The sequence below is a fragment of the Embleya scabrispora DSM 41855 genome, from assembly GCF_000372745.1.
GTDB classification, from domain to species: domain Bacteria; phylum Actinomycetota; class Actinomycetes; order Streptomycetales; family Streptomycetaceae; genus Embleya; species Embleya scabrispora.
Genome location: NZ_KB889693.1, coordinates 1 through 57,671 on the forward strand (window position 1 = coordinate 1; position 57,671 = coordinate 57,671).

At 71.3% G+C, this 57,671-nt stretch carries 48 protein-coding genes, 1 tRNA gene and 2 pseudogenes (1 of these 51 running past the window's edge); 26 read left to right on the plus strand and 25 right to left on the minus strand.

Annotation, left to right across the window (positions count from 1 at the left end; genetic code table 11):
* The first annotated feature begins 239 nt into the window (after positions 1–239).
* Positions 240–1,571 (plus strand): MFS transporter, encoded by a 1,332-nt coding sequence (locus A3IC_RS0136010; RefSeq protein WP_020554938.1) that lies wholly within the window; start codon positions 240–242, stop codon positions 1,569–1,571.
* Positions 1,568–2,575: a TolB family protein gene (locus A3IC_RS0136015; RefSeq protein ID WP_020554939.1), complete on the plus strand. Its 1,008-nt coding sequence runs from the start codon at positions 1,568–1,570 to the stop codon at positions 2,573–2,575. The genes A3IC_RS0136010 and A3IC_RS0136015 overlap by 4 nt, the downstream gene beginning before the upstream one ends.
* Positions 2,576–2,722: 147 nt before the next feature.
* Here the strand turns inward: A3IC_RS0136015 and A3IC_RS0136020 are convergent, their stop codons facing one another.
* From A3IC_RS0136020 to A3IC_RS0136035, 4 genes are all read right to left on the minus strand, one after another.
* On the minus strand, positions 2,723–3,496 hold the full coding sequence (locus A3IC_RS0136020) for an SDR family NAD(P)-dependent oxidoreductase (RefSeq protein ID WP_020554940.1): 774 nt from the start codon (positions 3,494–3,496) through the stop codon (positions 2,723–2,725).
* Between the two features lie 126 nt (positions 3,497–3,622).
* Positions 3,623–5,137, minus strand: a complete 1,515-nt coding sequence (locus A3IC_RS0136025; RefSeq protein WP_245599766.1) for a M1 family metallopeptidase — start codon at positions 5,135–5,137, stop codon at positions 3,623–3,625.
* Positions 5,125–9,012 (minus strand): Pls/PosA family non-ribosomal peptide synthetase, encoded by a 3,888-nt coding sequence (locus tag A3IC_RS0136030; protein WP_020554942.1) that lies wholly within the window; start codon positions 9,010–9,012, stop codon positions 5,125–5,127. The genes A3IC_RS0136025 and A3IC_RS0136030 overlap by 13 nt, the downstream gene beginning before the upstream one ends.
* A gap of 1,155 nt (positions 9,013–10,167) precedes the next feature.
* Positions 10,168–11,049 carry a sigma-70 family RNA polymerase sigma factor gene (locus A3IC_RS0136035; RefSeq protein ID WP_026219133.1) on the minus strand — a complete coding sequence of 294 codons (882 nt, stop codon included), beginning with the start codon at positions 11,047–11,049 and terminating at the stop codon, positions 10,168–10,170.
* A gap of 332 nt (positions 11,050–11,381) precedes the next feature.
* On the opposite strand from A3IC_RS0136035, the gene A3IC_RS0136040 reads away from it, so the two are divergent.
* From A3IC_RS0136040 to A3IC_RS0136050, 3 genes are all read left to right on the plus strand, one after another.
* Positions 11,382–12,086, plus strand: a complete 705-nt coding sequence (locus tag A3IC_RS0136040) for an FMN-dependent NADH-azoreductase (RefSeq protein ID WP_020554944.1) — start codon at positions 11,382–11,384, stop codon at positions 12,084–12,086.
* Between the two features lie 250 nt (positions 12,087–12,336).
* Positions 12,337–13,140 carry a DUF4344 domain-containing metallopeptidase gene (locus A3IC_RS58470; protein WP_158696221.1) on the plus strand — a complete coding sequence of 268 codons (804 nt, stop codon included), beginning with the start codon at positions 12,337–12,339 and terminating at the stop codon, positions 13,138–13,140.
* A gap of 140 nt (positions 13,141–13,280) precedes the next feature.
* Positions 13,281–13,703, plus strand: coding sequence for an ATP-binding protein (locus tag A3IC_RS0136050; protein WP_020554946.1), 423 nt, complete (start codon positions 13,281–13,283; stop codon positions 13,701–13,703).
* 298 nt (positions 13,704–14,001) lie between these two features.
* On the opposite strand, the gene A3IC_RS0136055 is transcribed toward A3IC_RS0136050, so the two are convergent.
* A complete protein-coding gene (locus A3IC_RS0136055; protein WP_020554947.1) occupies positions 14,002–14,172 on the minus strand; it encodes a DUF5670 family protein in 171 nt (56 codons plus the stop codon).
* 214 nt (positions 14,173–14,386) lie between these two features.
* Between A3IC_RS0136055 and A3IC_RS69095 the strand changes: the two genes are divergently transcribed.
* Positions 14,387–14,530, plus strand: coding sequence for a hypothetical protein (locus A3IC_RS69095; RefSeq protein WP_020554948.1), 144 nt, complete (start codon positions 14,387–14,389; stop codon positions 14,528–14,530).
* Positions 14,531–14,570: 40 nt separating this feature from the next.
* On the opposite strand, the gene A3IC_RS0136065 is transcribed toward A3IC_RS69095, so the two are convergent.
* Positions 14,571–14,969, minus strand: coding sequence for a hypothetical protein (locus A3IC_RS0136065; protein WP_020554949.1), 399 nt, complete (start codon positions 14,967–14,969; stop codon positions 14,571–14,573).
* 303 nt (positions 14,970–15,272) lie between these two features.
* Here A3IC_RS0136065 and A3IC_RS0136070 point away from each other — a divergent pair, with 303 nt between their 5' ends.
* From A3IC_RS0136070 to A3IC_RS0136080, 3 genes are all read left to right on the plus strand, one after another.
* Positions 15,273–15,443, plus strand: a complete 171-nt coding sequence (locus tag A3IC_RS0136070; RefSeq protein WP_020554950.1) for a DUF5670 family protein — start codon at positions 15,273–15,275, stop codon at positions 15,441–15,443.
* Between the two features lie 388 nt (positions 15,444–15,831).
* The gene (locus A3IC_RS0136075) at positions 15,832–16,038 is read left to right on the plus strand and encodes a cold-shock protein (protein WP_020554951.1); all 207 of its coding nucleotides are present in this window, start codon (positions 15,832–15,834) and stop codon (positions 16,036–16,038) included.
* Positions 16,039–16,409: 371 nt separating this feature from the next.
* Positions 16,410–17,960 carry a DEAD/DEAH box helicase gene (locus A3IC_RS0136080; RefSeq protein ID WP_020554952.1) on the plus strand — a complete coding sequence of 517 codons (1,551 nt, stop codon included), beginning with the start codon at positions 16,410–16,412 and terminating at the stop codon, positions 17,958–17,960.
* A 179-nt stretch (positions 17,961–18,139) separates the two neighbouring features.
* Here A3IC_RS0136080 and A3IC_RS0136085 read toward each other — a convergent pair whose 3' ends face one another.
* Both A3IC_RS0136085 and A3IC_RS0136095 read right to left on the minus strand, forming a co-directional pair.
* Complete coding sequence (locus A3IC_RS0136085; RefSeq protein ID WP_020554953.1) at positions 18,140–18,784, minus strand: hypothetical protein; 645 nt, start codon at positions 18,782–18,784, stop codon at positions 18,140–18,142.
* A 288-nt stretch (positions 18,785–19,072) separates the two neighbouring features.
* Entirely contained in the window at positions 19,073–19,582 is a 510-nt protein-coding gene (locus A3IC_RS0136095; protein WP_020554954.1) for a DinB family protein, read from the minus strand.
* 475 nt (positions 19,583–20,057) lie between these two features.
* On the opposite strand from A3IC_RS0136095, the gene A3IC_RS0136100 reads away from it, so the two are divergent.
* The 3 genes from A3IC_RS0136100 (at position 20,058) to A3IC_RS0136110 (ending at position 25,394) form a co-directional block, all read left to right on the plus strand.
* Positions 20,058–20,714, plus strand: a complete 657-nt coding sequence (locus A3IC_RS0136100; RefSeq protein WP_020554955.1) for a DUF4389 domain-containing protein — start codon at positions 20,058–20,060, stop codon at positions 20,712–20,714.
* Positions 20,715–21,429: 715 nt separating this feature from the next.
* A complete protein-coding gene (locus tag A3IC_RS0136105) occupies positions 21,430–23,553 on the plus strand; it encodes a flavin monoamine oxidase family protein (protein ID WP_020554956.1) in 2,124 nt (707 codons plus the stop codon).
* The gene (locus tag A3IC_RS0136110; protein WP_020554957.1) at positions 23,550–25,394 is read left to right on the plus strand and encodes an alpha-keto acid decarboxylase family protein; all 1,845 of its coding nucleotides are present in this window, start codon (positions 23,550–23,552) and stop codon (positions 25,392–25,394) included. Before A3IC_RS0136105 ends, A3IC_RS0136110 begins: the two co-directional genes overlap by 4 nt.
* Before the next feature lie 340 nt (positions 25,395–25,734).
* On the opposite strand, the gene A3IC_RS65640 is transcribed toward A3IC_RS0136110, so the two are convergent.
* Entirely contained in the window at positions 25,735–27,792 is a 2,058-nt protein-coding gene (locus A3IC_RS65640) for a WD40 repeat domain-containing serine/threonine protein kinase (protein WP_158696222.1), read from the minus strand.
* A gap of 362 nt (positions 27,793–28,154) precedes the next feature.
* Positions 28,155–29,582: a serine/threonine-protein kinase gene (locus A3IC_RS58480; protein ID WP_052173968.1), complete on the minus strand. Its 1,428-nt coding sequence runs from the start codon at positions 29,580–29,582 to the stop codon at positions 28,155–28,157.
* A gap of 582 nt (positions 29,583–30,164) precedes the next feature.
* Between A3IC_RS58480 and A3IC_RS58485 the strand changes: the two are divergent.
* From A3IC_RS58485 to A3IC_RS65645, 4 genes and pseudogenes are all read left to right on the plus strand, one after another.
* Positions 30,165–30,689, plus strand: a pseudogene (locus tag A3IC_RS58485) (PadR family transcriptional regulator).
* A complete protein-coding gene (locus A3IC_RS0136130) occupies positions 30,686–31,387 on the plus strand; it encodes an ABC transporter ATP-binding protein (RefSeq protein WP_020554959.1) in 702 nt (233 codons plus the stop codon). The pseudogene A3IC_RS58485 and the gene A3IC_RS0136130 overlap by 4 nt, the downstream one beginning before the upstream one ends.
* Entirely contained in the window at positions 31,384–33,342 is a 1,959-nt protein-coding gene (locus A3IC_RS58490; protein WP_052173969.1) for an FtsX-like permease family protein, read from the plus strand. The genes A3IC_RS0136130 and A3IC_RS58490 overlap by 4 nt, the downstream gene beginning before the upstream one ends.
* Complete coding sequence (locus tag A3IC_RS65645) at positions 33,297–33,692, plus strand: FtsX-like permease family protein (RefSeq protein ID WP_052173970.1); 396 nt, start codon at positions 33,297–33,299, stop codon at positions 33,690–33,692. Before A3IC_RS58490 ends, A3IC_RS65645 begins: the two co-directional genes overlap by 46 nt.
* 277 nt (positions 33,693–33,969) lie before the next feature.
* Here the strand turns inward: A3IC_RS65645 and A3IC_RS0136140 are convergent, their stop codons facing one another.
* From A3IC_RS0136140 to A3IC_RS0136160, 5 genes are all read right to left on the minus strand, one after another.
* Positions 33,970–34,134 (minus strand): hypothetical protein, encoded by a 165-nt coding sequence (locus A3IC_RS0136140; RefSeq protein ID WP_020554960.1) that lies wholly within the window; start codon positions 34,132–34,134, stop codon positions 33,970–33,972.
* A 67-nt stretch (positions 34,135–34,201) separates the two neighbouring features.
* On the minus strand, positions 34,202–34,450 hold the full coding sequence (locus A3IC_RS0136145) for a hypothetical protein (protein WP_020554961.1): 249 nt from the start codon (positions 34,448–34,450) through the stop codon (positions 34,202–34,204).
* On the minus strand, positions 34,447–34,725 hold the full coding sequence (locus tag A3IC_RS0136150; protein WP_020554962.1) for a hypothetical protein: 279 nt from the start codon (positions 34,723–34,725) through the stop codon (positions 34,447–34,449). The genes A3IC_RS0136145 and A3IC_RS0136150 overlap by 4 nt, the downstream gene beginning before the upstream one ends.
* Before the next feature lie 118 nt (positions 34,726–34,843).
* The gene (locus A3IC_RS0136155; RefSeq protein WP_026219136.1) at positions 34,844–35,419 is read right to left on the minus strand and encodes an HD domain-containing protein; all 576 of its coding nucleotides are present in this window, start codon (positions 35,417–35,419) and stop codon (positions 34,844–34,846) included.
* A 21-nt stretch (positions 35,420–35,440) separates the two neighbouring features.
* Entirely contained in the window at positions 35,441–36,556 is a 1,116-nt protein-coding gene (locus A3IC_RS0136160; RefSeq protein ID WP_020554964.1) for a helix-turn-helix domain-containing protein, read from the minus strand.
* A 106-nt stretch (positions 36,557–36,662) separates the two neighbouring features.
* Here A3IC_RS0136160 and A3IC_RS0136165 point away from each other — a divergent pair, with 106 nt between their 5' ends.
* The gene (locus tag A3IC_RS0136165; protein WP_020554965.1) at positions 36,663–36,869 is read left to right on the plus strand and encodes a hypothetical protein; all 207 of its coding nucleotides are present in this window, start codon (positions 36,663–36,665) and stop codon (positions 36,867–36,869) included.
* Positions 36,870–37,127: 258 nt separating this feature from the next.
* Positions 37,128–37,322, plus strand: coding sequence for a hypothetical protein (locus tag A3IC_RS66960; RefSeq protein ID WP_020554966.1), 195 nt, complete (start codon positions 37,128–37,130; stop codon positions 37,320–37,322).
* Between the two features lies 1 nt (position 37,323).
* Here the strand turns inward: A3IC_RS66960 and A3IC_RS0136175 are convergent, their stop codons facing one another.
* The 7 genes from A3IC_RS0136175 to A3IC_RS0136205 form a co-directional block, all read right to left on the minus strand.
* A complete protein-coding gene (locus A3IC_RS0136175; RefSeq protein ID WP_020554967.1) occupies positions 37,324–37,695 on the minus strand; it encodes a thioredoxin domain-containing protein in 372 nt (123 codons plus the stop codon).
* A complete protein-coding gene (locus A3IC_RS73750; protein ID WP_020554968.1) occupies positions 37,646–37,918 on the minus strand; it encodes a winged helix-turn-helix domain-containing protein in 273 nt (90 codons plus the stop codon). Before A3IC_RS73750 ends, A3IC_RS0136175 begins: the two co-directional genes overlap by 50 nt.
* Before the next feature lie 413 nt (positions 37,919–38,331).
* Positions 38,332–38,405: transfer RNA gene (locus tag A3IC_RS0136185), tRNA-Val, on the minus strand.
* A 64-nt stretch (positions 38,406–38,469) separates the two neighbouring features.
* A complete protein-coding gene (locus A3IC_RS58495) occupies positions 38,470–40,197 on the minus strand; it encodes a glycoside hydrolase family 31 protein (RefSeq protein ID WP_020554969.1) in 1,728 nt (575 codons plus the stop codon).
* 220 nt (positions 40,198–40,417) lie between these two features.
* Entirely contained in the window at positions 40,418–41,803 is a 1,386-nt protein-coding gene (locus A3IC_RS0136195; RefSeq protein ID WP_040877722.1) for an ABC transporter substrate-binding protein, read from the minus strand.
* A 181-nt stretch (positions 41,804–41,984) separates the two neighbouring features.
* Positions 41,985–42,977 carry a carbohydrate ABC transporter permease gene (locus A3IC_RS0136200; RefSeq protein WP_020554971.1) on the minus strand — a complete coding sequence of 331 codons (993 nt, stop codon included), beginning with the start codon at positions 42,975–42,977 and terminating at the stop codon, positions 41,985–41,987.
* Positions 42,974–43,858 carry a carbohydrate ABC transporter permease gene (locus A3IC_RS0136205; RefSeq protein ID WP_020554972.1) on the minus strand — a complete coding sequence of 295 codons (885 nt, stop codon included), beginning with the start codon at positions 43,856–43,858 and terminating at the stop codon, positions 42,974–42,976. The genes A3IC_RS0136200 and A3IC_RS0136205 overlap by 4 nt, the downstream gene beginning before the upstream one ends.
* A gap of 391 nt (positions 43,859–44,249) precedes the next feature.
* Here A3IC_RS0136205 and A3IC_RS0136210 point away from each other — a divergent pair, with 391 nt between their 5' ends.
* The 3 genes from A3IC_RS0136210 (at position 44,250) to A3IC_RS0136220 (ending at position 49,717) form a co-directional block, all read left to right on the plus strand.
* The gene (locus A3IC_RS0136210; RefSeq protein ID WP_020554973.1) at positions 44,250–45,239 is read left to right on the plus strand and encodes a LacI family DNA-binding transcriptional regulator; all 990 of its coding nucleotides are present in this window, start codon (positions 44,250–44,252) and stop codon (positions 45,237–45,239) included.
* 266 nt (positions 45,240–45,505) lie between these two features.
* Complete coding sequence (locus A3IC_RS0136215) at positions 45,506–47,599, plus strand: beta-galactosidase (protein WP_020554974.1); 2,094 nt, start codon at positions 45,506–45,508, stop codon at positions 47,597–47,599.
* 135 nt (positions 47,600–47,734) lie between these two features.
* Positions 47,735–49,717 carry a glycoside hydrolase family 5 protein gene (locus A3IC_RS0136220; RefSeq protein WP_020554975.1) on the plus strand — a complete coding sequence of 661 codons (1,983 nt, stop codon included), beginning with the start codon at positions 47,735–47,737 and terminating at the stop codon, positions 49,715–49,717.
* Between the two features lie 196 nt (positions 49,718–49,913).
* Here A3IC_RS0136220 and A3IC_RS0136225 read toward each other — a convergent pair whose 3' ends face one another.
* Positions 49,914–50,900, minus strand: coding sequence for a hypothetical protein (locus A3IC_RS0136225; RefSeq protein ID WP_020554976.1), 987 nt, complete (start codon positions 50,898–50,900; stop codon positions 49,914–49,916).
* 434 nt (positions 50,901–51,334) lie between these two features.
* Between A3IC_RS0136225 and A3IC_RS58500 the strand changes: the two genes are divergently transcribed.
* From A3IC_RS58500 to A3IC_RS0136255, 5 genes are all read left to right on the plus strand, one after another.
* On the plus strand, positions 51,335–51,994 hold the full coding sequence (locus tag A3IC_RS58500) for a beta-lactamase family protein (protein ID WP_245599767.1): 660 nt from the start codon (positions 51,335–51,337) through the stop codon (positions 51,992–51,994).
* A complete protein-coding gene (locus A3IC_RS0136235) occupies positions 51,991–52,896 on the plus strand; it encodes a PhzF family phenazine biosynthesis protein (protein ID WP_020554978.1) in 906 nt (301 codons plus the stop codon). Before A3IC_RS58500 ends, A3IC_RS0136235 begins: the two co-directional genes overlap by 4 nt.
* A 378-nt stretch (positions 52,897–53,274) precedes the next feature.
* A complete protein-coding gene (locus A3IC_RS0136240) occupies positions 53,275–53,868 on the plus strand; it encodes a lytic polysaccharide monooxygenase auxiliary activity family 9 protein (protein WP_020554979.1) in 594 nt (197 codons plus the stop codon).
* A 581-nt stretch (positions 53,869–54,449) separates the two neighbouring features.
* The gene (locus A3IC_RS0136250; RefSeq protein ID WP_026219138.1) at positions 54,450–55,808 is read left to right on the plus strand and encodes a hypothetical protein; all 1,359 of its coding nucleotides are present in this window, start codon (positions 54,450–54,452) and stop codon (positions 55,806–55,808) included.
* Between the two features lie 254 nt (positions 55,809–56,062).
* Positions 56,063–56,542 carry a hypothetical protein gene (locus A3IC_RS0136255; protein WP_020554982.1) on the plus strand — a complete coding sequence of 160 codons (480 nt, stop codon included), beginning with the start codon at positions 56,063–56,065 and terminating at the stop codon, positions 56,540–56,542.
* Between the two features lie 133 nt (positions 56,543–56,675).
* Here A3IC_RS0136255 and A3IC_RS0136260 read toward each other — a convergent pair whose 3' ends face one another.
* Positions 56,676–57,494, minus strand: coding sequence for an HAD family hydrolase (locus A3IC_RS0136260; RefSeq protein WP_020554983.1), 819 nt, complete (start codon positions 57,492–57,494; stop codon positions 56,676–56,678).
* Positions 57,491–57,671: pseudogene (locus A3IC_RS67765) on the minus strand (phosphoribosyltransferase) (it continues 2,254 nt past the right edge of the window). The gene A3IC_RS0136260 and the pseudogene A3IC_RS67765 overlap by 4 nt, the downstream one beginning before the upstream one ends.

The window sequence follows — 57,671 nt, forward strand, 5'->3', positions numbered from 1 at the left end:
CGCTCACGTGTGTGGTCTCGGGTCGGGCGTGGGGGGTGGGTGTTTTCGCCGTCGAGGTGAGTGCGAGCGACTCGACGGGGGCGAAAGCCACCGCCGCGTTCCGCTGGACCGTGAGCTGGTTCTGACCGCTCGACACGCCGTCCAGGCGCCGGCGGCCGTGGGTGTCGAGGGCTCGAACCCGCGCTCGACACCCGCGACTTCCGACCTTCCCGTGCCCAGCCGCAGCCGGAGGTCCCCGGATGTATCTGTCGTCCAGCCGTTCCGCCGACCTCGCGTCCGGTACGCGCGCCCCGCGCGCGCAGGCACCGCCGCCGACCGCGCGCGGTGCCCGGCGGGTCGCACCCGTCGTGCTCACCCTGGGCGTGGTCTCCCTGGTGACCGACGTGTCGGCCGAGATGGTCACCGCGGTGCTCCCGGTCTACCTCGTGCTCGGACTCGGGCTCTCTCCCATGGCGTTCGGCATGCTGGACGGTCTGAACAACGGCGCCACCGCCGTGTCCCGGCTGCTCGGCGGGCATGTCGCGGACCGATTCCGCCGGCACCGGACGGTCGCCGCGTTCGGCTACGGGATCTCCGCCGGGTGCAAGCTGCTGCTGCCCGCGGCCGGCGGGGTCTCGGCGATCGGCGGGGTGCTCGCGGCCGATCGTGCGGGCAAGGGGCTGCGTACCGCGCCGCGCGACGCGTTGATCTCGATGGCGGCGCCGGCGGCGGAGCAGGGCCGGGCGTTCGGCGTGCATCGGGCGATGGACACGGCGGGCGCGTTGCTCGGACCGCCGGTCGCACTCGCGGTGTTGTGGGTGACGGCCGACGCGTACGACGCGGTGTTCGTGATGAGCTTCTGCTTCGCCGCGTTCGGGCTGCTGGTGCTGCTGCTGTTCGTCCGTGACCCGACGCCCGAGGTCGTGGTCGCGGGCGCGGGCCCGCCGACGGTCCGCGCGTCGGTCCGACTGCGCGACGCGGCGGCGGTGTTGCGGGTGCCGGGCTTCGCCCGGGTGTGTCTGGCCGCGCTGCTGCTGGGCGCGACGACGGTCGGCGACGCGATGCTCTACCTGCTGCTGCAACGGCACACCGCTTTGTCGCCGCACCTGTTCCCCCTGTTGCCGCTGGGCACCGCGCTGGTCTTCCTGCTGCTCGCGGTCCCGGCCGGCACCGCGGGGGATCGGTACGGGCGCGGCCGGGTCTTCCTGGCCGGCCATGTCGCCCTGCTCTGCGGCTACCTGGTGCTGCTCGCACCACTGCCCGATCGGGCGATGATCGTCGCGATCCCGGGTCTGCTCGGCTTGTTCTACGCGGGCACCGACGGCGTGCTGATGGCGCTCGCGGCCCCGGCCGCACCGCCGGGACTGCGCGGCGGGGCGCTGGCCCTGGTGCAGACGGGGCAGGCCGGCGGGCGGGCCCTGGGCGCGGCCGGATTCGGCGCGGCCTGGACCCTGTACGGCCCGCACACCGCCGGCGTCCTGGCCGCCGGCGGACTGGCCCTCGCGCTGCTCGCCGCCGCCGCGCTCCTGGCCGGCGGCACCCTCACACCGGGCACCACCCGCCCGGCCGGCCCGAGAGGGGCATCTGGATGACCCGCGCCACCCGCCTGACCGTGCTGACCGTGGTCACCGCGCTGCTCGTCGGCCTGGCGGTGGTGTACACGCTGCGCGCGGCGGGCGACGCGGATGCCGGCCGGGGCGGTGACCACACGACGCTGAGCCTGGATCGCCCGGGCCGAATCCTGTTCCGCAGCACGGCCGCCGACGGCGGCCGGGACCACCTCGCGGCGGTCGACGCGGCGCGGCCCGGCGAGCGGGCGGTCGCCGGACGCAGATGCCTGGTCTTCCACGCCGCGCACGGCACCGGGGTGTGCCTGCAACCGGCGAGGCTCGCGCTCGGCACCTACGACGCGGTGCTCCTGGACGCGAACCTGCGCGAGAAGGGCCGGCATCCGCTGGCCGGGACACCCTCGCGGGCCCGGGTATCGCCGAGCGGACGGCTGGTCGCGTGGACGTCGTTCGTCAACGGCGAGTCGTACGCGGGCCTGAACTTCGCCACCCGGACCGCGATCCTGGACACCCGAACCGGCCGGCTCGACGACAACCTGGAGTCGTACGCGCTGCACCGCGGCGACGAGTCGATCCACTCTCCCGACGTCAACGTCTGGGGCGTGACCTTCGCGGCCGACGACAACACCTTCTTCGCGACGGTGGCCACCGGCGGACACACCTGGCTGGCCCGGGGCGAGGTGGCCACCCGCACGCTGCGCACGGTACGCGAGAACGCCGAGTGCCCGTCGTTGTCCCCCGACGGCACGCGCGTGGCGTACAAGAAGCGGGTCCCGGGCGCGGACGCCGACCGGCCCTGGCACCTGTTCGTCCTGGTCCTGGCCACCGGCACGGAGAGCGCGCTCGCCGAGACCCGAACCCTGGACGACCAGGCGGAATGGCTCGACACCGACCGCGTCGTCTACAGCCTCCCCGGCGACCTCCGCGCCGACATCTGGACCACACGCGCCGACGGCACCGGCCACCCGACCCTGCTGATCCCCCACGCCCTGTCCCCGGCAGTGCTACGCGGCCCGTCCGGCACGTGAGAACAACCAGCCGCACGCCACCTCACCGAACCGGAGCAAATCCCCCAGCCCGTCCGGCGCTTGAGGACGACCCGACCCGAGCCACCCAACCCCAGCCGAGCAAGACCCCCAGCCCGGCCGGCGATCGAGGCCACCTTCGTCCCACCGTCAATCCCGGCGAAACACCACACGCGCCGACGTCTGGTCCCGCGCGAGCACCATCATCGAGTCGATGTTCACGTGCGGCGGCCGAGTAGCCACCCATCCCACACATTCCGCGATGTCCTGACCGACCAGCGGCGTCATTCCCGCGTACACCGCCGACGCGCTCTCCGCATCGCCGCCGAGCCGGTTGAGGGTGAACTCGGTCTCGACCATGCCCGGGTCGATCTGGCACACCCGCACCGGCTGCCCGCGCAGCTCCAGCCGCAGCACCCGGGTCATCGCCGTCACCGCGTGCTTGGCCGCGTTGTACCCCGCGCCGCCCTCGTACGGCTCGCGCCCGGCGACCGAGCCGATGGTGATCACCTGACCGTCGCCGGACGCGATCAGCAGCGGCAAGAACGCCTTGGTCACCCGCAGCGTGCCGAGCACATTGGTCTCGTACATCGCGGTCCACGCCGCTTCGTCCGCCTCGGCGACCGGTTCGGTGCCCCGCGCGAAGCCCGCGTTGTTGACCAGTACGTCACAGCGGTCCACCGCGGCGGCGAACGCGGCGACCGAGTCCGGATCCGCCACGTCCAGCGGCAGCGCCCGGCCGCGCCCGGCACAACGCGCGACCACCTCGTCCAGCCGGTCCTTGCGGCGCGCGCCGAGCACGACGTCGTAGCCCAGACCGGCCAGGTGCACGGCGGTCGCCGCGCCGATCCCACTGCTGGCACCGGTGACCACCGCACAGCCTCGGGACGGGGTCGTGGGATTCGCGGTCTCGCCCTGGGTCATCGCGGGATTCCTCTCATACGTCCGGACACCGGCGCACCACCCGTGCGGGCGGTGTCGGTGACCACATTGCCGACCTTCCCGCACCGTACGACGGATCGACGCGGACCCGAATCGCCACCCCCCGTTTCACCCCGAGGATCCGCCGTGTCCCGACGCCCAGGGCCACCCCAGTCGCCCCCGCCGCTGCGGCGGCGAAGACGGCGACGACGGCGCGGAGGGCGCGGCCGGCGACGTCGGCAACGGCGGCAGCGCCTCGCGATACAGCCACGCGTCGAACAACTCGTCCACCGGCCGGGAGGCGTACCGCGCCACGTGTGCGGTGAAGTCGTCCGTGACGACCACGCCGTGCCGGTGCGTCGTGGCCCAGTCCCGCAACATCGTGAAGAACGCCGCGTCGCCCAGCGCGCACCGCACCGCGTGTACGGTCAACGCTCCGCGAGCGTAGATCCGGTCGTCGAAGATCAGCTTCGGGCGCGGCGACCCGAGCAGCAGGTCCTGCGGCAGGCCGCCCAGTCGGGTGTGCTCCACGGCCGCCTGCACGGCGGCGGCTCGCCCGCCGGAGCGCTCGGCCCACAACCACTCCGCGTAGCGCGCGAAGCCCTCGTTGAGCCAGATGTGCCGCCAGTTCGCCAGTCCGACGCTGTTGCCGAACCACTGGTGGGCCAACTCGTGCGCGACCAACCGTTCGAAGCCGCGCTCGCCGTCGACGTGGTTCGCCCCGAAAGTGGCCAGCCCCTGGGCCTCGATCGGGATGTCGAGTTCGTCGTCGGTGACCACCACGGTGTACTCACCGAACGGGTACGGCCCGAACAACTCCTCGAAGAGCGTCATCATCTCCGGTTGCCGGGCGAAGTCGACCAGGAAGCGTGGCAGCAGCCGGGCCGGCACGTGCGCGAACTGCGGCACGCTCGCGCCCGGTTCCAGCGGTCCGACCGTGTCGTAGCGGCCGATCGAGACGCTGACCAGGTAGCTCGCGGTGGGCGCGGCCTGCTCGTAGACCCACGTGGAGGTGCTGCCCCGGGTGCTGCGGGTGAGCAGCTCACCGCTGACCACCACGGTGTACGCCGACGGCGCGGTGACCGAGATCTGGTACGCCGCCTTGTCGTCGGGCCGGTCGTTGCACGGGTACCAGGACGGCGCGCCGATCGGCTGGCCGGCCACCAGCGAGCCGTCGGTCAACTCCTCCCAACCGATCCCGCCCCATGGGCTGCGCACCGGTTTGGGATTGCCGACGTAGTGCACCTCGACGGTGAACGCGGCCCGCGCGCCGATGGCCGCGCCCGGCCGCACCCGCAGCTTGCCCGCGCGGTGCGTGTAGCGCGCCTGGCGGCCGTTCACCAGCACCCGGCCGATCCGGAATTCGCCCAGGTCGAGCACGACTTCGCCGAGCGGCCGATCGCCGGCCACGGCGCCGATTCGGGCGGTGCCGGCCAGCCGATTGGGGCCTGGGCGGTAGTCCAGGGCCAGCTCGTAGCGATGTACGCGATAGCGCGGATCGCCGTGCGTGGCGAAGTACGCCTCCCCCGCGGCCGAGCGCGGCCCCTGGTCGACCACCGATTCGTGCTCCGTCCCCGTCGCGCCCACCGTCGCGGGACGGGCCGTGTCCTGCGACGCCGCCTCGAAACGCATTACCGTCGCCATGCCTCGATCGGATTGCCCAGCCAACCGGTGTCCTCCGGGACCGTCTCGCCGCGCATCACCAGCGAGGCGGGACCCAGCGTGCTGCGTGCCCCGATCGTGCTGCCCGGCAGCACGATCCCGCGCGGGCCCAGGGTGGCGCCCTCGCGAAGGATCACAGTATCCATCCGCATGATCCGGTCGTGGAAGAGATGTGTCTGGAGCACACAGCCGTGCCCCACGCTCACCGCGTCCTCCAGGGTGACCAGGTCCGCCTCCGGCAGCCAGTAGCTCTCGCACCACACGCCGCGGCCGATGGACGCCCCGAGCCCGCGCAGCCACACGTTCATCACCGACGTACCGGGCACCCGGCCGATCAGCCACGGCACGGCCAACACCTCGACGAAGGTGTCGGCGAGCTCGTTGCGCCACACGAAGCCGCTCCACAGCGGGTGCTCGACCGGCTTGAACCGGCCGACCAGGAGCCACTTGGCCGCGATCGACACGACGCACGCGAGCACACCGCAGCCGAGCAGGACCGGGCCGGACAGCAGCGCGGCCAGGATCAGCGAGTGGGTGCCCAGCCAGGCCAGCGCGGCCAGGGTCAGTACGGCCAGCGCGGCGGAGCACAACACCGGAACCGCTCGGCACAGCTCGACCAGGCCGCGGGCCCAGCGCAGCCGGGCGGGCGGGTCGTAGGTCAGGCCCTGGTCCGCGACGTCCGCCGAACGCGGCAGCCGCATCGGCGGCATGCCCAGGTACGAGCCGCCCTTCTTGGTCTTCTTCGGCGTCGCGGACAACACGCCGACCAGGCCGCGGGCGGGCACCGAGCGGCCCGGCGCGGTCATCCCCGAGTTGCCCAGGAAGGCCCGCTCGCCGATCCGCGCCTCGCCGATCCGGATCCGGCCGCCGCCGAGTTCGTAGGAGGCGATCAGCGTGTCGTCGGCCAGGAACGCGCCGTCGCCGACCGTGGTCAGGCTCGGCAGCGCCAGCACCGTGGACGCCTCGACGCCCTTGCCCACCTTCATCCCCAGCGCCCGCAGCCACACCGGCGTGAACAGGCTCGCGTACAGCGGGAACAGCTTTTCCCGGGCCAGGTCCATCAGCTGGGTGACGGTCCACGCCTGCCAGCCGATCCGGCCGTGCAGCGGGTGGTAGCCGGGCCGCAGCCCCAGGCTGAGCAGACGCACCAGAAGCAGGATCGACAGCGCGTAGACCAGCGCGAACGCGGCCACGGCCGGCACCAGGGCGAGCATGGCCCCGGTGAGCGCCGCGCCGAAACCCTCGCCCGGCGGCACGAACGCGCCGAGGATCGGCAGTACCGGCAGCACCGCCAGGATCGGCAGCAGCGTCGGCACCAACCCGCTCACGCCGTACAGCACCGCCCAGCGCGCCTTGCGCGGCGGACGCTCGCCGAACCGGCCCCGGTCGACCTTGCCGAGTCGAACGGCCGGCACCCCGCCCCAGCGACGGCTCGGCGGCACGTTGCCGGTGACCGCGGAACCGGCCGCCACCTCGGCGGAGCGGCCGATCCGGGCACCGGGGAAGAGGGTGCTGCGGGTGCCCACGATGGCGCCCGCGCCGACCTTTATCGCGCCGATCTCCAGCCGGTCGCCGTCCAGCCAGTGACCGGACAGGTCCACCTCGGCCTCCACCGCGCAGCCTCGGCCGAGCTTGAGCAGGCCGGTGACCGGCGGCAGGGTGTGCAGGTCGACGTCCTGGCCGACCTTGGCACCCAGTGCGCGGGCGTAGCGCAGCAACCAGGCCCCGGAGAGCGCGGTCGCACCACTGGCGTCGGCCAATTGTTCGGCCGCCCACAGCCGGATGTGCACGCCGCCACCGCGCGGATGGGTGCCCGGGCGCACCCCGCGCAGCAACAACCGGGCGCCGCCGGCCGCGATCGCCACCCGGGCGGGCGGGCTGAACAGCGCGGCCCAGCCGGCCGCGACCCACCACCACGACGCGGTCGGCGCCCACGGGTAGTCGCCGAACCAGGCGGCGACGTTGCCCAGCGCGAGCAGGCCGACCGTCCAGCGCAGCCCGATCAGGGTGAACAACGGGATCAACAGGAGCAACTGGGCGACGCGGGCCCGGGTGGGCGTGGGTGCCACCTTGCGCACCGCGCCCGCGTCCTGGGCCGAGCGCTCCAGGCGGCGGGCCAGCTTGCGCAGCGTGGGCTGCTGATAGATGTCGGCGACCGCGGCGGCGGGGTAGCGCTCGCGCAGCAGCGTGGTCAACCGGGCGGCGGCCAGGCTGTTCCCGCCGATCGCGAAGAAGTCGTCCTGCGCGCTCTCCGGGGCGATGCCGAGCACGTCGGTCCACTGCTCGGCGAGCCACGCCTCGGTGCCGTAGAGCTGCTCGGTGGGACCGGCGTCCTCCGCGTCCGCGAGCGGCCACGGCAGCGCGTCCCGGTCGACCTTGCCGGAGGTCCGGGTGGGCAGGTCGGCCACCGGGGCGAGCCGGGGCACCAGGGCCGCGGGCAGTTCGGCCCGCAACCGGCGGACCGCCTCCTCGCGATCCCAGCCCTCGCCGGTCACCAGGTAGCCGACCAGGAGCTGATTGCCGCCCTTGACGGTGCGTACGGCGGCGGCCGCGCCCACCACGCCGGGCAGGGCCTGTAGGGCCGCGTCGATCTCGCCGAGTTCGATCCGCCGGCCGCCGAGCTTGATCTGCTCGTCGCCGCGACCGACGAAGACCAGGCCCTCGGGGTCGGCGCGCACCACGTCGCCGCTGCGGTAGGCGCGATCCCAGCCCATCGATTCCAGCGGCGCGTACTTCTCCGCGTCCTTGACCGGGTCCAGGTAGCGGGCCAGGCCGACGCCGCCGATCACCAGCTCGCCGGTCTCACCCATCGCGACGGGTCGACCACCGGGATCGACCACGGCCAGTTCCCAGCCGTCCAGGGGCAGCCCGATCCGAACCGGGCCCTCGCCGGTGAGCAGCGATCCACAGGCGACCACGGTCGCCTCGGTCGGGCCGTACGTGTTCCACACCTCGCGGCCCTCGGCGACCACGCGCTCCACCAACTCGGGCGGGCATGCCTCGCCGCCGAAGATCAGCAGCCGTACGTCCAGCAGCGCCTCGGTCGGCCACAGCGCGGCGAGCGTGGGCACCGTGGAGACCACGGTGATCTCCTGCTCGGCCAGCCACGGCCCCAGGTCGGCGCCGGAGCGCACCCGTGAGCGCGGCACGGTGACCAGGCACGCGCCGTATCGCCAGGCCAGCCACATCTCCTCACAGGACGCGTCGAAGGCGACCGACAGGCCCGCCATCACCCGGTCGCCGGGGCCGATCGGCTCCTCCTGGAGGAACAGCCCGGCCTCGGCGTCCACGAAGGCCGCCGCGTTGCGGTGGGTGACCGCGACGCCCTTGGGCTTGCCGGTGGAGCCGGAGGTGAAGATGATCCAGGCATCGTCCCCGGGGCCGGGTCGAGCCGGCGCCACGGGCGTGTTGCCGGCCCGGGTGACACGCAGTTCGCGCTCGGCACCGAGCACGGCGCATACGCCGGCCTCGCCGAACACCAGGTCGGCCCGCTCGTCCGGATCCTCGGCGTCCACCGGGACGTAGGCGGCGCCGGCGGCCAGCACGGCAAGGATGGCGATGTACAGGTCGTTGCTGCCGGACGGCACCCGGATGCCGACCCGGTCCCCGACGCCGACCCCGGCGTCGGCGAGCCGGCGGCGCAGCGCCTCCACCTCGGCGGCCAGGGCGCGGTACGTCAGCGTCCGCCGGCCGTCGTCGAGGGCGGGCTCGTTCGGGTGGGCCCGGACGGTGGCGTCCAGGATGTCCACGAGGGTGCGCGGCGCGGGGGCGGGGCGCCCGGGGTAGCCGGCCGGGGTCGGCGTCGGTGCGGTGCCGGACCGATCGTCCGAGGCACGTACTGGTAGCGCGATGGCCATGAGGTCCTCATCATCCCTGGTCCCCGCTACGGCCCACTTGAAGGCTCCCGGGGAGGCGTCGCGTCCCCGGTCCCTGGCCGGCCGGGTCGCTTCTCGAGCGTGGCAACCCGACCGACACTAGCTCTGTTCGCCGCACAACGACGACCCTCGATGCGATCAACTGCCTTTGGGGCAAAGGGATCTGACGTATCGTCATATATGAATTGACGGATCGTCAGATCCCATCACCCCCTGGAAGCGCGCCTTTTGACGCTCCGTCAGCCAAGAACTCGACTTGAACCCCACCGCTCGCTCCTGTGACCCACACAACACCGTAGGCCCGCCCGGATCACCTCGCCTGCCCGACTCCGCCGGACGGATGACGTGTTGACGGGAGGGTCCGGAGGGGCTGGAGGTGAGGCTGATGCGGCCTCGTGCGGGGGCCTTGTCCGGGTTCGATGCCGGGTTCGTGACGGTCCGTGACGCCTGTCCGGGCCCGGCGGTGGATTCGGCGCCGGGTCCGTGCCGAGTCTGGTGACGCCTGATGGCCGTCCGGGCGGGGTGTGCGGGGTACGGGCGTCCGCCGGCCGCCGCGGCGGGTGCGGGTGTCGCGGCGGGCGGGGTGGTGCGCCCTGCTGGGCGCGCGTTGGGTGGCGGGCTCGGCAGCGGGACCGGTGGTGGCCTCGGGCCGGTGGATGGGCCCGGTGCGGCGCGGCCACGGGGTCGGGAGCAGGCCCGGGTGCCGGAGCGCCGGCACGGTGCCGTGGGTGACCGTCTCCTTCGGGTGCGCCGAGGAACGGCCGGTGGACACGGCGTCGAGTACGCCCGGCACCGTGTCGTCGGCCCGGACGGCCTGGGTCACGCCGTCGCGTCGACCCTCGGCCCCGCCTAGGCGGTTTCGCACGGCCATCACACCGGTCCCGACTCAGACCCGCCCCACCGCCGGCGATCTTCCGTCCCCGCCACACCGGCCCCGGCCCGGACCGCTCGACCGCCGGCGATCCCACACGCCTGCCCTACCCAGCCCGAACCGGACCCGCCCCACCGCCCGCAATCCCGCAGCGCCCACCCCGACCCGGGCGACCCGCGCCCACGCGACCCGCGTCGACCGGCCCCGCCCCGGCCCGGGCCCGGCTCGGTCCCGTCCCGACGACGGCGACCTTCCGCGCGCCCGCCTCAGGGCCGGCCCGCCGCCAGTGGGAGTTCGGCCAGGTGGGTCGGGTCTGCGATCACCTCGATGCGGGTGATTCGGCCGGTCTCGACGGTCAGCCGTAGGACCGCGAACAGGCGTCCGCTCGGGGCGATCACGATGCCTGGCCTGCCGTCCACGAGGGCCACCTCGCCCATCCGGGCCCGGTGCGCGAAGACCGGGGTCTCCTCGGCCACCGCCCGCGCGCCCCGCACGTCGCGGGCGGCCCCGTCCGGCACCGCGAATCGGTCGGCTTGCCGGACCACGTCCGGAGCCAGTACCCGGACCAGGGTGTCCAGGTCGCCACCGCGCGCGGCGGCCAGGAACGCGTCGACCACGCCGTAGTGTTCGGCGAGATCGGCCTCGTCGACGGCGGCCACCCCGCGTACCCGGTCCCGGGCTCGGCTGGCCAACTTCTTGCTCGCCACCGACGACCGCCCCACCACCGGCGCGATCTCGGCGAACGGAACGGCGAACAGGTCGTGCAGTACGAAGGCGACCCGCTCGGCGGGGGTGAGCCGGTCCAGCACCACCAGCAGGGCCCGGCCCACCGACTCGGCCAACACCGCCTCCTGCTCGGGTTCGATTCCGCCCGGCCGCTCCAGCACCGCTTCCGGGATCGACGTCAGGGACTCCTCGCCCCGGGTCCGCCGGATCCGCAACACGTCCAGGCACACCCGCGCGACCACGGTGGTCAACCACCCGGCCAGGTTCTCCACCCCGTCCACGCCCGCCCGGTCGACCCGCAACCAGGCGGCCTGTACCGCGTCGTCGGCGTCGTCCAGCGAGCCGAGCATCCGGTAGGCGACCCCGCGCAGGTGGTCACGGTGCGCCTCGAAACGTGCCGCCAAGCTCTCGTGTCCGTTCATGGTCACCTTTTCCGTCGGGCGTAAGTCAAAGGGGAGACGAACCACTCCGCACGACGCCGACAGCAAGGGGACAACGAAGAACAAGGGAACGGCAAAGGAGACGACAGGCGAGTTTACCGTCGCCGCACCGCACCCGCCCGGGGCCACATCGCCCCGGCCCGCACCCGCGTCACACCCACCCGGCACCCGCCTCGTCAGCCCGCCGAATCAACACCAGCGGCACCGACCCGGTTCGCGCGGCGCTCCGTGCTGCCCGATCGGTGGCCCCTTTCATCCGATCCATACCGATTCGCACCCTCGGTCCGCATCAACCCATGCCAAGGAGAAACCCCATGAAGTTCTTCCGACTCGACTCCAGCATCCGGACCGAGGACTCGGTCAGCCGCGCCCTCGCCGACCTCGTCGAGGCCGAATGGGTCCGCGCCCACCCCGACGCCGAGTTCATCCGCCGCGACCTGGGCCGCCGACCGCTGCCCGCCATCTGGCCCGTCGCCGAGGCGAGCCGAACCACCGAGGAACATGCCCGGACCGACGAACAGCGCGCCGCGACCGCGTTCGCCGCGGAACTCGCCGACGAGCTGCTCGCCTGCGACGCGTACCTGCTCGCCATACCGATGTACAACTTCGGCGTCCCGCAGCAGGTCAAGCACTGGTTCGATGTGATCATCACCGACCCGCGGGCCGCCGACGTCAGCCGGCAGATCCTGCCGGGTCGCCCGGCGGTGCTGGTCGAGGCCCGGGGCGGCGGCTACACCCCCGGGACTCCGCGCGCCGGCTGGGACCATGCCACGCCGTACGTGCAGCGCATGCTCGCCGACGTCTGGGGCCTGGACGTGCTCACCGCCCGGGCCGAACTCACCGCGGCGGACGTCAACCCGGCGATGGCGGAACTCAGGCCGCTCGCCCACCGCCTCCTTGCCGAGGCCCGGGTCGAGGCGACCGAACACGCCCGCACCATCGCCGAACGACTCCGCACCGCCCCGAACACCCGGACGGGCGCAGCGCTCGACGAAGTACGGCCATCCGGTAGTCGATGACCCTGGTGGCGATTCGGGCGTCGGCGCGGGCAGTTCGCACTGTGGGCGAGGGCGGGCCCGCCCCCTGGGTCGGGGCGGCGGACCCGGGACGGGCGATGGACGGCGGGCGTGTCACGGGCCGATGGCCGTGAGCCGGGTCGCCCACCATCGGCGGGAGGCGCCTGCCTCGGGCAGGATCGCGGGCATGTGGACACGGGTCGCGAGCGGCCGAGGGGTTGGGGCGGGGCGGATGTGCGCGGGGTTGCTCGCGATGGCGTTGCTCGGAGGGTGTGGTGGCGCGTCGGACAACGACCGGAAGGACCGGGAAGCGCGGCCGACCCCGACCGGGGCGCCGGGGGGCGCCGGCTTCGAGGTGAGCTACGAGCGCCCCGCCGACGCGGATCGCGGCGAAGCCGGTTTCCTGCGCGAGCGGAAGGCGTTGGAGTCGGTCGCCGACTCACTCAACCGGTTCGTCCGGCTCACTCACCGGGTACCGGTCGTCGCCCGCTCGTGCGGCGGTGAAGGATCCGGGTACGACCCGAACTCCCGTCGTGTGGAGATCTGTTACGACCAGGCCGCCGAGGAGCGCCGGCTCTTCGAACGCGCCGGACACCACCCGGCGGATGCCGAAGTCGCCGCGGTCATCGCCGAAACCCTCTACCACGAGGCCGGCCACGTCCTGATCGACGACCTGACCCTGCAACTGACGGACCGCGCCGAGGAGGACGCCGCAGACCGCTTCGCCGCGCTGCTGATGCTCCGCCAGGGCCCCGAGGGCGAGCGCCAGTTACGCGCCGCGGTCGAGGAGTACGAGCTGTCGGCCGCCGACGGGGACGCCGGGAGCGGGGGCGGCGACGCCGGCGGGAGCAGCGGCGCCAAGGACGAGCACGCCCCGGATCGCCTGCGCGCCGCGAACCACCTCTGTTATCTGTACGGTTCCGCTCCGCAACGCAACCCGGAAGCGGCGAACTCGCCACTGCTCACCCCGACCCGCGCAGCCGGCTGCGCCACGGAGTGGGCACACGTACGCACCGCCTGGATGACCGACCTCGCTCCGCTGCTTCGGGAGCGATAGGGCCACGACCCGCCGGGCGTCGACTCGGTTCGCCTGCCGCGCGCCCCGCTGCGTCGGCCCTCGCCGGGGGTGATCGGCGCGCCTGAGGGTAGGCGCCCCGGCGCGAGGCAACGGGACGAAGGGGTAACGAAGGGATTTCCATGGCCGACATGCGAGCGGTGGGGTGGGCGCGGGCCTTTCCCATCAGTGGCGGGGTCGAGGCCGGAAGGCACTGGGCCCGGAGACATCTCACGTCCCTGGAATGGACCAAGAACGCGAGCGAGACCGTGGACGACGTCATCCTGACCGTCTCGGAGTTGATCACCAACGCCCACATACATGCGCACAGCACGGCCCAAGTGGTGCCGGCATGGGACAACCGGTGTCTGAACGTCTACGTCAGCGACAACGGCCCGGGCGTCCCCACGCCGCAGGCCACGGATACGACGACACCGTCCGGTCGCGGATTGTCCATCGTCGACGCGGTCGCCGACGAGTTGCACATGCACCCGAGCAGGCACGGCAAAGCCGTCAGCGCCTGCTTCCACCCGCCCGGCCGACCGAATCCCCACGACACCCACTGACGAGCGACAAGCACCGATCGCCATGGCTCACACCGGAGTTCGGGGCCGATCCGAACCACGACTCCGCTCGGTGAACGCGACCTGCAGGATTCCGGCGGCCTCGGCCGTGATTCGATACCGTCCGCCCTCGAAATTCGAAGGCACTTTCCGGAAAAGATTTTCTTCCCGTTCCCGGCCCGACACTCACCGAATGCCTCACCGAATCCCTCGGGAATGCGAAACGGGCCGTGGCCCCACCCGGTTGTCCGGGTGGGGCCACGGCCCGCATCAGGTGAGGTACCACTTTGGGGCGACGCTTCTACCACCGGTACCAACGACCGCGGCCGCCGCCGCTGCCGGCCGAGCGGAAGACGAAGCCGAGTGCCCAGACGATCAGGACGATGACGGCGATCCACCACAGGGCTTTCAGCGCGAAACCGGCGCCAAAAAGGATCAGGGCAAGAAGCAGGACAACCAGCAGGGGAATCATTGTTTTTACCTCCGCCCCACGTGTGCCCCACACATTCGAGTGCATGCCTCGAAAGAGAGACGTTTGCCGGCAAGATCCGCGGAAAGGAATCGCGCGTTTCGCGGGAGTGGTCGGCGCACATCCGCCGCCGATCGGCACGGAAACGGGGTCCTGACCGCCTCGTCCGCCACAACCGACTCGCGGGCGGGAGCGTCACCGTCGCCGAGGGGCACCCATGGACGAGGCGGTGTGGCCGGCGGTACTCGGCCCGAGCCATCCGGAGTCGAAGCTGCCACGACACCCGGCGGACCGGCCCCGTCGGCCGTTCGCCCAGAGCCCCTCCACCGACGACAACGCGCAGGGCGCCCCGCCGGTGTGAAGCCGGCCGAGCGCCCCGCGCGTTGTCGTCGCCGTACGGACTACAGGATGCCCGCCGGGCCGGTCCCCGGGGCGCCGGGAGAGCCGGGGGCCGTGTTGCCGTAGTAGTCGCCGGTACGGGTGCGGTGATCGGGGTCGCCGAGGTGCTTGTCCTTGTCGAACTCCGGCGAGTTCTTGATCTCCTCCTTGGTGCAGGAAACGTGGACCACCTCGGCCTGTACGTCGACGCGCGAAATCGTGCCCGCAGGCAACAGGACGTGCTTGCCGAAGATCCACACGCCGGTGTCGACCACCAGGTAGGACGCGTCGACCTCGTCGTTGTGCTTGTCCACCTTGCCGATGTGGCCATCGGTGGCCTCGACCTTGTAGCCGGCCAGGCTGGTTCCCGCGGTGTAGCCGGACTCGGGGCGGTGGCCCCACACGTTGTCGCCGGTGCTCACTGGGGACTCCTCTACTCATGACGAACTCCACTGCCAGGCAGGCCGATTCGCCGCCCCGGGAGCCGTCGTCTCGAATGGATTCGACCCACGCCTGCCCGATCACCTCCGTCGCACACCCGCTCCGACGAATCGGCTCGACAGCCCGATGCCACGACGGAACACCGCCGGGGATCGCTTGTGGGACAAGCGCCGATCCTGTCCCCGTACGGCCCCGGCAAACGGCCCTTTTCGCAGGCATACGCCCGAACAGGCGGGGCACAAGCGGATCCGTGATGGACACGACGGGTCGGAGGTAAGGAAACAATGATCCCCCTGCTGCTGGTTCTGCTTCTTGCTCTCGTCCTCTTCGGCGCCGGTTTCGCATTGAAGGCCCTGTGGTGGTTGGCCGTGATCGTCCTGGTCGCGTGGGCCCTGGGCTTCGTCTTCCGCTCGGCCGGCGCCGGGGGCGGACGCGGTCGCTGGTACCGCTGGTAGCAGCGGCGCCGCCGGCTACCACGACGCGCGACGGGGCGGGCTCGACTCGATTCTCGGAGTCGGGCCCGCCCCGTCGCGCGTTCCGTGTCGACTCGGCGCGAGCGGGGAAGGCCCCGGCCGGGCAACGGGGGATTCCGGCCGCGTCGCCGTCCCCCGAAATCCTCGATCATCCGAGCCCGTTGATCGTCGGAGTCCGCGAAGCCGTCAACATTCGTGCTACGTTGGTGTCAGTTGCAGTTGTGGTACCCATGAACTTTGTGTGCACCTGACGGGCTTGATCCGTGGGTGCATTTTTGTTTGTCCGGTCATCTCCGGGTGGGCTCCTTGCGGCGACGCGGAATCGCACTGTGTGGATTCCGGTACTGCTTCCCCAACGAAGGAGAACGACATGGCGACCACGGGCACCGTGAAGTGGTTCAACGCGGAAAAGGGCTTCGGCTTCATCGAGCAGGACGGCGGCGGCCCCGACGTCTTCGCCCACTACTCGAACATCGCCGCCCAGGGCTTCCGTGAGCTCCAGGAGGGCCAGAAGGTCTCCTTCGACGTGACCCAGGGCCAGAAGGGCCCGCAGGCGGAGAACATCGTTCCCGCCTGACGCCTTTCGGCGCCCCCGTACCGGGCCCGCCACCGTGAGGTGGCGGGCCCGGTACGGGGTTCGTGTTTTTGCCGCAGCCCGCTCGTCCCCACTTCCCGAGGTCGCGACGACGGCACGCGATGCAGTACCCCCCGCCCGGTAGGCGGCAGCCGACGGCTTACGACCGCGCGCCGCCCACCGCCCCCGGACTTTGCAGTCCGCTCGTGCCGGCCGCCTGTTTCCGACGGCGCCGCGCCTTTCGAAGTGTGTGTGCGCGAATTCCTTCGCCCCACTTCGATTCTGCTTTTCATTTCGGCTCGTTTTCGTGATAGCTTGCGCGGCTTTCGGCTGCCGGGTCTCCGCGGTACGTGCCGTGTCGAGGAAGGTTCCCCGTGAACCCGAACGCCCGCTCCACCAGTTCTTCGTACAGTTCCTCCTCCCGCGGCCGCAGCGGCGGCACCGGCGGCTACGCCCGCTCGGCCGCCGGCGGCAGCGGCTACGGCCGTTCCGGCGCCTCGGGCCGCTCCGGCGGCTACGGCCGTTCGAGTGCGTCCGGCGGCTACGGCCGTCGCTCCTCGGGCGCGCAGGGGGAGTTCGCGCTTCCGGTGACCGTCACCCCGGCGCTGCCTGCGGTGGCCTCCTTCGCCGAGTTGGACATGCCGTCCGAGCTGCTGGCGACGTTGACCGGTCTGGGCATGACCGAGCCGTTCCCGATCCAGGCGGCGACGCTGCCGAACTCGCTGGTCGGCCGCAACGTGCTGGGCCGAGGCCGGACCGGGTCGGGCAAGACGCTGGCCTTCGGCCTGGCGGTGCTCGCCCGTACCGCCGGTCGGCGCGCCGAGCCCAAGCACCCGCTCGCGCTGGTGCTGGTGCCCACCCGTGAGCTGGCCCAGCAGGTCACCGACGCCCTCACCCCGTACGCCCGTTCGCTGCGACTGCGGATGGCCACGGTGACCGGCGGCATGCCGATCGGCCGTCAGATCACCGCGCTGCGGGCCGGCGCCGAGGTGGTCGTGGCCACGCCCGGCCGGCTCAAGGACCTCCTCGACCGCGGCGCCTGCGTGCTGGCCGACGTCGGTGTCACGGTCCTGGACGAGGCCGACCAGATGGCCGACATGGGCTTCATGCCCCAGGTCACCGAGCTCCTGGACCAGGTACGCCCCGAGGGGCAGCGGATGTTGTTCTCCGCCACCTTGGACCGCAACGTCGACCTGCTGGTGCGCAAGTACCTGCACGACCCGGTCGTGCACTCGGTCGACCCCTCGGCCGGCGCGGTCACCACGATGGAGCACCACGTGCTGCACGTGCAGGGATCGGACAAGAACGCCGCCACCACGCACATCGCCGCCCGCGAAGGCCGGGTGATCATGTTCCTCGACACCAAGCACGCGGTCGACCGACTCACCGCGCACCTGCTCGACAGCGGAGTTCGTGCCGCCGCGCTGCACGGCGGCAAGTCCCAGCCCGAGCGCACCCGCACCCTGTCCCAGTTCAAGTCCGGCCACGTCACCGTCCTGGTCGCCACCAACGTCGCCGCGCGCGGCATCCACGTGGACAACCTCGACCTCGTCGTCAACGTCGACCCGCCCAGCGACCACAAGGACTACCTGCACCGCGGCGGTCGTACCGCCCGCGCCGGCGAGTCCGGCAGCGTGGTCACCCTGGTGCTGCCCGGCGAGCGTCGCCGAATGGTCCGGCTTATGTCCGACGCGGGGATCACACCGCAGACCACCCAGGTCCGCTCCGGCGAGGCCGAACTGACCCGGATCACCGGTGCCCAGGCGCCCTCCGGAATCCCGGTCGTCATCACCGCGCCGGTGGTGGAACGCCCCCGCCGTACCGGCAGCGGTTCCTCCTCACGCGGACGCCGCAGCGGCTCCGCCCAGGCCCGCCGCTCCGGCCCCGCCACCCGCCCCACGCCCCGCGTGGGCACCGCCGCCTGACCCGCGCCCCGCGACATCCGGCCCCGAAGCGCCGGCCACACCCGCCCACCGGGCGAGCATGGCCCGACGCTTCGGGGCCGTTCGCCGTCCCGAGCCCATCGACGGCGCAAGGGTGACTGGCTGCCCGGGAACACCATCGACGGGCCTCGACGGTCGGGCGGATGGGAACTCGCGGCGGGTCAGCGGATTCGCACTCGGCCCTCGGTGAACCGAGCGAACGCCTGGTCGATGTCCGAGATCGGCGAACGGAGCGCCTCCTCCGGAATCCCCAGCATGCCCTCGGCGCGGAACATCCTGGCTTTGGCGCGGCGCCCACGTGCGTCGGTGGGAAGTTCCACGACGACTCCCGGCGAGGTCGCGGTGACCCCGGCGGCGAGATCCAGAACAAGCCCCGTCCGACCGAATCGACGCAGCAGGCGAACTCCCGCGAGCGCCAGCCACGGCACCAGAAACGGCCCGAGTAGCGAGTTGGTCGCGCACCACACACCGTCGGCGGACATGCGGATCGCCACCGGAGGCAGCCCGTTCGCGTCCCACGTCGCGCGTCGACGCCGCACCTCGAGGAGTTGTCGTCGCCCGGCGACGATCAGCAACAGCCCGGAGACCAAGGACAGCAGCAACGGCCACGTGGCCGCGAACGGGAGCCCGAGGCCGAAAACGGCCCCGCAGGACACCACGACGATGACCACCCCGCCGGACACCGTCCCCCAAGAGCCGACGCGATGGGCGCGCAGGATTTTGGCCCGTGAACGCGCCAGCCAGGCGTGGTCGATCTCGGCCGCGTACTCCGGGTACTTCGGCGCGACTTCCGGCTCGGACAACATTCCCCCAGTGTCGCCTGCGCGTTCGATCGAACCAAGTTCCGCCACCGCCGTGCCGGCGCCGGCACGCCGTACCGGTTGTACAGCTTCCACGTCTGCCGGTCGCCGTTCCGGTTCCACGAGGTCGTGGGCATCGCATTGGCGTTGGAGTATGTGTAGGTCTTGGAGCCGGGCAGCCCGCCGTCGGGTGGGCGCGGTGGCGTCGTTCGGCGACCGCGCGTTGCTCGGCGCCGGGTTCGGAACGCACTCCTGCCGGCGGCCGGTGCGCGCGCGGTAGGCCGCCCCGGCGGGTCAGCCCATCGTCTTCGCGCCGTCCAGTGATTCGCGGAGGATGTCCGCGTGTCCGGCGTGCTGCGAAGTCTCGGCAATGACATGGAGGATGGTGCGGCGCACGGACCACCGGGCGCCCGGCTCGAACCACGGGGCCTCGGGAAGGGGGTGGGACGCGTCCAGATCGGGCAGCGTGGCCACCAGGTCGTCGGTCTCGCGTGCCACGTTTTCGTACGCGTCGAGCACTCCGACAAGCGTTTCGCCCTCGGTCATGCGGAACTGGCTTTCCCAGTCGATCGGTTCGCTCATCATGGCCTCCGCGCCACCGACCGCGAACCGCATCCAGGACGCCTCGGTGCCGGCCACGTGTTTGATCAGGCCGCCGAGGCAGAGCTCGCTCACGGTGGTACGCGTCGCCGCCTGTTCGTCGGTGAGCCCGTGAACCGTTTGGCGCAGGAACCCGCGATGCCTCGCCAGCGATTCCATCAGGTCGGCGCGCTCACGCGTGGTCGCCATCCGGTCGCCGCTCATGGTGCCTGCCCTTCGATGTCGCCCGCCACCTCACCCCCGCGCCGCCCGACTATGCCACAACATGGATGATTCACCGCAGATAAACACGAAGAGGTTCAATTCAGCCGTATCGCGTCGAGGTCGACTCCGCCGGATCGGGGTGCGGCCCGCGCGGTCGACCCGGGCACCGGCACCGCCGCCGGCGAGCCGATGCCTGCGCGGGGCTGATACCCGTACAGCCCGACTGGTTGCGGGGACTGTCCGCATGCCTGCGGACCGGAAAGTCATCTCCTGCGCTCTGTGCCGCCTCGCAGGACCATGGAAGGACGGGGGCGCGGGAGGTGGCGACCATGCCCAAGGCCTCGAAGGCGACCGCACACCACAACGACTTCGGCCCGGTCGAGGAGTGTGGGCTCGTGGCGGCCCCGGGAGGTTGCGAAAGCCGGGGATCGAGGGGCACGGAGCGTATCCGCCGTCCCGCCGTCGAGGAGGTCACATGTACGCCGCAACGACCCAGCCCGTTCGGCTGGAAGCCAGGCTCGAAGCGGAACCGTCCCGCTGGTTGTGGGTGGTGAAGTGGTTCCTGCTGATCCCGCACGCGATCGTGCTGGTCTTCCTGTGGATCGCCTTTTTCGTGGTCAGTATCGTGGCGTTCTTCGCGATCCTGTTCACCACGCGATATCCGCGCCCGCTGTTCGACTTCAACGTCGGTGTCCTGCGTTGGACCTGGCGCGTTTGGTACTACGGGTACGGCGGGCTGGGCACCGATCGCTATCCGCCTTTCGCCCTCGCCGAACACCCGGAGTACCCGGCGCGATTCGACATCGTCTACCCCGAACACCTGTCGCGTGGCCTGGTGTTGGTCAAGTGGTGGCTGCTGGTCCTTCCGCAGCTCGTCCTGGTCGGGATCTTCACCGCCGGTGCGTGGCGTTGGGGCGGGCTCATTCCCGCGCTGGTTCTGTTCGCGGGCATCGCGTTGCTCTTCACCGGTCGCTATCCCAGGGGCATCTACGCGTTGGTGATCGGCCTCGACCGGTGGGTGCTTCGCGTGGTCGCCTACGAGGCCCTCATGACCGACGTGTACCCGCCGTTCCGCCTCGATCCGGGCGGAGCGGAACCGCGACCCGAACCGGATCCTCTCCACCACGGGTGAGACGGCGACGCGGTTCGCACTCGGTGCCCGGCGCATCGCGACGCGCACCGGACCGCGGCCGGGTCCTCGGCCCTGCCGACGCTCCGGACCGCACCCGGCGGAGCGGTCGGCGAGGTCGTGATCTCCGCGCCCCGTGCCGGCCGCGTCAATCGATCCGAGGCCACTCCGGAAACCACTCGATGCATATCACGTGTCACTTTGCGTGCCCGCTCGGAGTTTCGGAGTCCCCGGCCCGGGGGACGATGGCGCTCGGAGCAGTGGCGATGACCGCTACCCATGTCCCCGGGAAGGCGCGTGATGGGCGAGACCTCGAGTGCGAGCCGCCCGTTCGTCCTGCCGCGCCGGCAACGCATATCCCACTGAACGCGAGCGCGGGCACGTAGGCGTCGAAGGTCCGCCGACCATCCGCGCGAAGTCGTGACCATCCGGTTGCACGGGGCCATTCGTGATCCGCCGACGCCGGCAGCACACGTCCCCTGCGGCGCGCGATCCGCCGCGTTCCGCGCATGCGCCCCCACCGAGGCAACCCGACAGCCACGACCTCCGTGCGGACACCACCGGCCCGGTCCATGCGTTCACGCGCTCCGTCGACGGCACCCTGCGCCTGCCGGCCGCGAACGAGCCGCGGCCCGCCCGGTAGCAACCCGGCCGGTCCGCCCTCGGGCACTCAACCGACCCCCGTCCGAAGACCCTCGTCCCCACCTCAGGAAGTGCGATGAACCACTCCAACGGCCACGGCGACAGCACCGGTCGTGCCGACCAACAGACCTACCGGCAGCTGGCCCGCGAATTGTTGCTGATCGGCCCCGAGCCCACCAACGAAGACCTCAAGCTGCGCTACCTCGACACCCTCATCGACAACGGGCTACAGCCGCCGCCGCAACGCAAACGTGTACTGATCGTCGGTGCCGGCATCGCCGGCCTCGTCGCCGGCTCGCTGCTGACCAAGGCCGGGCACGACGTGACGATCCTGGAGGCCAACGCCAACCGGGTCGGCGGTCGGATCAAGACCTTCCACACCAGGAAGGGCGAGCCGTCCCCCTTCGCCGACCCCGCGCAGTACGCCGAGGCCGGGGCCATGCGCGTACCCAGCTTCCACCCGCTCACCCTCGCGTTGATCGACAAACTCGGCCTGAAGCGGCGGCTGTTCTACAACGTCGACATCGACCCGACGACCGGCAACGAAGGCGTGCCGGTACCACCTGTGACCTACCGCTCCTTCACCGGCGAGGAGTGGACGAACGGCCCGGCCGGCACCGAGTTCCGCGAGCCGGACAAGCGCAACCACACCTGGATCCGCACCAACCGCGAACAGGCTCGCCGCACCCGTTACGCCGAGCAGCCCTGTGTGCTCAACGAGGGCTTCCACCTGAGCGGCTACGAATCACGGGTGACCGTGGCGCAACTGGTCCATGACGCGCTGGAGCCGGTCCGGAACTACTACTCCGACCTGATCGACGGCCAACGGATCAACAAGCCCTTCGACAAGTGGCTCGACGGCTGGGCCGCTGTCGTCCGCGACTTCGACGGTTTCTCGATGGGCCGCTTCCTGCGCGAGTACGCGGGTTTCAGTGACGAGGCCGTCGAGGCGATCGGCACCATCGAGAACATGACCTCGCGGCTGCACCTGGCCTTCTTCCACACCTTCCTGGGCCGCAGCGACATCGACCCGAAGGCCACCTACTGGGAGATCGACGGCGGCAGCCGGCTGCTCCCGGAGGCACTCGCGAAGGATCTGCGCGACCAGATCGTCATGGGCCATCGCATGGTCCGCCTCGAGTACCGCGACCCCGACCGGGACGGCTCCGGTGGCCCGACGGGCTCGGGCGGCGACGCGGTCGTCATCCAGACGGTGCCCGAGCACACCCCGTACGCCGAACCCCAGACCTGGACCGGCGACGTCGCGATCGTCACCATCCCCTTCTCCAGCCTGCGCTTCACCCGGGTGTCCCCGCCGTTCTCGTACAAGAAGCGCCGCGCCGTCATCGAGACGCACTACGACCAGGCCACCAAGGTGCTCCTCGAATTCTCGCGCCGCTGGTGGGAGTTCACCGAGGACGACTGGAAACGCGAACTCGACGCCATCGACCCCGACCTCTACGACTACTACCAAAACCTGGGCGAGGACCCCGCCGAAGCCGCCGTGTCCACCCCCTCCGCCGTGCGCGACCTGCCCACCGGACTGCTCGGCGCCCATCCCAGCGTCGACGAATCCCGGATCGACGCCGACCAGGTCGCCTACCTGCGCAACTCGCCGCTCTACGAGGCCGGCGTGCGGCCCGCCACCAACGCCTACGGTGGCGGCTCCACCACCGACAATCCCAACCGCTTCATGTACTACCCTTCCCACCCCATCGCCGACAGCCCCGGCGGGGTCGTCCTGGCGAGCTACTCGTGGTCGGACGACGCGGTGCGCTGGGACTCGCTGGAGGACGGCGAACGCTACGGCTACGCGCTGCGCAACCTCCAGTCCGTGCACGGGCTCCGCATCGAGGTGTTCTTCACCGGCGAGGGCCAGACCCAGAGCTGGCTGCGCGACCCGTACGCGTTCGGTGAAGCCGCCGTGTACACGCCGCATCAGATGACCAGCTTCCACCTGGACGTGGTCCGTCCCGAAGGCCCCGTGCATTTCGCGGGTGAACACGTCTCCCTCAAGCACGCCTGGATCGAGGGCGCCGTCGAAACGGCCGTACGCGCCGCCATCGCCGTCAACGGCGCGCCCGTCCACGCCCGGCCCGTCGTCGCGGCCGAACCCACCGACCCGGCACGCCACGAACCGGCGAGCGTGGGCGAATCCGCGCAGCCCCACCGAATTCCCGAGGAGATGCCCGCGTCATGACCACGACCCAGGACTGCACGGTCGCCGAGTACCTCGCCCTCAGGCTCGAACAACTCGGTATCAAACACCTGTTCGGCGTCCCGGGCGACCTCCTCGGCCCGTTCCTGACCACGATGCACGCCAAGTCCACGGTGCGCTGGGTGGGCACCCCCACCGAGGTCGGCGCCGGATACGCCGCAGACGCGTACGCCCGGGTCACCTCGGCCGACGCCGACCTCGCGCTCGGCGAGCAGGGCGTCGCCGCGTGTGCCGTCACCTACGGCGTGGGCGCGTTCAACCTGCTCAACCCGATCGGCGGCGCCTATGCCGAATTCGTGCCGGTGATCGCGATCAACGCCGCTCCCAGCCACGAACAGTGGCTCAACCAGCAGGCGATCGGCCTGCTCACCACCCACATGATCCAGCGCCCCGAAAGCAACCTCGAGGTCTACCGGCAGGTCACCGTCGACGCCCAGGCGATCTCCAACCCCGGCCTGGCCCCCATCCAGATCGACAGCGCGATCACCGCCTGTCTGACCCATCGCCGGCCGGTCTACCTGGAGGTCATGGCGGACGTGTGGTCGGCCCGGTGCCCCGCGCCGCAGGGGCGCCTGACCGGACGCGAACGGCCGTTCACCGAGGCGAACCGACGCATGCTCGGCAAGGCCGTGGCGGCGACCCTCGACCTGATCCGCACCGCGGGCAACCCGATCATCTGGGCCGGCGAGGAGATCGACCGGTTCCGGCTCTCCGACGAACTCATCGCGCTGGTGCGCGATACCCGCATCCCGTTCTGCACCACCATCGGCGCCAAGGCCGTCGTCTCCGAGGAGACCCCCGGCTACTCGGGCGTCTACAACGGCAAGGCCAGCGACCCCGACGTGTACAAGATGTTCCACGCTGCCGGCTGCCGGATCGGCCTCGGCTCGTGGGCGACCTCGAAGAACCTCGGCGGCGAACAGTCGATCGGCGCGGACTGGGCCGTCGCCGCCCACGAGGGGGTCAACGTGGGCGCCTCCTACTTCCCCGACGTGCAACTCGAACGGTTCATCCCGGCCCTGCGCGAGGCGCTGACCGCGGAGTTCGGCGCGGGCGTCTTCGCCGCCGACTACTTCGCCCAGGCACACGCGGCGGGCCTGGATGTCCCCGCCACCACCGCCGCCTACCTGGCGGGTCTGGTGGGTGGCGACTACCCGAAGGACCTGACCTACGACAGCTTCTTCCGCCACGTCAACGCTTTCCTCCAGGACCAGGACAGCGGCCCGCCCGGGGCACGCGTCAACCCGTTCACCGTGGTCTCCGACGCGGCGTTCGCGCTGATCGGCTCGATGAACCTGCACATGGCCGAGCGCGCCTCCTTCGTGGCCCAGAACAGCTGGCTGTCCATCGGCTACTCGGTCGGGGCCGCCTCCGGTGTGGCCCTGGCCCGGCAGGAACCCGAGAAGCGCCCCCTGGTGTTCGTCGGTGACGGCTCCTTCCAGGAGACCTGCCAGGAACTGTCCACCCAGGTCCGGCACGAACTGCGCCCCGTTGTGTTCGTGCTGGACAACGACGGGTTCTACGGCATCGAACAGATGCTGGTGCACCCCTGCTACTACGCGGAGAACCCGTCCGAGGGAGCCGAGTTCTACAACGACCTGCATGTGTGGCAATACGAGCGACTCGCCGACGTCTTCGGCTCCGCCAAGCACCCGATGACCGGGGTGAGCGCTCGCACCCACACCGAACTGGCCGACATCCTGGGCCGAATCGCCGACCCGGACCACCCGATCAACCAAGGGCCGACCCTGGTCCGAGTCCTGCTCGACCGGCGCGACTACCCGAGGGCGATGCAATACAAGATCGACGAGAACTGCCGGTAGCCGACCGGCAAGCAGGCGATCCGGCCTGAGGTCGTGGCCGGGGAATCGTCCACCACGAAAACGGTGCCGCACGAACGCGGCACCGTTTTCGCGCGTGTTCGTTATGGTCGCCGAGGTGCGCGGCGTGGCTGTGGCCACGTCCGCGCGGCCGGAGCCGAGCCGAGATCACGACTTCGACGTCCTGGCTCCCGGCGGCACGGACTGCCTGGAACGCCTGGGCATGCCGATGCCGCTGTGCCCGGTCCCGACGAGGAGCTCTTCGGCTGATGGACCCGCCGGGACCGTGCCGCAAGCACCTCGCAGGGCCGCAGATGGTGGACCGCGTGGGCGGCTTCCCGCGTCATTTGAGGGTCCAGAGTTTGACGGCATCACCGCCCGCACCGACGAGTGTTCTGCCGTCGGGGCTGAAGGCGACGGCGTACACGGGGCCGGTGTGGCCGGTGAGGACCGCGTTGGCCGTGGTTCGTTCGCTGTCGGCGCGGCCGTCCCACAAGCGGACGGTGCCGTCGTTGCTCGCGCTGGCGATGGTCCTGCCGTCGAGGCTGTAGGCCACCGAGTGGATCTTGCCGGTGTGCCCGGTGAGAGTGGCCAAGGGCGCGTCGGGGCGCCCGAGCACCCACCGCTTGATCGTGTGGTCGCTGCTGCCGGTAACCAGATGGACGGGAACGTCGGGCATGAAGGCGAGGCAGGTGACCTCATCGATGTGGCCTGTATAGGTCTGCGGCGGGCGGCCGAGGTCGCTCAGGACCCACACACGCAGGTTGCGGTCCGCGCAGGCGGCAGCCGCGACCCCACCGGCGGGGCTGAACGACAGCGCGTTCACCACGATCGGCCCCCGGCCGGGGGTGGTACCCATGCTGGACAGGGTCTTGCCGGGGCGGGGCGGGGTAGCGCCCCACACGGTGACGACTCCGTCATCGCTACCGCAGATCAGCACTGAGCTGTCGGGAGCGAACGCCGCCGCGTTCACGTGCTTGGTGTCGGGCAGGGTGCCGATATGGGTGTGGGCGACGGGGTCCCACAGCACGACGCCCTCGTTGGCGACACAGAGCAGGATTTTGCCGTCCGGGCTGAACCGGACGGGACCTGCGCCGGTCACGCCGGTGAAGGGGAAGAGCACTCGGCGTGCGGCGAGATCCCACAACGTGACGGTGTTGCCGCCGGCGACGGCCAGCGTCGAGCCGTCCGGGCTGAACGCCGCGCCCCGCACGGTGTCGTTGCCGACGACGAGGTCCACCGGCGGGGCGATCCCACCGGCGGCGTTCGTGGGGGAGGTCGTGGCGGATGGGGTGCCGCCCTTGTTGCCGCCCTTGTTGCCGCGGGGCGAGTCCGCCGATGACGAGGTCGCCAGTTCGATCGCCGTCGGGACGGCCGCGGCGGCCAAGACACCGACGCCGGCGGTCAGGAGGGCACGGCGACTCGGACGCCACCCTCGGTTGCGCCCGGAGCCCGCCGGCGGCGTGGAACTCTGCCCGCCGGGCCGGTCGCCCGGGTCGAACGGCGAGCCGGGGTACCTCGCGGTGGCGGCCGTGGTCGGCGCACCGCCCCCGGTGATCACGGTCGATTCCTGTGCCGTCTCGCGGAGGCGGTTGCGGAGTTCGCGGAGCCGGTGGTGGACCTCGGCCGCGGACGCGGGGCGGTTTTCGGGGTCCTTGGCGAGCAGGGCCAGGACGAGGTCGTCCAGAGCGGCGGGAACACCAGGGCGGGTGTCGCCCGGTGGCGCCGGGGTGGCGTGCAGGTGGGCGGCCATCGTCGCGAACAGGTCGCCGGCCTGGAAGGGGGTTCGTCCGGTGAGGAGTTCGTGGAGCACGCAGCCCAGGGAGTACAGGTCGGAGCGGGCGTCACCGGGGAGATCGCGGAACCGCTCGGGGGGCATGTAGGCCAGGGTGCCGACCACATTGCTCGACGTGTGCGTGGAGGCCAGGTACCGGGCTACCCCGAAGTCGAGGATCTTCACCCGACCATCCGGGCCGAGCATGAGGTTCGCCGGTTTCAGGTCCCGATGCACAACCCCGGCCGTGTGGGCGGCGTGCAGCGCCGCGGCGGTCTGCGCCGCCCAGTCCACTGCCGTCGACACCTCGGGCGGGCCGTCCTTGCGGAGCACGGTGTCCAGATCCCGCCCGGCGAGGAACTCCATCACCAGATAGAGAGTGCCGTCGTCGGGGTCCTGGCCCAGGTCGAACACCGTCACCACGCCCGGGTCGTTGAGGCCACCGGCGGTCTTGGCCTCGCGGAGGAACAGCTGCGCGCCCGAGGTGTCCCGCCGATCGTGCGGCAGCAGCTTGACCGCCACCCGGCGCTCGATCACCCGGTCGCGCCCCTCCCAGACCGTCCCCATACCGCCCCGGCCGATGAACGCGACGAGCTCGTAACGACCACCCACAACCCGTACAGCCACAAACAACTCCCCCGATGGCCCATCATGCTGCACTCATCGACCCGGACCCGCTCTCGCGGAACCACATCGAAGATCCCACACCCGCCGCCGGCCCATCCACCCACCGGGAACGGGACCGAATCGACAGTGGTTTCCGAAGAGTTCGTGCCGTGGGCGGGCACGCGACCCGAGAAGCCGGACGACATCGCGGTCGACGAGACGATCATCCGCGTGAAGGGTGAAGGTCTCGCGCCCCACGTCGGCCGGGAGATCGCCGGCCCCGACACGCCACGGTGTGGTCCGCCCGGAGCGGCCAAGCGTCCGCGTAGCGGAGGGGGTGCTCGGCCGGGTGCTCCGGTCCGGCCGCGGCGTCGGGGGCGGTCTCACCGCGGCATGAGGCAGATCGGTCCGCGTCCCGCGTACGTGGTGTCCTCCACAAACCTGCCGCCCGCGTCGGCGGCCCAGCCGGGAACGTCCGCGCACTTCTCGCCCGGGCCGGACGGGATGATCCGGACGACCTTGTACTGGGCTCCGTAGGCGCAGGGCGAGCCCATCGCGCTTTTGCTGAAGTCGAATTGGCTGTCGTCGCCCCCGAGTACATCGATGCAGTCGCCCGGCTGGGTCGCCCAAGGGTCGCGGATCGCCGTGGCCCACGGGTCCGGCGTCCCCGACGGGGATGATTCCGGCGTCGAGGACGCATCCGGTGCCGGGGACGATCCGAATGTCGGGGACGATCCGGAGCGCGAGGAGGCGCCCGACGACTCGGAGGAGAACCATTGATCCTTGATCACGAACGCGGCGGCGGCAACGAGTACCGCCACTGCCGCGGCGGCGACCGGCACCCGGGCGGACAGGGGCAACCGCCACGGTCGCCGGGGCCGCGGCGGGGGACCGTCTCGCGCCGGCGCCGGAGGCATCGGTGCCGGTCCCGGTGGTGGCGTGGCCGCAATCGGTATGGGGCGCACGGCGGTTGGTTCCTGTCCCCGCCGCTGGGAGGTCTGGAGCAGGGAGCGCGCCTGCGGGATCGTGAGGCGCTCGGCCGGATCCTTCGCCATGAGTCCGGCCAGGAGTGGCGCAAGGGGGCCGGCGTGCCGGGGCGGCGGTGCCTCTTCCAGCAGGACCGCCGCGAGGGTCCCGGCCGGGGTGGACCGGCGGAACGGCGAACTGCCCTCGACGGCCTGATACAGCGTCACCCCCAGCGAGAACAGGTCACCGGCCGCCCGCCCCTCCAGGCCACGGGCGCGCTCGGGCGCAACGTACTCCACCGAGCCGACGAACGCGCCCGTCGCCGTCAGAGCGCCGTCCGCCTGATGCACCGCGATCCCGAAATCCGTCAACAGCACCGTGCCGTCCACGGCGAGCATGACGTTCGCGGGTTTCACGTCCCGGTGCACCACACCCGCCTCGTGCGCCGCGCCCAACGCCCCCAGCAGGTCGGATGCCACGGCCGCCGTCTCCGCCATCGACAACGGCCCGTGCTCGCGCACGCGCTCCTCCAGGGACAGTCCGTCCACCAACCGCATCACGATCCACGGGGCATCACCGTCCACGACCACGTCGTGCACGGCGACGATGTTCGGATGGTCCCGCAGTCGCGCGGCGTTGCGGGCCTCACGCTGGGCCCGAAGCAACCGCTGCGCCTGCTCCTGCGGGGACATCGCCTGGGGCAACCACACCTCCTTGACCGCCACTTCGACGTCCAATGCCTCGTCGCGCGCGCGCCACACCCGTCCGAAACCCCCGCCGCCCAGCGGGTCGAGCAGCCGGTAGCGCCCATGGACCAGTCGGCCGGATTGCGTCTCGTGCGGCACGTTTCCCCCGTTCCGTCGCCTCGCGGCACCGGTCATCGTAGGTTGCATGCGCTCGTCGACACGACCGAGCTTCGCCACGAATCTCACACAGCCGCGTCCAGGTCGCGTGGCCGAGGGCGCGGCGGTACAACTCGTCCGCCTCCTCGACACGACCCGGCTTCGCTACCTCGGTAGGTACTGAGGCCGGGAGCAATATGTGGACAGTCGGCGACGCTCATCGCTTCCCGCCTGCCAAGGCCTCGGTCAGGTCGGTCCGGCGAACGGCCAGTCGGGATCACCTGGGGTGGTACCGATGCCACTACGGCTCGGAGCGGCCTCCTCGAAGAGGGCGAGGCACGCACATGCGGTGGATGGCTGACACTTCACGCGCCCGGGCAGACACGCATCAGGCGCTCCTGGAGCACCACCAAATTCGCGCCGCCACACACCTTCATCTCAGCTATGGAGACGATTCGCTGCCGCCGGGGACAGAAAGTGCTCGGATCCCAGTATTCGCAAGGATTCGACGACGGCGCGAACTGGCCCCACCCGGCGGCCGGATGAGTGTACGCGCCGTGTATACATGGCTTGTATAGTCACGTCGTGTCCATAGGCCATACCTTTCTGGGGCTGCTCGAACTGGGGCCCTCCCATGGCTACGACCTCAAGCGCACGTTTCGACAAGCGTTTTGGGAGCAATCGCTCTATTCCGTACGGGCAGGTCTACGCGACGCTGTCCCGCCTGCTGCGCGACGGCCTCGTCGAGGTGGACTCCCTGGAGCCCGGCGCCGGCCCCGAGCGCAAGCGGTACGCGATCACCGGCGCGGGTCCGACCGACATTGAGGAGTGGCTCGCCCGGCCTGAGAAGCCCGAGCCGTACCTCCAGAACACCCTGTACGCCAAGGTCCTCCTGGCCCTGCTCTCCGGTCGCGCCGCAGCCGACCTGCCGGACACCCAGCGCGCCGAGCACCTGCGGCTGATGCGCGATCCGACCACGCGCAAGCACGCGGCCACATCGCCGACCAGCTCATCCATGACCACGCACTGTTGCACTTGGAGGCTGACATCCGTTGGCTCGAATTGACCCAGGCCAGGCTCGACCGCCTCGCCGCAGAGGTGCCGGCGTGAACCGCACGGAGCTCGGGGCCCTGTTGGTCGCGGCGGATCTGCGCAAGACGTACGGCGCCACACCCGCGCTGGACGGCGCCTCGATCGAGATCAACACCGGCGAGGTCGTCGCCGTGATGGGCCCCTCCGGATCGGGCAAGTCGACGCTACTGCACTGCCTGGCGGCGATCGTCACCCCCGACGGCGGATCGGTTCGGTACGCCGGGCAGGAGTTATCCACGATGTCCGATCGGGGCCGCAGCGCCCAGCGCCAGTCGGACTTCGGATTCGTGTTCCAGTTCGGGCAGCTCGTGCCCGAACCGACCTGCGGGGAGAACGTCGCGCTGCCGCTGCGCCTGAACGGCGTGCGCCGCCAGGCGAGCGCGCGCGGCCGGGAGTGGCTGGAGCGGTTGGAGGTGGCCGAACTCGCCGACAGGCACCCCGGGAAGGTGTCCGGCGGCCAGGCGCAGCGGGTCGCGGTGGCCCGCGCGCCGGCCCCCGGGCCACGTGTCGTGTTCGCGGACGAGCCGACCGGCGCGCTCGACTCGCTCACCGGGGAACGTGTGATGCATCTGCTGACCTCGGCCGCCCGGGAGAGCGGCGCGGCGGTGGTGCTGGTCACCCACGAGACCCGGGTGGCCGCATACTCCGACCGTGAGGTGGTCGTGCGCGACGGGCGCACGCCCACCGCGCACCGTGTCCCGGCGGCGCGTCCGTGAGCCACCGGATCTCCCCCACCGCCCACCGGGGCGCGGCCTTCGGGCGGGTTCGCGCGGCCGTGATGGGCGCGCGTTTCGCCGTCAGCCGCGCGTCGTGGCCGCGGACGCTGCTGATGGTTGTCGGCATCGGACTCGGGACCGCGTTGCTCCTGCTGGCGTCGGCACTGCCCGGCATGCTGGACGCTCGCGAGCGGCGTGGCGCGGCGATCGTGGAAACCGCGAGCGACCGGCTCGCCGTCCCGGGCGAGAACACCCTCGTGATCGTCTACGCCAACACCGAATACGGCGACCGGGACGTACGCGGCCGGCTGGTGCGGGCCGAAGGGGCGCGGCCACCGGTGCCACCGGGGCTGCGGGCGCTGCCCGGACCGGGTGAGATGGCCATCTCCCCCGCGCTGGCTCGGCTGCTGGAACCGCCCGCCGGCGCGCTGCTGCGCGAGCGCCTGCCGTACCGCGTGGTGGCGACCATCGGCGACGACGGGCTGACCGGCCCGGCCGATCTCTCCTACTACGCGGGCAGCGCCACGCTCACCGCCGCCGACGGCTCGCGCGTCGACCGCTTCGGCACCCCACAGGCGTCCGCGAGGCTCGGCCCGCTGCTGACGCTGCTCGCGGTCACCGCCCTGGTGGTGGTGCTGACACCGGTGGCCGTGTTCGTGGCGGTCGCGTCGCGGTTCGGCGCGGACGCGCGCGAGCGGCGGCTCGCGGCCCTGCGCCTGATCGGCGCCGACCTGTCCACCACCGGGTGGATCGCGGCCGGGGAAGCCCTCGCCGCAGCGGCGGGCGGCCTGACCGCGGGCCTGGCGCTGTTCTTGCTGGGCCGCAGCGTGATCGGCTCGGTGGAGCTGTGGCAACTGAGCGTGTTCCCCGCCGACGTGCGGCCCGCCCCCGTGCTCGCAGCACTGGTCGTGACGGCGATGCCGCTCATTGCGGTGGCGGCGACCTGGGCGGGTTTGCGCGGGGTGGTGATCGAGCCCTTGGAGGTGGTGCGCCGGGCCCCGCGCCCGCCGCGGCGCGGGTGGCGGATCGTGCCCGGCCTCACCGGCGCCGTGCTGCTGCTCACCCTGACGAACGGCGGCGGCACGCGCGGCGGGGGCTGGGCGCCGTGGCTCGCCGCCGCCGGGATCGTGCTCGTGCTCGTCGGCCTCACCGCACTGCTCCCCGGGGGCGTGAGTGCGGTCGCGGCCCGGAGCGGTCGCGGCCCGCTGCCCTGGCTGCTGGCCCGACGCCGACTGGCCGCCGACGCGGCGGGCTCGACACGACTGGTCGCCGGCGTGACCGTCGCGGTCGCCGGCGCCATCGCGGTACAGATGCTGCTCGCCGGCCTCGCCGGTAGCTTCACCACGCAAACCGGCCAGGACCCGAACCGCGCCGACCTGAACGTGAGCACGACGAGCGATCCGACCGGCGCAACCGCGCTCGCCACGACCGTCGGCGTACGCTCCGCGTTCACATTCACCGCAACGTCCGCGCGCGTACGCGGGGCGGCCGGGGACAACGAGATACCCCTGGTCGTCGGCACATGCACGGCACTTCGTGAAATCGCCGCCGTGCGCGCATGCACGCCGGGTGACGTGTTCACCGTGACACCGCCGCAGGGGGGACCGCGGGTCGGGCCGGGCAGCGTGGTGGAACTCGCCATGACCGGACGCGACCGCCCGATGGCGTGGACCGTGCCGCGATCGACCACCGAGGTCGCCGCCGCCGCCGATCCGGTGCGCCAGTCCCGATACGGGCTGTTCCTGACACCGGAGGCGCTGGGGACCGACGGCCGGTCGGCGGCGGGACGGCAGATCACCTTCCTGCGCCTGGACCCGAACCGCCACGACGCCGCCGACCGGGTACGCAACGCGGCGACCCGGATCGACCCGTCGGCCTCGATCCTCACCCTGACCACAACGAGGACCGCATGTTCGCGAACATCCGCCGCGGCCTCCTCGCCGGCGCGACCCTGACACTGGGCCTGGTCGCCGCGGGCATGCTCGTGTCCTCGCTGGAGCAGATGCGCGAACGACGACGCCCACTCGCCGCGCTGGCCGCACTCGGCACCCCGCGCCGCACCATGGCACTGTCACTGCTGGCCCAGGCCACGGTGCCGATGGCACTGGGACTGGCCCTCGCGGCGGCCGGCGGCATCGGACTCGGGTGGATGCTGCTGGCCGTATTCGGCGAACACCCGCGCCTGGACCCGAGGTTCATCGCATCGGTAACCGCCGTGGGCGGCGCCGCAGTCATGGCGGTGGCGCTGCTGAGCCTGCCCGCCCTGTGGCGGCTGATGCGACCCGAAGGACTGCGCATGGAGTGAGCGCCCGAAGGCGGGGCCGAGCGCCGACGCCCCACCGAGTCGGATGAACCGCCGATCTTTCGTCGGGGCCACGTGTCCCATGGGACTGCTCGCCGGAGTACGGTCCGCCTGGGAGGACATCGCGTGCTCGACATCCCCCGTCGTCAGCAGTTGCTCCTCGCATCGGACCATGCCCTGGGTGGGGTCGAACTCCCAAAGGACGGTGCGATCGGTGTCGTCCCAGGCACGCCGAGCCACGTTGTACGGCACGTGAAACACATCTACAAGGTGGCGGATTTCACGACTTCTCTTGCTGGTCATGCTGCTCATTCCGCAGGTCGCCCTCAAGCGACCGCGCGTCGTTCCGCCGGCCCTTCGCTGCGTGGGCTTTGACTGCGGCGTCGGCCGCGTCCCAGCGGGCTTGGGCGGCGTCGAGCGTGGGGTTGTCGTGCGTGTCGTGCATCCTCGCGACGCTACCTGCCGGGTCCGACACCGGGCTGGTGCGCGCGGCCGGGCAATCGGGTGGGCGGCTACCAGGTCTGGGCGTGGATCACGGTCACCGTGAGGACGCTCGCGGACACCTCGTACTCGATGATCACCGTGGACACCGATGCCGACCGCCGGTCCTTGTCGCCGCGGATCGGGGAGGATCCACATCCGTAGGCATCGTTGCCGATGCTGTTCTCGATCTCGCGTTTCACGACGGCCCGGTTGGCGGAGGGCAGGCCGGAGAGGTCGTTCTCGGCACGGTTGGTGTAGGCGACGTAGTAGCGGCTCACTCCGGTGCCTCCGGGGGTACAAAAGGCGTCCCGTCGGCGTTGTGGAGGCCGGAGAAATCACCGGCTCGGAGTCGGGCGATCTGCTCCAGGCTCTCCTCGTGGGCCTCCTCCGGGAGCGCGAACTCCATGAGAGCAACCTGGGCGATCTGCCTGAGCGGCGTGGACCCGATGACGCGGTCGAACTCGGCGCGCCGCTCCTCGGGGAGCGCTTCGCGGATTCCGTCGAGGGTGTCAGGAAGGACGACGGCCTTGCCGCGGACGTGTGTGATGGGCATGCGGACAGCGTGGCACCGCGGCGGGGGTGATCGGTAGCCGGCTCACTCGGGTGGTGTACGCGACCGGGCGCGCGCCCCGCGGCTCCGGCCTGGCCCGGCAGCCGCAGGTGCGTCGATGCTACGACTCGCCCATGGCCTCGCGGAGCCAGGTGAGCGAGCCGGTCTCCAGTAGCGCGGACGCGATGCGCTTCGCTGACTCGGTCCGGATCCGCCGCTGGGAGTTGGTGATCCACCGGTCGACGTTCACGTGCCCTTGGTCGCGGTACTCCAGCGCCTGGACGAGGCACTCCAGCTTGTCGGCGTCGCCCGCGCAGATCGCTTCGGGCGTCTCGCGGGCCTCGTACTCGCCGATGATCGACCGCATCAGCGCACCCAGGCCGGAGGGCAGGCCCTTCGACTGGTCTGCGGCGATGGCCACGGCGTCGCCCTTACCGACGTACTTCTGGCTGATGTGCGCAAGGTCGCCCGTGCGGGTCTCCCCGGTGTCGTGCCACACGCTCAGCAGCGCGGCCTTCGCCGGGTCGGCGCCCTCCAGCTCGGCGATGATCGAAGCCAGGAGGGCGGCCCGCCAGGAGTGCTCAGCCACGGACTCCGGGTCCTTGATCCCGGCGATCCACCAGCCGGTCCGCTTGTGATTCTTGAGCGTGCCCGCCTCGAAGAGGAAGTTCGCCACCGCGCGGTCTTCGTCAGCCACCCCATGCCCCTTGCCTGTGGTCTACGTCCGCGACAGGCGGATCGCGTAGCGGACACCGTCCAGCTCGCGCCGCGCCTGCGCGGACAACGTCCCGCCATCCAACAGGAGATCGACCCGTTCCCGCAGCGTGTCCGTGTCGACCCCCGCCGCCTGGAGCAGATGCGGGCGGATCGCGAGCAGCGACCACAGGGTGTGGATGTACAGCTCCGAGAACCCCAACCCCGGCGTGAGGTGGTCGACGAGGTGCGCAAGCAGCCGCTGCCCGCCCCAGGCTCCGGGGGTGACGGGCGCGGCCATGAACGCGTCGTCGCCGTGCAGTCGAGGCAACTCGCCGACCCAGTAGGCCCAGTAGTTCAGGTTCGCGGTCTCGCCAGGATCGCTGTCCACGAGGGTGCGTTCGATGAAGCGGGTCATGCGCTCGCGGTCGCCCTGGCGCACTGCGACGGACGCCACCGAACGGGCGTCGAGCCAATCCGCCAGCCAGCCCTGGCTGCGTCGGCCGCGCTGCTGGTGCTGTATCCACGGCGTCGTGTCCGGGGCCGGGTCGTAGCTGACGAGGTAGAGCGCCTGGCGGCGGGTCAGGATGTCGGCCGGCCTCGTCGCGGTCTCGGCTGTTCGGCGGACTGCGGTGAAGAAGTTCCGGCATCCGGCGGCCGGAAGCTCGGGGCTGGTGGCGACCGGGCCTCGGCGCTTCGGCGTGGGGAGCGCGTCGATGGTGGCGGGGGCGCGGCCGGTGAGTGGCCAGGTGAGCATCTCGACGACGTTGCGCTGGAGCACGGTGGAGCCGAGGGGGTGATGCGGCCCGGCGGACCCGCCTTCGAGGACGCCGGCCAGGAGGACGTCCGCCTCCATGGCCCGGTCGAGCGCGGTGAGGAGGTCGGGCGAAGCGCCCGCCTGTAGCAGCCGGTTGCGGTAGACGAGCATGTGGCCGACGGGTACGGCGGTGATCGGCCGGCGCCCGGTCTCCCACGCGGCGACGGTGTCGAGGGAGACGCCGAACTGCTCGGCGAGGCCCTCCTGGGTGAGCCCGGTTTGCTCGCGGATACACCGCATCACGTACCCGGAAACGACGCCGCTGCGGGTCCGGCCGGCGGAACCCTGCGTGTCGGTCAGGGTTTCGGTGGGTGCGGGGGTCATGGGCCCTCCGGATGGCTCGACAACCCGTACTGGCGGTCACTGCCGCGCCGTTCGGGCTGCTCGTAGCGTTGCGGTATCAGTTCACCCAGCGTAGAGGCGAGCGATCATGATCGTCACCGAACAGCAGGATGATCGGGTGTGTGTCACGGAGTCCGGTGACCCGCGCCGTCCGATCCGGGTCAAGGCGCCGGACCGCGCGCCGCTGGACATGACGCATGACGAACTGGTCGCGCTTCAGCACGAGATCCGGGCGTACCTGCTGTATCCGGTGCCCGGTCCGCCGCTGCGGCGGATGTCGAACTCGGGCGGCTGACCTCCGCTCGTCACCGCCCGCTCCCCTTCCCTGCGGGCGGCTCCGGCCCGGTGGCGAATCTGTGCGCCGCCGGGCCACCACGCCCTCGCCCGGCCGTCGATTGGGCTCCCCCCGACCGGCCGGGCGGGGCTCCACGACGCGGGGCCGTGTCGCACAGGGACGCGACCGGCCTCGCCCACCATCCTCGCCCGGCCTGGTGCCTGAAGACCCCCGCACACCAGGCCGGGCGAGACCACCGCCCACACCCAGGAGAACACCGTGACCGACGACCTGCGCAGGGGCGACCGCGTGGAGCACAACCCGCCGCCCGGCGAGCACCGCTACCCCGACGGCCGCCTGATGACCGACGACCCCCTCGCGGACACCGTCGACGTTTTCGCGGCGGCCAGTCGGAACCCCGACGAGCTGCGGTGGACGGCACCGCGCTGGCAGGTCCGCCGCGTCAAGGACTGACCTACCCGAGCCGCACCCGCCACCGGTCCGCCGGCAGCAGCAGTTCGTCGACCGCTGCGGGGCGTCCGTCCCGCGAGTACCTGACCACCGGCACGATCAGGAGAATCGCCCCGATGGCAACCCCGAGCATGCCCGCCTCGCCGGCCACAGCCGCGCGCCCGGATGGGTCGCTGATCGAATGGGCGCCGGGCGCCGGACGAAGGTGGCTGGTCCGGCCGTCGGGATCGAGCAACTCGACGCGTTCGCACTGGAGTCGGACGCCGACCCGGAGGCCGAGCATGTCCGCCACCACAGGCGGCGCCTCGGTGCGGGACAGGTGCCGTTCACCGGTGCCGTGCGGCCAGGGGGCGGCGGGTTCGGTCAGGGTCCTCACGGGGGAGAGGGTGCTTCACCGTGGGCTGGTGTCGCTGCGAACCCTCGATGAGGCCTTCGCTGCGGAGGAGTTCCAGCGCCCGCTGCACGGTGGTGGGCGCGACGCCGAGTTCGCGGCTGATCTGGTGGCGGCTCGGGACGCGGTCGCCGGGCGCGAGGTCGCCCGACTGGATACATCGGCGAAGGTTCGCCGCGACGCGTCGGTAGGTCGCCTCGGCCGGCACGGGTGCAGTCTCGTGCGCCTGCCAGATCTTGACCGGTCCAGATCATTCGGAAGACATTTTCGAACAAACGTCCGGTAACCCCTTGGTCCTATCGGGTGAAGTGGCGAAGCGATCTTCCAATCACACGATCCGCAGGCCAGGACGGACGGAACACCCCCAAAGACGCGCCTGGGCCCGGTTCATCGGTGGCGCCGGTGTCGGACCCTCGGCGCTCCCCTCCCTCCTGGCTGCTCCCAACTGCTGCTGACTGCAAGCGGGAGAATTTCAGGAGATGATCATGTGCAACCCACGGCAGTCCACAGCACAAAGCAGCGCTTGAGAGCAGTCATCAGGTGCAGCAAAGAGGCGGCCGGCCTGCGGAAATCCGCAGGTCAGCCGCCTCTTTTATGCTCTGAGCTGTGCTGTCTAACCGGTGGGCACAGACAGACTCGAACTGTCGACCCCTGCTTTGTAAGAGCAGTGCTCTAACCAACTGAGCTATGCGCCCGGATGCGAGAGGACAGCCTATCGAATCCGTGGGGGTGGTTCGTGCCGTTGGGCCGTGGGGACGATCACGTCTTCGGGGGGCGGTGGGCGGCGGGGGTGGTGGAAGGCGTGCGGCGGAGCCAGGGGAGGCGGGTCAGGGGGGTGTCGACGGTGATCTCGGTGGGGCCGTGGTGGGTGGTGCCGTCGTCGGCCTGCCAGGTACCCGGGGGGATGGTGACCTTGCGGGAGCGGGTGCCCTTGGTGGTCACGGGGGCGACCAGGATCGTGTCGCCGAGGAGGAATTGGTCGGTCACGGCGGCGTAGCCCCGGCCGGGGAAGACGTAGTCGAGGGGGAGCTGGATCGGCTCGCCGGTGTGCGCCGCGGCGCGGGCCAGGGCCAGGATCTCCGGGCCCAGGTCGGTGTGCAGGCGGGCGGCGGCTCGGCACATGTCGAGGTGTTCCGGGTCCAGCACCCGCCACGGCGCCGCGGAGAATTGCATCATCGGGAACAGTGCGGCGGTCTGCGCGTACCGGACGAACAGCTCGGGGTCGAAGCCTTCGCCGTTCGGGCCCGGGACGAAGCGGAACTCGCCGCCGCCGATCATGTCCGGGCAGGTGAAGGGATGGCCCGTGATCGACTGCGCAAGCGCGTTCGGGATCAGGCTGTTCAGGCCGAACCGGCCCTCCCACAGGTGGTACTTGTCCTGTTGGCGCTGGGCCAGCGGCAGCCCGGCCGCCCGCCACGAGTCGCGGAACTCGTTCAACGGCCATTGGGCACCGAACCGGTTCCACGCGTGCGTGTACGCCTCCGGGTCGGCCACGCCGAGCGCACGCCAGAACGGCGCGTCGCCGCCGTCGAACTTGAACCCGTCGATGCCGATCGACTCCTGAAGCTCCGTCAACTGCGCACGCAACCACGCCGTCGCGTTCGGATCGAGCAGGTCCAGTCCGGCGCTGTAGCCGTTCCACCACGCATGCACGCCGAAGTAGCCGTCCGGGCGCCGGATCAGCAGCCCCCGGTCGTTGAGTTGCCGGCAGGTCGGCGAGTCCGGGGTGACGTACGGCACCAGCCACAACATCACCCGGAAGCCGAGTTCGTGCAGCCGGGCGACCATGCCGGCCGGGTCGGGGAAGCGCCCCGGGTGGAACGTCCAGGTCCCGTAGTCTTCGCTCCACCGGTCGTCGATCATCAGGACGCCGGGCGGAAATCCGTTGCGCAGCAGGTCTTCCGCATAGCCGAGCACCTTGTCCTGGGTGGGCTCGAAGACCGTCTCGATCCACAGGTTGTACTGCGGCGCGGTGAACAACAACGGATCGGGCAGCGCACCCGCGGCCGGGTAGTAACGCTGCATCACCTCCAGGTATGCGTCCCGCAACGTGCCGCCCGCGGCCACACCCGTATCGAGGATCACATCCGCCTCAGGGCTGCCGGTGTTCTCGAACTCCTCGGAGCCGTCGGACGCCTCGGGCACCTCGGGCACGGCCGACACCCCGCGCACCTCGCCCGACCCACCCGCGCCGTGTGCCTCATGCGCCTCGCACACCTCAAGCGCGCCGCGCACCCCGGGCACCTCGATCACCGGCCGCCCGTCCTGCATCCGAAACGCGAACGGCCGCGTGCAGTGCACCCATCGGCCGTGGTCGGAGAGCAGCACCGGCATGCCCTGATTGGCCTTCACGTCCCGCAGGTCGATCTCGTACCCGTCGGCGAACGGCATATGCCGGCCGTCGGCGGCCGCTCCGCCCCACCAGTGTTCGCCGGGGCGCGGATCCAGCGCGAGTACACCACCGTCGACCGATCCGCGATTCGTCATGCCGCCCAGCTCTCCCACGTGCTCGGTCCCTTCGCGCCCACCCACCGGTGGCGGCGAGCCCCCCGTTGAGCCCGCCGCCACCACCCGACCCACCGCCCGACCGGCCTCGACTCACCGGCCGATCGGGCGGGGAACTTCACCCGGTCGAGCCTCGATCCGTCGCCCGACCAGGTAGTACAAACCATCGCCGACCAGGCGTCATCCATCACCTGATCACGCGTCACTTCATGGTGAAGCCCTGCTCCTTGCCGAACGTGGTGATCCGCTCCTGCCAGGTGGACAGCGCACCCGGCAGGTCGCCACCGGGCTTGTAGACCTGGCCGATGGTGTCCTTGAAGATGCTGTTCGCGTACACCTGGAACGGCAGGTACTGCCACTCCGGTCGCACCGCGCCGGACATCTGCGCGAACACCTCGTTCGGCTTCGTGCCCGGGAAGTACGGGAGGTCGGCGCCGCGGAAGGTCGGGTCGTCGAGCAACAGCCGGGTCGCCGGGAACAGGCCCACGTCGGAGTTCAGCGACTTGACCGCCTCGGGGTCGGAGTTCAACCAGGTGGCGAAGGCGACCGAAGCCGCCTTGTTCTTGGCCTGCTTCGTCACCGCGACCGACGAACCGCCGTTCTCGGCACTCCCCGGCGCGCCGTCACCGGTCGGCATCGGCGCGACGGCCCACTGACCCGCACCCTGCGGCAGGTTCTTCTGCATCACCGCGGGCGCCCACGCACCGGCCAACCACAGCGCGTACTTGCCGGCCCCCATCGACTTCCACCACTCCTCGTTCCAACTCGGCGTGGACTCCACCGTCTTGTCCGCCAGCATCGGACCCCACGTGGCCGCCCACTTCGCCGCGCCCGGGTCGTCCTTGAGCTTCACCGCGGCCGAGGACTCGCCGGAGACCTGGTACGGCTTGCCACCCTGCTGCCAGATCAGGCTGTTCGCCTGTCCCGCGTCGCCCGGGTCGAGGTAGGTGACGAAGTTCGCCGGGTCGGCCGCCTTGATCTTCTTGCCCAACTCGGCCACCTCGGCCCAGGTCTTGGGCGGCGTCGCGCCGAGCTTGTCCAGGACGTCCTTGCGGTAGAACATCGCCATCGGTCCGGTGTCCTGCGGTACGCCGTAGATCCCGCCGGCCACGTTGACCTGCGACCAGGCGGACGAGGCGAACTTGTCCCGGAGCGAGGCGGCGCCGAAGTCGGCGAGGTTGACCAGTTGCTTGGTGATCGCGAACTGTGGCAGTGCGTAGTACTCGATCTGCGCCACGTCCGGGGCGCCGCTGCCGGCCTTGAGCGCGGCCTGCAACTTCGTGTACTCGTCCTTCGATTGGCCCACGTTGACCAACTTGACGTGCACCTTCGGGTACTTCTTCTCGAAGAGCGCCACCGTCCTGTCGATGTTGGGCACCCAGCTCCAGAAGGTGATCTCGGCGGGCTGGTCGAGAGCCCCCGCGACCGCCGACGGGTCGGCCTGCTTGCCGCCCTTGTCGTCGTCGGACTTGGAGTCCGACCCGCACGCGGCGAGCGACAGGGCGAGCGCCGCGACGGTGACCGCGGCGGTCATCGAGGTCGACCGACGCGAGCCGAGACGACCCGCGATCGACGATTTTGCGTTCATGTGTAGCCACTCCAAAGGGGTTTCGCGAACACGGGGACGTGCGAAAGAGGCATGCGAGATACGAAGGAGAGACAAAGGCCCGATTGCGGATCGAGGAGGCATCACTGCGGGCTGAGGAAGCACCGGCCCGTCGGCCCCGGCCCGGGGACCCCACCGGCGACATCCGCCCCGCCGACAAGCCCTACTGCTTGACCCCGCCCGCCGAAAGGCCGGACTGCCAGAACCGCTGCAGGAACAAGAACGCCACGATCAGCGGCACGATCGCCAGCAGGCTGCCGGTCAGCAGGATCGGATAGATCGCTGTACTGCCCGCCACACTGCCGCCGTTGGCCTGCCCGTTCCACCTGTTGAGTCCGACGGTCAGCGGGAACCAGTTCGGGTCGTTGAGCACGATCAACGGCAGGAAGTAGTTGTTCCAGGTCGCCACCAGCGCGAACAGCAGCACCGTGACGAAGCCGGGCGCGAGCAACCGCAGCGAGATGGTGAAGAAGATCCGCAACTCGCCCGCGCCGTCCATCCGAGCCGCCTCCAACATCGCGTCCGGCACCGCGTCCGCCGCGTACACCCGCATCAGGTACAGCCCGAACGGGCTGGCCAGGGAAGGCAGGATGACGGCCCACGGGGTGTTCACGATGCCCACGTCGCTGAACAGCAAGTACGTCGGTACCGCCAACGCCGTACCCGGAATCGAGATCGCGCCCAGCACCAGCGCGAACATCAGCCTGCGCCCGGCGAATTCGAACTTGGCCAGCGCATAGCCACCGAGCGTGGCGATCATCGCGGCACCGCCCGCGCCGACCACCGAGTACAGCAGGTTGTTCGCGAACCAGCGGAGATAGATGCCGTCTTCGTAGGTGAAGACGTCGTGGATGTTGTCGAAGAGGTTGAAGTCGTCGGCGAACCACAATCCGCGCGACGAGAGCAGACCCTCGTTGGACTTGGTCACGCCGAACATCAGCCAGACCAGGGGCAGCAGCGTATAGCCGAGCATCAGCGCCATCGCGACGGTCAGCGCCGTGCTCTTGCGATCGCGACGATCGCGACGATCGCGACGGCCGCCGCTCTTGCCGCTCCCGCCACGCCCACGGTGCGGCCGTCGACCACGCGGGCGGAAGAACCGGCTGGACGCGTCGCCGGCCGCGCTCGGGCGATCCGGCAGGGTGGAGGTGCTCACTGCATGCGCTCCCGTCGGGCGGTGGCCAGCTGGACCAGGTACGCGACGAACACGGTCACCACACCGAGAACCACCGCGATGGCGGCCGAGTAGTTGAACTGACGTCCGTTGAAGGCGAGGTTGTAGGCGTACAGGTTCGGGGTGTAGTTGGTCGGCACCGACGCCGGGGCGAGCGCGGACAGGATGCTCGGCTCGTTGAACAGTTGGAAGCTGCCGATCACCGAGAACGTGGTGGCGAGCAGCAACGCCGGCTTCAGCGCCGGGAGTTTGATGCTCCAGGCGGTGCGGAACGCACCCGCGCCGTCCATCTCGGCCGCCTCGTACAGCTCTTCGGGAATCGCCCGCAGTGCCGCGTACAGGATCATCATGTTGTAGCCCACGTAGGACCAGGTCACCACGTTGCCGATGGACGCGAGCATCCAGTCCGGGCCCAGCAGATCGGGCAGTTCGGTGCCGAGCAGGTCACTCAACTCGGCGGACAAACCGAACCGCTTCCCGTACATGTAGCCCCACATCAGCGCCGCGACCACGCCTGGTACCGCGTAGGGAACGAAGATGCCGACCCGGAACAGACCCGCGCCGCGCAACCGGCCGCTGTCGATGGCCAGCGCGGCCAGCAGCGACAAGGTGAGCATCAGCGGTACCTGGATCGCGAAGAACAGCGCGACCCGGACCAGTCCGGCGGAGAACAGCTGGTCGCTCAGCGCCTTCGAGTAGTTGTCGAACCCGACGAAGACCGTGCCCCCGATCATCCGGTCCTCGTACAGGCTGAGCCGGAACGCGTAGGCGAGCGGTGCGGCGACGCCGATGACGAAGACCACCAGGAACGGGAAGAAGAAGGCGTGGCCGGTGAGGTTGCGCCGCAGGGCGCCGCGCTTCACCGCGTGCCCCGGCGGCGGCACGGGACCGGGTCGACTCTCACGGAAGGTCCTCCGGGACGCTCGGGGGATTTCGGGGACAGCGGTCGCAGGGTCGCCGCCGCAACGAATGTTTGCGCCAACATCGCGGCGCGTTTCGAGAGTGTTCCGTCACGCTGACGACCTGTCAATAGTCATCTCTGCGGGAAGTTTCCCGCATGAATGTGGCTTTTGGCAGTTCTTCGGAGTCGATCGCGACGCACTGTTGACCCCGAATCATGTTTGCGCGAACATGAGCGCATCCGCCGCCCGGCGCGGATGCCGTGAGTGAAAGGATCGGGGCATGGCGAAGGACGGAGAGGTGGCGAAGCCGGGATCGGGCGGGCCGTTCGAAGCGCGTACCCGGCCTCCGTCCATGGCCGACGTCGCCGAGATGGCGGGCGTCTCCAGCCAGACCGTCTCGCGAGTCGCCAACAACCGCAGCAACGTGGACGAGGCGACCCGCGAGCGTGTGCTCGCCGCGATGCAGGTGCTCGGCTACCGGCCGAACACGGCGGCGCGGGCCCTGGCCACCGGCAAGTTCCGGATGCTCGGTGTGATCAGCTTCGGCCTGAACGCGTACGGCAACGCCCGCACCCTGGAGGCGATCGTCGCCGCCGCACAGGACGCGGACTACTCGGTGAACGTGGTGAGTGTGCGGGCGCAGACCGAAAGTGCCGTGCGCGACGCCTTCGATCGACTCACCATGCAGGCCGTGGACGGAATCATCCTGATCGAGGCGCAGATCCTGGACACCCCCGCGCTACGGCTGCCCTCCGGTCTGCCGGTGGTGGTGGTCGACGGCGAGGAGAGCCGCCGGCACCCCGGCGTGGACACCAATCAGGCCGAAGGTGCCCGGCTGGCCACCGCACACCTGCTCGACCTGGGCCACCGCACCGTGTGGCACGTCTGTGGCCCACAGGACTCCTATGCCGCCCGGCGGCGCGCCGAGTCCTGGCATCGCACGCTCAAGGCGGCCGGGGCACCCGTCCCGCCGCTGCTGTACGGCGACTGGAGCGCCGCCAGCGGCTACGCGGCCGGCCTCGAACTGGCCGCGAATCCGGAGGTCTCCGCGATCTTCGCGGGCAACGACCAGATGGCGCTGGGCGTGGTGCGCGCGTTGCACGAGGCCGGCCGCTCGATCCCGGACGAGGTGAGCGTGGTGGGCTTCGACGACCTCGCCGAATCGGCGTGGTTCCTGCCCTCGCTCACCACGATCCACCAGGACTTCGAGGAGGTCGGCCGGCAGTGCGTGGCGCTGCTGTTCGACCAGTTCCGCTCCGGTCACGCCACCGTGCACGGCGCCACGCCGGTCGCCCCGACCCTGATCGTCCGGGACAGCACCTCGGCGCCGCCGACCTCCTGACGAACCGTCACCACGGCGTCCGGCCGACCCGTTCCTCTCGCCTGCCCGCACCCACCGAAGTCGGGCGCCCCTGCCTCGGATTCACCCCGAATCACCCGGATTCGTGCCCCGCGCAGTCCGCATTCATCCCCCATCACCCCGGATCAGCCCCCGTACCACCCTGTTCGCCCGCGCACCCACTCGTCCGCAGCGGCCCCGAAGTGATCCCGAAGGAGAAGTGGCGCCCGGCCGGACGACTTTCGGCCCCGGCGTGCCACAACGCACCGATGAACGACACCACACACAACCCCGCCGGCCGGATGGCCGCCCTGCGCGCTCGTCTCGGCGGCATCGGCTTCGGCGCCGACTACAACCCGGACCAGTGGCCCGACGCCACGCGCGCCGAGGACCTGGCGCTGATGGCCCGGGCCGGGGTCACCGTGGTCAACCTCGCGATCTTCGCCTGGGCCCGGGTCGAACCGGCCCGCGACGCCTACGACTTCGGCTACTTCGACCGGGTGATGGACGACCTGGCCGCGCACGGGATCACCGCCGACCTCGCCACGATGACCGCCGCACCGCCGCCGTGGCTGGTCACCGAGCATCCCGAGGTGTTGCCGGTGACCGCCGACGGCACGGTCCTGTCCCCCGGCGGCCGGCAACACTTCTGCCCGTCCTCGCCGATCTTCCGCGACCGCGCCGCCCGCCTGGTCGAGGCGGTCGCGACGCACTACCGGGATCATCCGGCGCTCGGGCTGTGGCACGTCGGCAACGAATACGGCTGCCACGTCGCGGAATGCTTCTGCGACGCGTCGGCCGCCGACTTCCGGCGCTGGCTGAGCGAGCGCTACAAGAGCGTGGACGCGCTCAACGAGGCATGGTCCACCGACTTCTGGTCACAGCGCTACACGTCCTTCGACCAAGTGCTGCCACCGCGTACGGCGCCGACCTATCCGAACCCCTCCCAGCAGCTCGACTTCAAGCGGTTCGGCAACGACGCGCTGCTCGCGTGCTTCGCCGCGGAGACCGCGATCCTGCGCCGGATCACCCCCGACGTGCCGGTCACCACGAACTTCCTGGCCGGGCTCAAGAGCGTGGACATGTACGACTGGGCGCCGGCCATGGACGTCCTGTCCCTGGACAGCTACCCCGACCCGAACTGGGAGCAGGCGCACATCGGCGCGGCGATGAGCTACGACGTGATCCGCTGCGCGGGCGGCGGCGAACCGTGGCTGCTCACCGAACAGGCGCCGTCCGCGGTCAACTGGCGGGCCCGCAATGCCGCCAAGTCGCCGGGTCGGATGCGGCTGTGGAGCTGGCAGGCGGTCGCCCAGGGGGCGGACGCGATCATGTACTTCCAGTGGCGGCAATCCCGCGGTGGTGCCGAGAAGTTCCACTCCGGCATGGTGCCGCACGCCGGTCCGGAGACCCGGGTGTTCCGGGAAGTGGCGGATCTGGGGGCCGAGTTGGCCCGCGTGCCGGAGCTGGTCGGCACCCGGATCCGCAATCGGGTCGCGCTGCTCACCGACTGGCACAGCTGGTGGGCCCTCGAACTCGACTCGCATCCCTCCGACGCCGTCCGCCACCTGGACCGCGCGCTCGACCATTACGCGCCGCTGTTCGACCTGGGTGTCGGTGTGGACGTGGTGCATCCGGGAGCCGACCTGTCCGACTACCGCCTGGTGATCGTGCCGAGCCTGTACCTGCTGTCCGCCGAACACGGCGACAAACTCTCCCGCTTCGTCGCGGACGGCGGATCGCTCGTCGTTTCCTTCTTCAGCGGAATCGTCGACGACTGCGACCGGGTGCATCTGGGCGGCTACCCGGGTCCCCTGCGTGAGGCGTTGGGTGTGTCGGTGGAGGAGTTCTGGCCGGCGGACGCCGGCGCGGTGTTCCCGGTACGGGGGCCGGCCGAGCCGGGCGACGTGCCGCCGACGGGCACCGGCGACCTGTGGCGTGAGGACGTCACGCTCAAGGGCGCACGGGTCGAGCTGGAATTCGCCGGCGCCGAGTGGGCCGGCCGGCCGGCCGCGACCGTACACACCCACGGCGCGGGCATCGCGCGCTACATCGCGACCCGCCCGGACGCGGCGACCATGCGCGGCCTGATCGGTCGAGCCTGCGCGGACGCGGGCGTCGAGCCGGTGCTGCCGGTGCTGCCGCGCGGCGTCCAGGCATCCATCCGAGCCGGTGACGGGTACGACGTACTCGTCGTGCTCAACCACACGGACGCGACCCACGAGATCGACCTCCCGGACGATCGCCGGGACTTGCTCACCCAGGACCGAGCGATCACCCGCCGGATCACCCTGGCCCCGCGCGACGTGGCAGTCCTCGGCTCCCTGCCGACCGAGCCCGACACCACCCCGGCACCCGAATAGGCGCCGCCCCCAAACCCCCCGGCAGCACCACAGCACCACAGCACCGAAGACAAAAACGCACCACTCGCCCCAGTCGCACCGCTGCACCGCTGCACCGCATGCAGTTCCCTCAACCCTCAACCGAGGCAGGTACCGATGCAACGCACCAGGCACCGACGCACTCCGAACCCCGAGGCCCCCGGCCTCCCCCGCACCAGGCACCGGCTTCTCGCCCGTTCCGCCCTCGCCCTCACCGCGGTCGCCGCCGGCCTCCTGATCGGCCCGCAGGCCGGCGCCACCACCCCCGCCGCACCGGCAACCCCGCCGACGACCCCGCAGGCGTCCGCCCTCGCCGCGTCCTGGACAGCCCCCCTGTCCGCGAGCGGCCGCTGGATCGTCGACGCGAACGGTGAGCGGTTCAAGCTGCGTTCGGCCAACTGGGCCGGAGCACAGGGCACCTGGAACGGTTCCGGCGACATCGGCAACACCGCCAACCACCACAGCGGAGAGAATTCGAACGGCATGCCGCTGGGCCTCGATCGGGCAAGCCTGCCGTCGATCCTGGCAGGCTTCCACGCGGTCGGGATCAACAGCATCCGGCTGCCCTTCTCGAACGAGATGGTGCACACGACCACGACCGTCCCCGACGCGTCCGTGGCCGCCAATCCGCAGCTGCGCGGCAAGACCCCGCTCCAGGTGTTCGACGCGGTGGTCGCCGCTTTGACCGCCGACGGCTTCGCGGTGGTGCTGAACAACCACACCGGCACCACCCGTTGGTGCTGCGGCGTGGACGGCAACGAACGCTGGAACACCTCGCGCAGCACCGCCGACTGGGTGGCCGACTGGATCACCATGGCCAACCGCTACAAGACCAACAAGCGCGTGGTCGGCGCCGATCTGTACAACGAGGTCCGTCGCAACATCACCGACGACCCCAACTGGGGCTGGGGCAACGACAAGGACTGGCAGGCCGCGTCGCTGGAAGCGGGCAACCGCATCCTGACCGAGGCCAACCCGGACCTGCTGATCATCGTCGAGGGCATCAACTGGACCGGCGTCCCGGTCGACGGCCTGCCGCACGGCCGCCCCACGCTGACCCCGGTGCGCACCCTGTCGCACACGCTGGTCGACCCGAAGAAGCTGGTCTACTCGGCACACTTCTACGGGTACACCGGTCCCAACCACAGCGGCGCGTACGGCCTGGGCGAAACCCACGACGCCCGCTACCAGGACCTGACGCGTGATCAACTGTTCGCCGAGATCGACCGATCGGCGCAGTTCGTGACCGCCGACGGGCAACACCACACCGCTCCGGTGTGGATCAGCGAGTTCGGCACCGGTGCGGAGGAGGCCGACCCGGTCGCCCGCGCCTGGTTCACCAACTTCACCGACTACCTGGTCGCCCGCGACCTCGACTTCGCCTACTGGCCGCTGGTCGGCTGGAAGGGCAACGGCCAGGGCGACTCGTGGGCCCTGCTCCGCTTCGACCCGACCGGCACCCGCAGCGGCATCGCGGACGACCCGACCGACTGGCGCGCCGCCGCCTGGACCAAGCTGACCGGCGCTGCCGGCCGTACCGGTCCCATCCCCGCGTCGGCACGCTGGAACATGCTGAACCTGGACAGCGCCGATGCCCAACCGTCGCTGCGGATGCGGGCCCAATCGGACTGGGACTCCGGCGCCCGAAAGGGCGTCTGCCCCGACGGCGAGCGCATCGTCGGCCTGTCGCACACCGGCAACCGCGGACTGTGCACCACCGCCGGCGGCCCGGACCTGTCTGCGATCGGCGCCGGCTACACGGTGGTTCGCGACCAGTCGTACGTGCAGAACGACTGGGCCACGGGTTACACCAAGCTCGAATGCCCCACCGGCCGGATGATCACCGGCTACAGCGTGCGCGGCGCGGCCGTCTCCGCGATCCTGTGCACCCAGCCCACCACGGCACTCGGCACCCAGGCCCGCACCCTGTGGTTCGACCGAGGCGACAACCGCCCGACCGGCAACCCCGGCGGCGAGTTCGCCTCCGGCGCGTACAAGGGCCAATGCAACACCGACGAATACGCGGCCGGCGTCGCCTACACCGGCCGGGTCGGCTCGGCCAAGACCCCCGACGCCCTCCTCTGCAAGCGCTTGACCTGACCGACCCACGGCGAGCGCTCACCCCGAGCAGCCCATCGGCAGCACTCGGTCCGAGCACCGACGAACAGCGCTCGGCCCGAAATCAACCGTAAGGCGCTCGCCCCAACCGACCCACTCGGCTGCGCCGCTCCCTCCCCGGGGGCGGCGCAGCCACGTCACCGGTCCGACGCGTCGCCAATCTCACGGGTGAATACAGCTAGGGCGCCTGCACCGGAGGGCTCGGCGTGTGTACCGGCGGAAAAGTGGTCGACGGCGTTCCGGATCCCGACGTGTAAGGGTTCGGTTTGGCGGCCTGATCCTCGAACCCGGCCACCTTCTCCCGCGCGGCCCGGTTGACCTCGGGGCTCACCCACAGCTGCCATACGGATGACAGGGCGGCTGCCTTGAGCCGATCCAAGGCAAGCGGCACCGCGGCCCCCACCACACCCCCTGCCGCGCGCTCTGTCGTCGCCGTCAGCGAGATCTCCACTCCGTCCGGGCGGGTCAGCCACACGGACCGGGACAACGCACCCGGGCCCGTCGACGGCTGCCCGCTCCCACCGACCGTCGAGCCGCGGAACGACATGTACTCCGCGACGTATCCACGCGTGCCGTCCGGCCCGGCGAACGGCCGACAGATGCCGCCGAGCTTGGTGGCCTCCGAGCAGGCGGATCCGGAAGACTCCGGGGTACTCGACCGCACCTGCGCCGACAGGCGAGTGAATCCGTCGGTGTTGTCGAGCAGGATGGAGGCGAAAGCGCCCACCCGGTTCGTGGAATCGTCCGTTTTCGGGGGGAGCGTGGCTCCCTTGGGCTCCACCTGCCTGCCCTCCATCCACTGGGTCTGCAGCAGTATCCGGGCGATCTCCTGGGCCGAGACCGGTTCCCTCCCGACCGGCACGTGGGACTCGGCTTCCGGCCCGGGACCGGCACTCGGCGAGGTCGAGTCGCCGGCCACCGCCGCCGCCCCCGAGGCATCCCGGGTCCCCGGCGTTCCCTGTGTCCCGTTCGACACCACCAGACCGGTGCCCGCCACGGCCAGCACCGCCACGACGGAGGCGCCCATGCGAATCCGACGGGCCCGCCGCATCCGCCGGCCCCGGGTGATTCCCCCCGCGACCAACCCGGCCGGCAGCACCAACTCCGACGCCGCCGTCCGCATCGCGGTCGCCAGTTCCTGCTCCTCAGATCGCGGGGATCCCATCGGCCTGCTGTCTCCTAGACGTCCGTTCGACCACGTGTCGTACTCCCCACCCGGAGGCCGTGCCGGCGGGCGCCCCGAGGAACACTCACACATCGACCGGCCGGGCCGTTCCCACCGGGCACGATGCCCGACCGGACCGGCGTCCCCCGACCCCGACCAGCGTCGCGCGTGTGCCCACTAGATAGAACGCCTTGAACCCCCCGGGCCGTCACGCGAATGCGCCCGGAACATCAAGTGCGGCTCATATTCTGGCGTTCGCACGAGAAAACCGTGCCAGGCAGGCCCGGACCGATGATGTCGCGGCACGTGGGGTGTCTCCCTTCCGGACCCTCGACCGCACGTACGCACGAGAAGGTGGCCCGACGACCGACCGGGCAAGCAACCTGCACGAGCTCCTGAGGTCCCACGTCGAGATCGGACCGGTACCGGGAGCGGTGGCCCTGGTCGCGCGCCACGACCGGGTCGCGGTACAGGCGGTCGGCTCGCCGGACGCCGCCGGCACCGTCCCGATGGCCCGGGACACCATCTTTCGCATCGCGTCGCTCACCAAGCCCATCGTCGCCGCGGCGGTGATGCTGCCGGCCGAGGACGTCGGCCTCGACCTGGTCGACGCGCCCACCGGCCAGTGGAGCAGCCCGCCCGCGTTCCCTTCCGGTGCCGGCGGCCCGGTGTCCACCGTCGACGACTGCCACGCCTTCGCCCGACTGCTGCTCGGCGAGGGCACCGCGGACGGCCGGCAGGTGTCGACCCTCGCGTCGGTGCGCCGGATGACCACCGACCACCTGACCGCACCCCAGCGGAGCACGGCCCACCTCTTCCTTCAGGGCCAGGGCTGGGGCTTCGGCGGCTCGGTCGACGTCGCGGCGGTCGACCCGTGGAACGTCCCCGGCCGCTACGGCTGGGTGGGCGGCACCGGCACGGCGGCGCACATCGTCCCGTCCACCGGCACCGCCACCGTCCTGCTCACCCAGCTGGAACTGTCCGGCCCCACCCCGCCCGCCCTGATGCGCGACTTCCGGCGCCTGGCGGCCGGCATCCGAGCCCGGACCGCCCAGGAATCCCCCGCCGCCGAAACGCGTTGCGCCCCGACATGACGACATCACTGGATCCCGGTGCACCGGACGCCGGAACGCCGCTGCGTTACACCGCCTTCTCCGCCGACCCCACCGGCGGCAACCCCGCCGGCGTCGTCCTGGCCGCCGACGGGCTCGACGATCCGGCGATGCTCGCGATCGCCGCCGAACTCGGCTACTCCGAGACCGCGTTCCTCACCCGATCCGGTGCCGGCGACGACACCGCGGCAGCTCGCGCCTTCGACGTGCGCTACTTCAGCCCGTTGGCCGAGGTCTCCTTCTGCGGCCATGCCACCGTGGCGGCGGCGGTCGCGGTCGCCGAGCGGATCGGCCCGGGCGAACTCGTCTTCGCCACCCGTGCCGGCACCGTCCCGGTCGACGTGGTCGCCGCCGCCGACGGCAGTCTGCGCGCCACGCTGACCAGCGTCGAACCCCACCACCGCGAGGTCCCGTCCGCCGATGTCGCCCGGGCGCTGGCCCTGCTCGGTTGGGCCGCCGGCGACCTGGACCCGGCCATCCCGCCGAGCTACGCCTACGCGGGCGCCCACCACCTGATCCTGGCCGCCGGCACCCGGGCCCGACTGGCCGAGCTGCGCTACGACTTCGACGGTCTGGCCGAGTTCATGCGGGCCCGCGATCTGACCACCCTGCAACTGCTGTGGCGCGAGTCGGCGGACACCTTCCACGTGCGCGACCCGTTCCCGATCGGCGGCGTCGTCGAGGACCCGGCCACCGGCGCCGCGGCCGCCGCCCTCGGCCACTACCTGAGGGCCCGGGGCCTGGTCCGCCCGCCCGCCACGCTCACGCTGCACCAGGGCGAGGACCTGGGCCGCCCCGGCGTGCTGACCGTCGACCTGCGCGCCGACGACACGCGCGTACGGGTCTCCGGTGTGGCCGTGCCGATCCCGGATCCGCTCGGCTGAGGACGCCGGTCGGGCCCCCGCCGGCCGGGACGCCGTCCTCGGGCCGCCGAACCGCGACCCGAGCCGGTCGACCCGAGCCGGGCAACGCGCTTCGCCCCACCTCGCGTTCGCCAATTTGTGACAGCACTGGTCCAGACCATTGACCGCCTCGAAGCGGCCCTCCTAACGTGAAAGAGCGCTCCCGGTAACGAAGGCACGCGACTCGCGCAGGTCGCATCGACACGGTCCGCGTCCGGACCGTGTGGCTTCACGTTCGGATGCGGATTCGACGTCCCATCGACTCGACGGTGCCGCCCGCGGCATGCGGACGGCGGTTCGAGACCGCGCCCGAACGGGTCGTCCAGTCCCGGCACGACTTCGTTCACGAGGAGAAGTTCCATGCGCAAGAGGACCATCCTGGCCACGCTGAGCGCCGCGGCGGTCGCCCTGCCCTTCATGATGCTGCCGTCCTCCGCCTCCGCCCACGGGTTCATCTCCAGCCCGAAGAGCCGCTCCGCGCTGTGCGGCGAGGGCAAGGTCAAGAGGTGCGGCCAGATCCAGTGGGAGCCGCAGAGCGTCGAGGGCCCCAAGGGCTACCCGGCGGGCGGTCCCGCCGACGGCAGGTTGTGCGCCGGCGCGGACGGCCGGTGGGCCCCGCTCGACGACCCGCGCAACGGCACCTGGCCGGCCACCGCACTCACCTCGGGCGCCTCGTTCAGCTTCACCTGGGAAATCGAGGCCCGGCACTCGACAAGCACGTTCCGCTACTACATCACCAAGCCGAGCTGGAATCCCACCCAGCCGATCAGCCGCGCCCAGATCGAGAGCACGCCGTTCCTGACCGTGCCCTACGGCGGCGCCCTGCCCGCCGCGCACACGGTGCACACCGGCACCCTCCCGGCCGGCCGCACCGGCCAGGCGCTGATCTTCGCGGTCTGGGACGTCGCGGACACCGACAACGCGTTCTACTCGTGCTCCGACGTGAAGTTCTGACCGAACACCGTGCGCCCGGCGGCCGGACGCGGCACACCGCGCCGCCGGGTCCGGCCGCGACACGCGCTCCGCACCGAGGCCGGCGCGCCCGGGTCCGGCCCGGATGCCCCACCGCCCGATCGTGACGGACCGCACGTCGTGACCGACCGCACCACCCGATCGTGGCCGACCGCCGACCACCCCGCACCCGTCACCTGCTCCTCGGCGCGTGCCTCGATCAGCGACCGGCGGATGTACGGCACGAGCCACGGCAGTTGCGACATCGCCGACACCGCCGGCCGAGAGGCACCACCCGCCCCGCGCGTGCGACCGTCGCCGCCGCGTCCGGGTCCGGGTACAGGCACGGGAACGGAAACGGGTACGGGTCCCCCGCAGCCAACCGGCGTAGCGCCCGGCCCTCCCCGATCGTTGCCGGCGGATCCGGGTGATCACCCACCGCCCCCACTCGCGGAGATATCGCCACAGGCGAACCCGACGCAGGCCCATCCGCCCGTTCGGACACGCCCCGTGCGGACAGTTGGTGGACCTCCATCGGACTGCACCTGGAAGGATGGGCAGGATGGAGGGGCACGGTTCGCACGGTGACGGGAGCAGGCGTGGTGGTCGGATCCGCACGACGGTCCCTCGGGGTCGGCCTTCCGCTGTCGATCACGCTCGCGCCGCTGCTCCTGGCCATGCTCCCGACCGCGTTCGCCGGCGGCGAGACACGCCCGTGGCGTCGGCGCAAGGACGCCGCCCGCTCGGCGGCGCTGGCCGCACGCGAGGCGGCGGGTGAGGCGTTCCTCCAGCTCGACACCGCGCAGCGGGACATGATGCTCTCGCTGGAGACGGTCCGGGCCGTCCGCGGCGCGCGCGGCACCGAGGACGCACTGCGCGGCTTCGCGGCGGTCAGCCTGCGGATCGACGAGGCGAGCGCGGCATACATCGCACTGATGGACCGGTATCCGCTGGACGCCGAACTGGAGACCGACGAGTACGAGGCGGCCCGTCGGGAGTTGACCGAAACCGCGCGCAAGCTGGACGCGGTCCGCCAGGACCTGGACCGGTTCGGCACCTCGCTCGGCCCGCTGCTCGCCGATGCCGAGCACGCGCTCGGGCAGTTGCCGCCGGCCGTGGATCGGGCCCGCCGGGCCGCCGCCGAGGCCGCCGAGGCGGTCGCCGACACCGAGCGGGCCGGCCTGGGCACGAGCGGCCTCACCGCCCGCCTGACCGCGATCCGGAGCGATCTGGCCGAGCTGGACCGCGGCCCGGCCGCGCTCGGCATCCCGGGCACGCTGGAGATCGCGCGCCGGATCGAGACCTCGGCCGGTGAATTGCGCGCCGAGGCCGAACGACTGCCCCGGCAGCGCGAGGAGGTGACCAATCGGCTTTCCTCGCTGCGCACCCGCGCCCAGGCCCTGGAGTCCCGGCTGACCGGCGTCGAACCCGCCCTGCACCGCCTGCGCCGCGACTACGTCCAGTCCTGCTGGACCGACCTGGAGCAGGTCCCGGCCAAGGCCCGCCAGTCGCTGGGCGTCGCGCACGCCCGCCTGGAGGAGGCCGGCGCCGCGGCCGGACGCGGTGAGTACGCCGACGCGGTCAGCCGCCTGGCCACCGCGCGAGCCACCCTCAAGGACGCCGACGAGGCGATGGCCTCGGTCAACGACCGCCTGCGTGCGCTGGAGGAGGTGGCCCGCGACCCGGAGGCCGAGCTGGAGCGCACCCGATTCGCGCTGCGCGACGCCCAGCGGCTCGCGCTCGGCGGCCGCGCCAACGCCGAGGAGCGCTACGCCCGCCGGCTGGACGCGCTGGTCTTTCGCCTGGAGGCGATCGCCGCCGAACCGGAGAACCCGCGCCCGGACTGGTGGCGCTTCCTCAGCGAGACCCGCGGCATTCGGGCCGAGGTCGCGGCCACCGTGCAGGTCATCCGCGAGGACCGGGCCGGCCCCGGACCACGCTGATGTCACGGTGCGTCAATCCCCTGGGTCAAAAACGCGACATTTTGCGCTTTCGATACACATTACGCCACTCAGCGTAGTGAAACCGTCGCCATGTTCGACCAGTCGGGTAAAGAATCGGCACCTTCGGCCACCTTCCCGAAATTCAAGGTTTAAAGTCGTCGGACCGGCCGACTTCGGGACCTTGGTCCCGATTCACGGGTCCGAAACCCCGAGCGCCGCGCCGTCGACCACCTGCCGACACCGGGAAGTCGCACATGCCCGTGCTCTTGATGCTCCTGTTCGCCCTTCTCCTCGTGCTCGCGCTGCCGAGTCTGCGCGCGTCGCGCCGTGCTCCGCGGACCGCCGCCGCGCTGCCGCTGCACACGAACGACATGACCGACATGCATCGCATGATGGTTCTCGCGTACCAGGAGGAGCGGGCGGTGCTGCATCGCCAGGCGGTCACCTGGCTGCACTCGCTCGGCCGCGGCCCGCTGCGGGTGACCGACGCGCAGGCGGCGACCGGTAACCGCGGTTGCGACCTGGTTACCCTGGGCGACGGCACCGTGCTCGGCCTGTCCTCGACCGGGCTGGTCATGCACGAGTTGTGCGGTGCGCTCGACCGATTCACCGAGGTGGCACTGACCCGGGTGCGGGCGGCGCGCGACGGCTTCGAGCTGACCTTCGACATGGAGTGCGGGCGGCAGTTGCACGCCCGGGCCGAACTGCTGACCGTCCGCGGCGCCTGCGTCTGAGCCGCCCCCGGATCCCGCGCCCCGGACCCGGCTCCGCCCACCGCTCCACCCCCGACATGGACGCCCTCGGCCGCGGCCGAGGGCGTCGGTGCATTGTCCGGCGGGTCCGCGCCCGCCCGGATGTCGCGGCGAGTCACTCGACCGGCAGGCGACTCCGCTCCAGCAGCCAGGCCGCGATCCGCTCGCCCGCCGTCACACCCTGTGCGGTCAGCGCCTCGACGTGCGGCGCCGACCAGTTCGTCTCGGCCAGTTCGCCGTGCCCCGGCCGTACCCCGGCGTCCGCCGCACGCAGCAGCTCGATGTCCAGCAGCGAGTCGCCCGCGGCGAACACCGCCTCGGCGCCGGCCCGCCGGGCCACCTCGCGCACCGCGTCGCCCTTGGTCAGCGCCTCCGGGACGAGGTAGAGCTTGCGGCCCTGGAGCGAGACGCCGTAGCCGCGCTCGGCCGCCCACGCGGTCGTCTCGGGCACGAACTCCGGCGGCAGTTCCGCCCGTTCCACCACCAAGTAGGTGAACAGGTCCTCCGCCACCCGGAGTTTGTGGGTCCACTCGGGGCGGGTGACCCGTTCCAGATGGGCCACCACCTCCGGCAGCGGAGCGGCGTTCTCGGCCAGGCCCTTGCGCACTCCCGCGTGCCAGTCCGGGTCGCTCTCACCGTGCACGAGCAGGTGGCCGCCGTTCGCGCAGATCGCGAACTCCGGGGCCCGGCCGGGCAGTACGATCCGCCCGTACTGCTCGCGGGTGCGCGTGGTGGTGGGCACGAAGGTGGTCCGCTCGGCCAGTTCGGCGAGCAGCGCGACGGCGTCCCGGGTGACGAACGACATCGGCGCGCCGTCGTACTCCTCCACACACACCAGCTCGGGTGTCGGGTCCGTCGCCGCCAGGCCCAGTCGGGCGGCGGCCCCGGAGTAGACGAGGGTGCGGTCCAGATCGCTGGCCACCACGACACTCACGCGTTGCTCCCTTCCCGGCGAAAGCCGGGTTTGACCAAACCGACGCACGAGTACGGCAGGTCGTCCACGTCGACGACCGGAACCCCGCGCTGCGCGGCGAGCATCCGCACGTGGTCCAACTCCGCGCCGACGCCCTTGCGGGCCAGGATCTGCCACGGGACCCGGCGCAGCAGCACC

Coding starts and splice junctions, on each gene's coding strand:
- A3IC_RS0136010 (WP_020554938.1), top strand. CDS start 240: ATGTATCTGTCGTCCAGCCGTTCCGCCGACCTCGCGTCCGGTACGCGC.
- A3IC_RS0136015 (WP_020554939.1), top strand. CDS start 1,568: ATGACCCGCGCCACCCGCCTGACCGTGCTGACCGTGGTCACCGCGCTG.
- A3IC_RS0136020 (WP_020554940.1), bottom strand. CDS start 3,496: ATGACCCAGGGCGAGACCGCGAATCCCACGACCCCGTCCCGAGGCTGT.
- A3IC_RS0136025 (WP_245599766.1), bottom strand. CDS start 5,137: ATGGCGACGGTAATGCGTTTCGAGGCGGCGTCGCAGGACACGGCCCGT.
- A3IC_RS0136030 (WP_020554942.1), bottom strand. CDS start 9,012: ATGGCCATCGCGCTACCAGTACGTGCCTCGGACGATCGGTCCGGCACC.
- A3IC_RS0136035 (WP_026219133.1), bottom strand. CDS start 11,049: ATGAACGGACACGAGAGCTTGGCGGCACGTTTCGAGGCGCACCGTGAC.
- A3IC_RS0136040 (WP_020554944.1), top strand. CDS start 11,382: ATGAAGTTCTTCCGACTCGACTCCAGCATCCGGACCGAGGACTCGGTC.
- A3IC_RS58470 (WP_158696221.1), top strand. CDS start 12,337: ATGGCGTTGCTCGGAGGGTGTGGTGGCGCGTCGGACAACGACCGGAAG.
- A3IC_RS0136050 (WP_020554946.1), top strand. CDS start 13,281: ATGGCCGACATGCGAGCGGTGGGGTGGGCGCGGGCCTTTCCCATCAGT.
- A3IC_RS0136055 (WP_020554947.1), bottom strand. CDS start 14,172: ATGATTCCCCTGCTGGTTGTCCTGCTTCTTGCCCTGATCCTTTTTGGC.
- A3IC_RS69095 (WP_020554948.1), top strand. CDS start 14,387: ATGGACGAGGCGGTGTGGCCGGCGGTACTCGGCCCGAGCCATCCGGAG.
- A3IC_RS0136070 (WP_020554950.1), top strand. CDS start 15,273: ATGATCCCCCTGCTGCTGGTTCTGCTTCTTGCTCTCGTCCTCTTCGGC.
- A3IC_RS0136075 (WP_020554951.1), top strand. CDS start 15,832: ATGGCGACCACGGGCACCGTGAAGTGGTTCAACGCGGAAAAGGGCTTC.
- A3IC_RS0136085 (WP_020554953.1), bottom strand. CDS start 18,784: ATGTTGTCCGAGCCGGAAGTCGCGCCGAAGTACCCGGAGTACGCGGCC.
- A3IC_RS0136095 (WP_020554954.1), bottom strand. CDS start 19,582: ATGAGCGGCGACCGGATGGCGACCACGCGTGAGCGCGCCGACCTGATG.
- A3IC_RS0136100 (WP_020554955.1), top strand. CDS start 20,058: ATGTACGCCGCAACGACCCAGCCCGTTCGGCTGGAAGCCAGGCTCGAA.
- A3IC_RS0136105 (WP_020554956.1), top strand. CDS start 21,430: ATGAACCACTCCAACGGCCACGGCGACAGCACCGGTCGTGCCGACCAA.
- A3IC_RS0136110 (WP_020554957.1), top strand. CDS start 23,550: ATGACCACGACCCAGGACTGCACGGTCGCCGAGTACCTCGCCCTCAGG.
- A3IC_RS65645 (WP_052173970.1), top strand. CDS start 33,297: ATGTTCGCGAACATCCGCCGCGGCCTCCTCGCCGGCGCGACCCTGACA.
- A3IC_RS0136140 (WP_020554960.1), bottom strand. CDS start 34,134: ATGCACGACACGCACGACAACCCCACGCTCGACGCCGCCCAAGCCCGC.
- A3IC_RS0136150 (WP_020554962.1), bottom strand. CDS start 34,725: ATGCCCATCACACACGTCCGCGGCAAGGCCGTCGTCCTTCCTGACACC.
- A3IC_RS0136160 (WP_020554964.1), bottom strand. CDS start 36,556: ATGACCCCCGCACCCACCGAAACCCTGACCGACACGCAGGGTTCCGCC.
- A3IC_RS0136165 (WP_020554965.1), top strand. CDS start 36,663: ATGATCGTCACCGAACAGCAGGATGATCGGGTGTGTGTCACGGAGTCC.
- A3IC_RS58495 (WP_020554969.1), bottom strand. CDS start 40,197: ATGACGAATCGCGGATCGGTCGACGGTGGTGTACTCGCGCTGGATCCG.
- A3IC_RS0136195 (WP_040877722.1), bottom strand. CDS start 41,803: ATGAACGCAAAATCGTCGATCGCGGGTCGTCTCGGCTCGCGTCGGTCG.
- A3IC_RS0136210 (WP_020554973.1), top strand. CDS start 44,250: ATGGCCGACGTCGCCGAGATGGCGGGCGTCTCCAGCCAGACCGTCTCG.
- A3IC_RS0136215 (WP_020554974.1), top strand. CDS start 45,506: ATGAACGACACCACACACAACCCCGCCGGCCGGATGGCCGCCCTGCGC.
- A3IC_RS0136220 (WP_020554975.1), top strand. CDS start 47,735: ATGCAACGCACCAGGCACCGACGCACTCCGAACCCCGAGGCCCCCGGC.
- A3IC_RS0136225 (WP_020554976.1), bottom strand. CDS start 50,900: ATGGGATCCCCGCGATCTGAGGAGCAGGAACTGGCGACCGCGATGCGG.
- A3IC_RS0136235 (WP_020554978.1), top strand. CDS start 51,991: ATGACGACATCACTGGATCCCGGTGCACCGGACGCCGGAACGCCGCTG.
- A3IC_RS0136240 (WP_020554979.1), top strand. CDS start 53,275: ATGCGCAAGAGGACCATCCTGGCCACGCTGAGCGCCGCGGCGGTCGCC.
- A3IC_RS0136255 (WP_020554982.1), top strand. CDS start 56,063: ATGCCCGTGCTCTTGATGCTCCTGTTCGCCCTTCTCCTCGTGCTCGCG.